We start from the raw sequence: 57,671 nt of genomic DNA on the forward strand, positions 1-57,671 counted from the left end.
CCTGATCTTCGGGTCAGGGAAGCCACTCTTTGCTTTAAAAATTTAATGCAGTTCAAATGAACTTGCTAGAAACTCTCGAATCTCTTTTTCCTTTATGTCAAAATATTAGTGTTTGCATCTTATTGCAAGCCAACGATTTAAGGTGGCTATAGCGATGGGGCTCACCTCTTACCATTCCGAACAGAGAAGTTAAGCCCATCTGCGCAGATGGTACTGCTATACCAAGTGGGAGAGTATGTCGCTGCCTTTTTTTCATTAAAGACCCGTTCTAAATTTAGGACGGGTCTTTTTGTTTATGAATACTACAGAAAACAGCCCACCCCTTAACGCCCACCCGACGCTAAAAATGTACACCGTACATTTTCTAAACGCTCCGGGGCCTTGTTCTATATAGAGCAGGGACTTTTTTGTTGCACTTAATTCAACTCCAAATACAGATCTAATCAAACCAAAAAGGCTAGCGATATCCAATGCGAATGGTTCTAAGTTATACTACCCTTTAATAATGCAAAATTGCTATCCTTTACTAGTTAGTCAATCTATATACAAGTAAGAAGTGAGATAGCTCGTATTATATCCTTAATTCAATGACGGTCTATTGGTGAAACGAATCATTTTTATGGTACTCGAGTGGATAATTGACGTTTTTTACGGTTTTCACACGGCCAAATCGGACGATTTTCAACAAAAAAGTAGGAATTAGACTGCTTTTAATCGAAAAGTATATCGGTGAAATACACGAAATGATCAAAAAATATGTATTTCATCCGATAAAATAGGCCGCTTAGCTAAAAGTGCGCTATAAGGCTCATCACTAGGTGTTTGTGCGTATAATCCTACGTGTATTTGACTGTATATTGCAACCGTATTTAAACACTACTTATGATGAAAAAATTACTTTATGTAGTATTACTGGGGCTATTATTAGCTTCTTGTTCAACAGAGGAATTAAACACAGAAATCAAAGAAGGTGCAAAGCTTACCGTATTTTCATCTACAGATTCCTCTTATCTAGGAACATATAAAGGTACATATGCCGCTTTTAGTTCTTCAAAACGCGGAACTGTAGTAATCAACATTACAGAAACAAGTGCAACCGCCCTATTGCAGTTTGTAGATGGATCTGAAACCTTGATGACCGGAACCGGGTCAACAGGTGTAACTGGAATGAAAACCTATTCTTTTAATGCCCTAGAGGGTAGTTTTAACTTTTCAGTTGCTGCTGACGGTACTTTACCTACAGCGAGCTCAGTTAGTTTAACAGAAGGAGCAGGATCCATTGTATTAGCCAAAGACGTAACCGCTACCCCCATACGTCTGGCTACAGGGACTTTTGGTTGTGAAGATTGTGGTGATCACCCCGTACTCAGTGATGAGAACGCCCAAAGCAGCTTCATCTGGAATATGATCCTTCCTTTGGATGAATTCGGAGAGTCTTTAGTGATCACTCAAGTTAGTTTTGGAGATTCTTGGTTCGTTGCTAACGGAACACTACATGAAGCATACGACAAGATCGGTCTATTAGTATACAATGACCTGAGTGGTTCATTCCCATTCGGTGCCTCTGGAGAGATCACTTGGGATGCGACCCAAATGTTTAGCTTGGATGGAGCTTGTATCGATGTCCGCGGAAATTGGACCATGACCAGCCCATCATATGAAATTGAAGGATGGATTAAGAGCGATAGCAGCTGTAATCCTCTTTAAAGGGTACCCAGAATACCTTTTGGTTTTACCAATAAAGCCTGTCACTAATGTGGCAGGCTTTATTTTTTTTACCAAAAGCAGTCTTATTCCCACTTATTTGAGTGCTCATCAAACATAAACATCGATAAAAAGTAAAAAACATCGATGAAATACATTTTTTTAGAACAATTCTTCTTTTTTTTAGGTTTTCAGTTCTTTTCTTTGTCAAGAATAAAAAAATACCCCCAATGAGAAAAATCGTAATGATGGTATTAGTTGCTGGTTCAATCCTTAGCAGCTGTACACAGGAGGAGCAGAATGAAACGCTCGAAACAACAAATTTTACAGCTTTGGTTAACAAGGCTACAGATCTTCAAGCTACTGGAGTGTACAAAGGTACCTTTTCAAGCTACACCAATGATTCTCGCGGAATTGTAATGATTCAGCTTAACAATGCAGGAAAGGCTAAAGCTACTTTGCGTTTTGCTGATGGAAGCGAGCGAGTGATCATCGCAGACACAGAAGCTGCTAATGAGAAAGGCCTTCAAGGTGTACGTTTTATCAATGAGGCGGTTTCTTTTGAGTTTACCGTAGAGCAAGACGGAGCTAAACCTTTAGCAGAAGGTTTCCAATTAGGTACTACTGATGCTTCTATGAAAGTTTTGAAAGAGACTACTCGTGGGCCGTTATTGCCAATTTCTGGTACCTATACCTGCGACAACTGTGATATCCACCCACTTTTGGAGTCTGGGGTAGCACAAACGTTCAACGCAACAACTGTAAGTGGTGGGGGTAACAACGATCAGGATATCGTAACCCAAATCATGCTTTCAGGAAGAGATTACGGAACTGCAGTAGGTAATGCGCAGTCCGGATGTTCTAATTCATGAGGAGTAAGAACTTGCAGCATTTCTGGTGCCTCTGCTACAATTATTGGTTCTAGAGCTATTAATTGGTCTGGAACGCATCGTTTTCGTCCAGGAAGTACAGATTGTTCTGAAGTTAGCGGAACTTGGTCTTTCAATTCTCAATACGGATTGTTAACCGGTACGTTCACCAGTGATACGAGTTGTGGTTTCTAAACCAAATTAACAACAGAAAAAAGCCGTACTTTTAAGTATGGCTTTTTTTATGCGGTACCTTTTACTGTTTAGCTTAACATTCTTTGCAGTACTATCCAGTTTTGCTCAGACCGATTGTTCGTGTTGCAATGCGGATCATCGAGCTTTTGATTTTTGGGTCGGGGAGTGGCGCGTGACCAATCCGGATGGTACCTATGCCGGGACTAATATCATTACTAAGGAAGAAGACGATTGTGTCCTGCGCGAACAATGGACCAGCGCAACTCCTGGATACACAGGCACCAGCATGAATTACTACGATATTGTCTTAAAGCAATGGGTCCAGCTTTGGGTTGATAATCAAGGACAATCCTTGTATATGCGTGGTAATTTGATCGACGGAGCTATGGTGCTACAATCAGAAGCTGTTGCAGGCCTTGATGGCACTACTCGTTATCATAAGGTGAGTTGGACTCCCTTGTCAGAGAGCAAAGTAAGACAGCATTGGGAAACCTCTACAGATGGTACTACTTGGGTCACCGTTTTTGACGGTTTGTATGCCAAAAACTAATTATTGAATTCTTACTGCTCCGTATGCTCATGCTGAGCAGGCACCCCGTCAAAAACAGCACTCATAATGGTTCTTATCCCTTTAAAGCCCATAAATATCGCACCTGCAGCTGCAACCAAACCTGGGATCAGAATAAATAAAGCCGTGTCATTGATGAAGGAAAGGGTGATCAGATAAGGCCCGAGAACAATCAATAATAAACAGAAGACCATATATTTTAGCCCTTTTCTGAGCTTGTTCATATCGGTGTGTTTTTGATCGGGATACTTATTTTCCATCGTTAATAGCTTGTAAAGCGTCTCTAACGCTTTGGTGTTTTAAGAGTTGAGCGCGCGCTTCAGATTCCGGAAGTCCTGTTGCTTCCACGATCATACGCGTTCCTCGTTCAACCAGTTTGTCATTGCTGAGCTGCATATCGACCATCTTATTGTCTTTTACACGCCCAAGTCGAATCATCGTAGCCGTGGTAATCATATTCAGAATCAGCTTTTGGGCTGTACCTGCTTTCATTCTTGAGCTGCCCGTTACAAATTCGGGCCCAACTACAGCAACTATAGGATACTTCGCCGTTTTGGCCAATGGACTGTCTGCGTTACAAGTAATGCATCCGGTGACTATATTGTTGGCATTACATTGCTCCAAGGCACCGATAACATAAGGCGTGGTACCTGAAGCAGCAATACCGATAACAACATCTTTGGTGTCTACTTGAAATTCTTGCAGGTCTTTCCAGCCTTGCAATTTATCGTCTTCGGCGAATTCTACTGCTTTTCGAATGGCTTGGTCTCCACCAGCGATCAATCCAATGACCATTTCATGAGGGACCCCAAAAGTAGGAGGACATTCACTGGCATCCACAATACCCAACCGGCCACTGGTTCCAGCTCCTAGGTAAAATAACCTACCGCCATCTCTTAGGTGTGAGACGGTTTGTTCCACAACCTCCTCTATAGCGGGAAGTATTCCTGAAATGATTTGTGGAACTTTTTGATCCTCGGTATTGATACCCACAAGCAGTTCGCGAGTACTCTTTTGTTCCAGATCGTTATAAAGGGAATCTGATTCTGTGGTTTTGTGGAACATAGGTCAATAATCGTGCTACCAAAAGTACGGATAAAAGCCTATATTTAGGTGTTAAGGATTTTGCTTTTATGAACCAACTGAAAAAGACTGCCGCTGCCGTTTTGGAGGCAAATTGGCAGCAAGGCTTTACCATTCCTTGTCAAGGCTTGTATCCATTTCAATGGAACTGGGATTCGGGATTTATTGCTCTAGGATGGGCATATTTAAATGCCGAGCGTGCTAAAGAAGAAATTCGCTCCTTGCTCAAGGGGCAATGGTCCAATGGGTTTTTGCCGCATATCGTTTTTCACAATCCGTCTGATTCCTACTATCCAGGGCCAGAGGTTCATGCAGCAGAGCTAAGCCCACACAGTCCAGAAGTTCCTACCTCTGGTATCACCCAACCGCCCGTACTTGGTTTTATACTTGAGTATATTTTTAATCGCCTAGATAAAGATCAAGCGTTTTTAGATTTTATTGACGAGGTATTTGACGACGTCTACGCCAACCACAGTTATTTCTATAAACACCGCGATCCTCAGCAAGAAGGGCTGGTTTATATATGTCATAATTGGGAGGCCGGAACGGACAATACACCTGTGTGGGATTTCATATGGAATACCTTTGAAGTTCCCGAGTATGACCTTCCACGCAAGGATACCTCTTTGATAGATGCCTCGCACCGCCCTACAAATGCAGAATACTGTTACTACATCCACCTCATAGAGTTGTTTAAACAGTGGAACTATGACGATGCTGCCATAGCCGAGCACTCGCCCTTTTTGGTTCAAGATCCGCTTTTCAATAGCATGCTCATTGCATCTAATAATAGTTTGATACGCTTGGGTACACTTCTGGGCAAAACAGAGCAGGTTTCACAATTGAACATTTGGAATGAAAAAGCCAAAGCGCGGTTCAATGAAAAACTATTCGATCCCCAACTGGGTGGCTATGTCTATTACGATTTAAGAGGCGAACGACTATTGTCTCATCTAAGTTCGTCCAGCTTTACTGCGCTATTTGCCGAGATCCCTCAGCCAGAAATGGCGGATGCTTTGGTTGGACATCTCAATGGAGGGCGCTTTAGCGGTGCACAGTACGAACGTTTACTCTGCGCCTCTTTTGATCCTACAAGCGTTTTGTTCAACAGTCAGAAATATTGGCGTGGTCCCATTTGGATCAATTTAAATTGGTTGATCTATGAAGGACTTTTGAACTACGGAGAAACTGAGTTGGCTCAACGCCTTAAAACAGACACTTTAGCCTTGTTGGATAAGTATGGTTTTTACGAATATTTTGAATGTGATCGCGAAAAAAACGAAGCGCTTAGTCAAGGCTATGGAGGGAATAACTTTTCTTGGAGCGCTGCGCTGTGTTTGGATCTTTTAAAATCGAATCAGTAATGAATATCTACGACTACCTAATTGTTGCGGCTTATATCATCTTCTTTTTGGGGATGGGTTACTTTTTTAAGAACAACAAGAATTCTACGGATTATTTTCTAGGCGGACGTTCTATGGGCTGGTTTCCCTTGAGTTTGTCAACTATGGCTACGCAACTCTCTGCGATAAGTTTTATTTCTGCTCCGGCCTTTGTAGGCATAAAGATGGGTGGAGGTATGAAATGGTTGACTTTTGAGTTTGCCGTGCCCTTGGCGATGCTTTTTATTATGCTGATGATCATCCCGCCTTTATTCCGCTCTGGAGTAGTAAGTATTTATGAATTTGTAGAACGCCGATTTTCAGCATCTACACGATTGATCCTCAGTGTGGTGTTTCAGTTGAGTCGTGCTTTAGCGACTGGAGTCATGGTGTATACCATCGCTTTGATCATACAAGCGGTACTCGATATTGACAAAGGCTACACTATTCTAATAATTTCTGTGATCACCATTATTTACAGTTGGCAGGGGGGCATGAAAGCGGTAGTATGGGGAGATGCGATTCAAATGATCTTGCTTTTTGGAGGTTTATTGGCCTGTTTGATCTTTGGTTATCAAGAACTCCAGGCAGTTGGCGGTTTGGCCAACGGATTTGATCCTACCAGATTACAGGTCATTGATTTCAATTGGGGTATTGGAGAAGGTCAAGAATATGGAATATGGCCCATGCTTATTGGAGGCTTCTTTTTATATGTTTCTTATTACGGTTGTGATCAGACTCAGGCACAGCGAATGCTCTCAGCAAAGAATGAAAAGACCATTAGACAACTCCTTTTGGCCAACGGCCTTTTGCGCTTTCCGGTAGTACTGGTATACTGTGTGATGGGACTTATCATCGGAGCCTTGGTTAGTAGTTCTCCCGACTTTATGGCTGATCTGGTAGCCACTACGCAAAAGCATTTTCCGGCGGCTGCCGCTAATAATGGCATTAATACAGATCTGATGATCCCAATCTTTATCATAAAATACTTGCCCCATGGTGTGATTGGTTTGCTCATGGTGGCCATACTTTCTGCCGCTATGAGCTCTTTGAGTTCTACGGTCAATTCACTGTCTGCAGTGAGCGTGGAAGACTTTTTTAACCGAGGCAAACGCAAACTAGAAGGAGCCGCTTATATGCGAACCTCCAAATTGATGGTTTTGTTTTGGGGAGTGGTGTGTATCTCTGCTTCCTTTCTTTTTGGAGGCAGTAAGAGTACCGTTATTGAGATCATCAACGCGATAGGCTCCGTATTTTACGGTCCTGTTTTGGTTACCTTTTTGTTGGCCATCTTTTCAAAAAAGGTCAATCACTATGGTATGAACGCGGGAATTGTTGTCGCCGTTTTAGTCAATTTGGCTTTTTCTTCAACCATGCAGGAGATCCTGGGTTACGACATAGGAGTAGAGATCTTTTGGATCTGGCTCAATTTTACAGGAGTTATTCTGACTTTGGTCATAGCCTATGGGGTATCAGCAATGACAAGCACAAGTGTAGCCGTCAAAGAAGGTATTCCATTCCGTTTAAAAAGAGAAGATATATTTCAAAAAGAAACTTATATTCTAGTTGGGTTTTTTATTACTATCTTGATACTGAGTTATTTCATCCCTGTGATTTTTGGAAATTAAATGAAGGTCCTGATTATCCCCGACGGTTTTAAAGACAGTTTAAGTGCTGCTCAAGTGACAGCTGCTATAAAAACAGGCATCCAAGATGCCAATCCCGACACCCAATTATTTGAATTGCTGGCTTCTGATGGAGGCGATGGTTTTCTAAATGTGATCAGTCACTACAAACCCCATCTGAATTCTATCTCTTGCCAGACTACAGATCCGCTTGGGCGTGAATTGATCGCTTACTATCTCTATGATATGAAGGCCCAGGCTGCTTATGTGGAATTGGCTGGTGCCTCTGGTATTGAACTATTGACCCAAGAAGAGCGCAGGGTGATGGAAACCTCCACACTGGGTACGGGAACAGTTTTGAAAAATGCGCTTCACCAAGGAGTTAAGCACATTTACTTAGGACTGGGAGGGTCTGCAACCAATGATGCTGGAATGGGTATTGCCCATGCCTTAGGGTATCGTTTTTTGGATGTTTACGGAAATGAACTCGAACCCTGTGGCGGAAGCCTAAATTTGGTGGCCAAGATTATTAAACCAGAAAAGAATTTGTTGGAGAGTGTGCAGCTAACTGCAGTAAACGATGTTCAAAATCCTTTATACGGCCCAGAAGGTGCTGCTTATACCTATGCCAAACAAAAGGGTGCAAGTCCATTACAGATGCAGGTTTTAGACTCAGGTCTTAGGCATTTAGATCAGCAGGTCGCTAAGTTCTTTGGGATTTCTTTTGGAGAGGTTCCTGGCACAGGTGCCGCTGGGGGAACAGCTTATGGGCTGAAAGCATTTTTGAATGCCGAGTTTAAGCAAGGCACTCCGTTTATGCTTGAACTCTGTGGTTTTCATGAGATATTGGAAGAACACAAGATCGACCTGATCATTACTGGTGAAGGCCGAATAGATCATCAAACCAAACACGGAAAGTTAGTGAGTGGGGTGGTCTCAGCAGCAAAACCATTTAAAGTGCCGGTCTACGCAGTTTGCGGGCGTAACTTTTTATCTGATGATGAAGCTTCAGACCTTGGCTTGGCTGGAATAGAGCAATTGTACAGCCCGGAGCAACCCGAAGGTTACAGCTTTACCAATGCTCCAGAACTCGCTCAGCAAAGAGCTGCAACGCTTATTAACGCCCTATAGATCTTCAATTACTATAGTTGATGTGTTTTGCTGAACAAAAGCAAAATAACCTAAGGCAAAATTATCCTCATTGTCAGTATTGTCAAAGGTCCCGTCATTATCAATGTCCGTTACGTTGATAAAATTCCCACGAACCGTAAGTGTTGGGGTCTGAAAGGGATTCACTTCATCCTCACTTTGCTCAATGATCTGATTCATATAGTTGTAAAAATCAGCGTCAGCTCCTAAAATAGAGATCGGAACTTCGGTCCCTACTTCAAAAGGGTCGTCGTAAAAGTAAGAGAACACAAACTGTTGATCTTGGTAAAAGGTGTCTTCTGTGGCCAGATACTCTCCGAAGCCAAAATCGAATACATAATAATTGTCTTCTCCAGGGATATCCGTAAAGGTGATTTCAATCTCGGTATCGTCATCGTCAAAAACAAAACCGTCGCCTTGCTCTAACTCATCAATTTGGGGCGCGGCGACAAAAGTGGTCTCTGCCAAATAAAACTCGTCTTCAAAATCAATCTGCAACAACCAACGATCCTCTAACAAGAGCGCAGTCTCTAAAGACTTCACATAGACGCCTGTCCCTGGCTCTTCCTCTATAAAAACTACCGCGTCGGGTAGCGGATTGTCTAAATTACTCAAGGTGATCTGTTGTAAATTTGCTGGAGGAATGGACTCAAAAAAACCATTGGTCTCACTCACTACCACGCGCATTTCTGTGATAGCCTCTGAGGTGTCTATGCGGATTAAGGCATCGATGATCAAACGGCGATCTCCGGTTGGCGTATCAATGTCAACCACATCTTCACAACTACTCAAAACGAGTAGGCCCATCAAAGGCAATAAAAAGTATATTATTCTAAAGCGTTTCATTCTATTGTCAAACTTGCTTTGTGCTCTTGGACGATGGCAAAATAGCCCAAGGCAAAATTATTTTCCATTTCGACATTGTCGAAAAACTCATCATTATCAATCTCTGTGGCGTTGATCAAATTGCCACGAACCGTAAGGGTAGGGGTTTGGAAAGGATTCAGGTCGTCCTCGCTCTGTTCCACCAACTGATTCATATAATTGTAAAAGGGTGCATCTGCACCTAAAATGCTTATGGTCAATTCATCTCCGGTCTCTACCTCGTCATCATAGAAATACGAAAAGACGAATTCTTGATCTTCATAAAAAGTATCTTCAGAGGCCAAGAAGTTTCCAAAACCAAAGTCAAAAACATAAAAATTCTCCTCTTCTGGAATATCTGTAAAACGCACTATGACCTCAGTATCGTCTTCATCAAAGAGAAATCCATCTCCTTGTTTCAATTCATCAATTTGTGGGGCCGGAACATAGGTCGCATAAGCCACATAAAATTCATTTTCAAAGTCGATCTGCAAAAAGATCTCCTCACCACTGCTCAATGCGGGAGTACTTATGTCTTGCTCATAGACACCAGGAGAGGTCTCTAACAGAATAGCGCTCAGACCGCCTTCCAAACCAGTCAAAGTGATCTGCTGTAGATCAACCGGAGGAATGCTCTCAAAGAAGCCGTTGGTTTGGCTCACTTGAATTCTTACGTTAGTAAAGGCCGTTGTAGTATCCACACGAATCAAAGCGTCAACAATCAATCGCGGGTCCTCAGAAGGCGTGTCCACTTCTATAACGTCCTCACAACTCCACATACTAAAGACTAAGGCAAATACTGCCAGAAATCTTAAGGAATAAGCATTTATGTGCAGTGTGCTCTGCATTAAAATTTAAAATTATAGGTTACCGCTGGGATGATTCCAAAAATGGAAGTCCTGACCGCTTCATTTACGCCAGTATCTTGATTGCGTCTAAAATTGATTGCCGCAGCGTTTCTTCTATTGTAAAGATTGTAGATGCTAAAGACCCATTCTCCCTGCCATTTACGGCCAGCCTTCTGTTTAGGCTTCAAAGTGGCAGACACATCTATGCGGTGAAAATCTGGCAAGCGTTCTTGGTTTCTCAAGCCGTAATAAGGAATGACCAAACCTTGGAACTCAAATTGTCCAATAGGATAGTTGGTCGGTTGTCCGGTCTGATAGATGAAATTGGTATTAAAACTCCATTTGTCATTGAGTTCATAATTCGCATAGAGCGAAATATCGTGTCGTTTATCATAAGGAGTGGCGTACCATTCTCCAGAATTGATCCCGATCTCATTTTCATTTCTCGGCGGCGTGCGTTGTTCTGATTTGGACCAAGTATAGGCCAACCAACCCGTGAGTTTACCTTCATTCTTTCTAAAGAGAAATTCAGCTCCATAGGCTCTGGCTTCTCCATTGAGGATCACTTGTTCAATGGCATCGTTAGCAATGAGTTCTGCTCCGTCTATATAATCGATTCGATTTTGAATGTCTTTATAAAATCCTTCAACCTCTAGGGAATAGTCTCCATCTTTTATGTTCTTAAAGAATCCGATCGCGTATTGGTCCAACAGTTGTGGTTCCACAAAGGGTCCAGAAGGAGTCCAAACGTCCAAAGGTGTAGGCGAACTCGTATTGGATAATAAATGTAAATACTGCGCCAAGCGTGTATAACTGGCCTTTACAGAGGTGTTGTCATCAAAGACATAGGCCATAGAGACACGGGGTTCAAAATTCGTGAAGCTGGCCAATTGGTCGCTGCGTGATGAAGCTACGGTTTCAATGGGTTCTGCTTCTCTGTATACTAAAAGGAAAGGATCAAACTCTACAGGGTTGTTGTCTGCGTATACGTTGATCTCATCTTGTCCAAAACGAATAAAGTGACTCAAGCGCAAACCGTATTGCATGCTCAGTCGGTCTGTGATATCGTGTTCTACGTCAATATAAGCAGCAAACTCATTGGCGTATTTTTTAATAAGCTGATCCTCTACAATTCCCGAGTCTGGATTGTTGGGTCTGATCTTTCCTGGATTGAATACGTAGTAGATATTATTCAAGCCGTAGTTCAGCTGAAATTTGTCATTCAGATAATGCTTCAAATCGTACTTTACGTTGAAGTTCTGTATTCCGGAATCCCACTCAAAACCGACGAAATCCAGTTCCAATCCGTAGAAATAATCCGAATAGATCAACGACAGGTTAGAGAAGAGCTTGTCTGAGAATATATGGTTCCATCTAAAGTTCACCACTGCGTTTCCGTAAGTGTTTACAAAACTCTCGTTCACACTAAAGAGGTCACGCCCAAAGTAACCCGAAAGAAAAACATTGTTGCGTTCGTTAATGCGGTAATTGAGTTTGGTATTTACATCGTAGAAGTAGGCTCGGTTCTCAATATCAAAAAGCGGTAAAAATAAATGGGCGTAAGACCCGCGTCCTCCAAAGAGAAAAGCACCGCGGTCTTTTTCCAAAGGCCCTTCTAAAAGCAAGCGACTCGTTACGGCTCCAATACCTCCGTTGGCTTTAAATTCTTGGCTGTTCCCTTCTTTTTGAAAGATCTCTAAGACCGAGGAGACACGCCCACCGTATCGTGCAGGGATTCCTCCTTTGTAGAGTTTAACGTCCTTTATGGCATCCGGATTAAAGACCGAGAAGAATCCAAACAAGTGGGAAGAATTGAAGATCGTTGCCTCATCCAGTAAGATCAGGTTTTGATCCACAGCACCTCCGCGTACATTAAAACCAGAGGCGGCTTCACCAGCATTGGTTACTCCGGGCAAGAGTAGAATGGAGCGAATCACATCAGCCTCTCCCAAAACCGCAGGAATGCTTTTGATCGTAGCCACTTTCACTGTATTGACGCTCATTTGTGGCTTACGAATATCCAGACGATCGTTATCGGCTGTGATCACTACCTCTTCCAAACTCTCTAAATTCTCTTCCAAGCGATAGTCGTTGCGCAGGTTGCTGCTCAAATTGATCGTCTCAGTTATGTCTGAAAATCCAAGGTAACTCACCGTGACCTCATAAGTGCCTTCTGGAATTGTAATGGAATAAAAGCCGTATTCGTTGGTGGTGGTGCCTGTACTTAATTCTGGAATCAAAATGCTTACTCCGATGAGGCTTTCACCTGAAGCTTTTTCCAGAACCGTACCACTGAGGGTGTATTTTTGTTGCCCTAACGCGATTGCGGGGAGAAGCAACAAAAGCAGTAGTAGTTTTTTCAATGTAAACTTTTTAATAAAGTTAACAAAAAAGCCCCGCTAGAAGCGAGGCTTAAGTAAACTTTAGCATTTCCCTTAAATGCTGGCCAGTATGTTGTTAAACGTAGCACTCGGTCTCATTTGAGCGCTGGCCAAGGCTTCATCTGGGAAATAATATCCGTCAATATCTACCGCGCTGCCTTGAGCAGCGTTGAGTTCCTCCATGATCTGGCCTTCTGCCGCTGAAAGGGCATTGTAAATTCCTGTGAATTTCTCTTTCAATTCAGCGTCTTGGTCTTGAAGGCTCAAGGCTTCTGCCCAGTACATAGCTAAATAAAAGTGACTACCGCGGTTGTCAATCTCATTGACCTTACGAGAAGGGCCTTTCTTGTTGGCCAATAGTTTCTCGGTAGCATCATCTAAGGTTGCGCCCATCAACAACGCTCTTGGATTGTTGTACGTATTTCCTAAGTGTTCCATAGATACTGCCAAGGCCAAGAACTCTCCAAGAGAATCCCAACGCAGGTGACCTTCTTCATTGAATTGCTGTACGTGCTTAGGTGCAGATCCACCGGCGCCAGTTTCAAATAGCCCTCCGCCGTTCATCAAAGGAACAATGGAAAGCATTTTAGCACTGGTTCCCAATTCTAGAATAGGGAAGAGGTCTGTTAAATAATCACGCAATACGTTACCGGTAACGGAGATAGTATCTTGACCGGCTTTTACACGTTCCAAGGTGAATTGTGTTGCTTTGACCACGTCAAGGATCTCAATTTGCAATCCACTGGTGTCGTGATCTTGCAAATAAGTCTTTACCTTTTGGATGAGTTGTGCGTCGTGAGCACGCGTTTTATCCAACCAGAATACTGCAGGGACGCCAGTGGCTTTAGCGCGTGTTACGGCTAGTTTCACCCAATCTTTTACCGGAGCATCTTTTACCATGCACATGCGCCAGATATCTCCTGGGTTCACAGTGTGCTGGGTCAATACGTTACCGTCTTGATCAATAACTTTTACCGTTCCAGCTTCTTTGATCTCAAAAGTTTTGTCGTGTGATCCGTATTCTTCTGCTTTTTGAGCCATCAAACCGACGTTAGGAACTGTTCCCATTGTAGTTGGGTCAAAAGCGCCGTTGACTTTACAGAAATCAATCGTCGATTGGTACAATCCGGCATAACTGCTGTCTGGAATAATTGCTTTGGTGTCTTGAGTGTCTCCGTTCTTATCCCAAAGTTGCCCCGAGTTTCTGATCATGGCTGGCATAGAAGCATCAATGATCACATCACTAGGTACGTGTAAATTGGTGATGCCTTTGTCTGAATTAACCATGGATAACGACGCTCCATTTTCCAAACACTGATCGATCGTGGCCTCTACAGCTGCTTTCTGATCTGCTGGAAGCTTGTCCAATTTGGCGATCAGATCTCCAAAACCATTATTCTCTTCAAAACCTACAGCGGCTAGCGCATCGGCATGCTTTTCAAATAAGTCTGCGAAGTATACGCGAACTGCATGACCAAAAATGATTGGGTCAGAAACTTTCATCATGGTAGCCTTCATGTGTAGCGAAAGCAAGATATCATCTTCTTTGGCAGCGTTGATCTCTCGATTCAAGAACTCCAACAAAGCTTTTTTCTCCATAACCGTGGCATCAACGATCTCTCCAGCTTGAACAGCTACACCTGATTTTAAGGTTTGTGTATTGCCCGTTGCGGTCTCTAGAACGATATCTAAAGTCCCTGCTTGAGCAATAGTGACAGATTGCTCATTGTTTCTAAAGTCTCCAGCGCTCATAGTAGCAACATGGGTACGAGAGTCTGAACTCCAAGCGCCCATTCGGTGTGGGTTCTTTTTGGCGAAGTTCTTAACCGCCTTAGGAGCACGTCTGTCTGAGTTTCCTTCACGGAGTACCGGGTTTACCGCACTTCCTTTGATCTTGTCGTAACGCGCCTTTAATTTAGATTCTTCCTCGTTCTTTGGCTCCTCTGGGTAATTAGGAAGGGCATAACCCTTGTCTTGTAATTCTTTGATTGCTGCCTTCAATTGAGGTACAGAGGCTGAGATATTAGGAAGCTTAATGATATTGGCTTCTGGCTTTTTAACCAATTCTCCCAGTTCTGCCAAAGCATCAGAGATGCGTTGGTCTTCATTTAGATAATCTGGAAAGGTCGCCAAGATCCTTCCGGCTAAAGAGATGTCTCTAGTTTCAAGGCTGAGGTCGGCAGGACCGGCAAAGGCTTGAATGATTGGAAGTAGGGAATAGGTGGCTAAGGCTGGAGCCTCATCGGTTTTTGTGTAAATAATTTTAGGCGTGTCACTCATAATCGTTACTGCAGAAATGTTTAGATCGTTTCGTTTATTCGGATTGCAAATATACAAAAATCAGGCAGGGCAGAATCACCGCAATATCGCTATAGCACTGGCGTTCAGAAATTTTGTCAATTTGATAAAATTAGGGGGGCAAAATTGTGAATTTCCCAATTGTAGGTAAAAAACAAAAGCCATATCAGTGCACAAAGTACTATGATATGGCTTTTTAATGAAGCTCGGCGTTACCGGTTTTGCCTTGCGGCGCTGTAAGCAATTCTATTAATAAACTACTCCCGTGCTCGGCCTCATCGAATACGGGTCGCTTCAATTATTTCCTCGAAAGGTTTTCCTTGCTAGGAGCCGTATCCAATCGGATCTTAGATTCTAAACACTTCCTGTTTCCAGGTTTTGTTTGCAAGTCGGGTTCCCGTTGCCGAGTTCCTGTCTCCTGAGTCTTTCACTGTTGCCAGTTAGTCCACCCATTCGATTGCCAGCGTTGCCACTGGACGTACTTGAAACATTTGACTTTGTTTCCAAAGTCTTTGTCCTATGACAAACCCTATTGCTAGGGCTGTGCTTCAAACAAATCTTTCACCGTTATATAAAGAACGTTACTTTACTGGAAATTACTTTTTAGTTTAGTGTTAGCTATCCTGATGTGTAATTTCTTGAATCAAATATAGAGACCCCATTTTAAAATCCAAGAAATTTAGGGTTCTTAATATCAACAGTTTACGAACCGCACTTATTAACTTTTGTTAATAAAGAAGGGCGACCCTTTTGGAGTCGCCCTTGGAATGGATTGGCTGGATTAGCCTTACATTCTTCTTTCCTTGATACGTGCTTTCTTACCTGTAAGCTCACGGAAGTAGTAGATACGCTTTCTACGTACGCTACCTCTGCGATTCACTTCAATCTTCTGAAGTGCAGGCATGTTCACTGGAAAAATTCTTTCTACACCAACAGTTCCAGACATTTTTCTAATGGTAAAGGTCTGAGAAGTCCCTGTACCTTTTAGTTGAATTACAACGCCTTTAAAAAACTGGGTACGTGTTTTTTCACCTTCGCGAATTTCGTAGTATGCAGTGATCGTGTCTCCTGCACTGAATTCTGGGAATTCCTTTCTTGTTACGAACTCGTCTTGTACAAATTTGATTAAAGATTCCATATTGATTATCTAAATCATTAGTTCAGAACAACATTCACGTGTCTCGTCAGAGGTTGGGCCGAAATCGGCTGCAAAAATAAGGATTTTATTTATTGATGCAATTTATTCTGACTTAATTTTCTTCAGAATCAGAAGATAAAAGATCCGGTCTGCGGTCTGCGGTACGCTCGTGCGCCTGCTGTTCACGCCACTGTTCGATCTTTTGGGTATGACCGCTGAGTAAGATCTCAGGCACTTTTAAGCCTTTGTAGTCTGCAGGACGTGTATACACCGGTGGAGCCAATAGATCGTCTTGAAACGAATCTGTCAAGGCGCTGGTCTCATCGTTTAAAACACCAGGTAACAAACGTATAATAGCATCACTGAGAACGGCCGCTCCCAGTTCTCCTCCGCTTAAAACATAATCTCCAATAGAGATCTCCTTAGTGATGAATTGATCACGCACGCGTTGATCCACCCCTTTATAATGCCCACAAAGCATCATGAGGTTCTTTTTTAGGGAAAGCGAATTGGCTATGCCTTGGTTCAGTGTTTCTCCGTCGGGAGTCAAATAAATGATCTCGTCGTAGTCGCGCTCTTGCTTGAGTTTAGAGATACACTTGTCGATAGGTTCTATCATCATGACCATACCTGCGCCTCCTCCAAATTGGTAATCGTCTATTTGACGGTATTTGTTAGTAGCGTAGTCTCTCAAATTGTGAAAATGAACTTCTACCAAGCCTTTTTCTGTGGCTCTCTTTAAGATCGAGGCTTCAAAGGGACTCTTGATGAGTTCTGGTAAAACGGTTATGATATCAATGCGCATCATTTACAGATCGAGCTTCATTTTACAGCGTTCAATAGAATTTTTAGTACGATTCAAAACATCGTTAGAAAGGGTCAACTGCGCCGCCATCTTATAATGATCAATCGCCTTAGTGATCTCTCCTTGCTGCTCATACATGATTCCATACTCATTATATATGGTCGCTTTGGTGATGCCAGGAATATTCATCGCAGTGTCCAAAAGTTCTTTGAGTTCATCAAATTTTCCAAGGGTAGAAAGGCAAACAGCGTAGTTGTAGTAGACGCTGGGATACATGGGACTCTTTTCTAAGGCGAGCTTATATAAGGTTTCACCTTTCTCGTAATCCTTGAATTTGACTTCATATAGATAGCCTAAATGGTTATAGGCCTTGCCAAAATCTGGATCAATGTCAATGATCTTTTCCAGTTTGTTGGAGGCAGCCTCGTACTGGCCATTTTTAATGTCCATATTGGCCTGATCCAGCAACTCTTCCAATCGAGTCAAATGATCCATAGCTTTAGAATTTGGGGTAAAAGTACAACAATCCTCGCATTAAACCTCCCAGTAGTAGTGCAGTGCAGGGTCATGGGTCCAACCGTTTTTCTCATAGAGTTTTTGCGCAGGATTGTCTGCGTCAGTCTCCAAAACCAAGCCTCTGGCGCTATGTTCTTTTGCAAATGATTTGGCTTGTTCCAATAGCGCTGTACCTGCTTGTTTCCCTCGGGCCTCGGGGGTGACAAAGAGATCGTTCAAGATATAGACCCGCTTCATAGCAACAGAGCTAAAACTCGGATACAGCTGGGTAAATCCAACAGCATTGCCGGCTTCATCTTTGGCCAAAAAGATCACGCTGTCTTGTTTTTCAAAGCGCTCATTTAAAAACGTCTGAGCAGCAGTGGTGTCTGATTTTTGCTTGTAAAAGACGCGATAGGCATTGAACAAGGGTGTCAGGGCTTCTAAATGTTCGCGAGTTGCTCTTTGGATCTGCATAGCTTTCAATTTGAATTCCAATTTAGAGAAACCATTTGGAATTTATACCTTTAGTCAAACACTAATTCCAACCCTATGAAACGCCGAAGCTTCATCAAAAAGACCGCTGCTGCATCTGCAGCCTTTACCATAGTACCCAGTTTTGTTTTGGGTAAAACTCATGTGCCTCCTAGTGATACCTTATATCTAGCAGGAATTGGAGTGGGTGGTCGCGGTGGAGGTGTGGTACGCGAACTCGGGGAGACTGGAAAGGTAAAATTTGTGGCTCTTTGTGATGTCGATGATCTTAGAGCAGATGCGAGCTATAAAGCACATCCCAATGCGAAGCGCTATCGGGATTACCGCAAGGTATATGACAATCACTTAAACGAGATCGATGGCTTTATGGTAGGGACACCTGACCATACGCACGCTTGTATTTCCTTGCCTTTTATGCAAGCCAAAAAGCACGCTTATGTGGAGAAGCCTTTGACCCACAATATTCGGGAGGCGCGTATGATGGCTGAGGTAGCCGCGGCTCAAGGAATAGTAACTCAAATGGGTAATCAAGGTGCTTCTGGAGACGGTATACGTTTGGCGCAAGAGATGATTGATGCCGGACTCATTGGTGAGGTTCAAAAAGTCGATTGTTGGACCAATAGGCCCGTATGGCCTCAAGGGTTCAAACGTTTCGCAGAGCCTCAAGCAATTCCCAGTACCTTTGATTGGAACCTTTGGTTAGGGCCTGCAGCCATGCGTCCGTATAATGAAGGTTATCATCCGTTCAAATGGCGCGGGTTCTGGGACTTTGGAACCGGAGCAATGGGCGATATGGGCTGCCACATCATGGAGACTCCTTTCAAAACATTGGATTTAAGATTCCCCTATGAAGCAGAAGCCAGCTGTACCACTGTTTGGATCGATGATTTTGTAGAGGCCGATTACCCTGCGGCTTGCCCGCCCTCTTCCGTAGTGCGTTTGCGTTTTAAGACGGAGAAGCACGGTGATATAGGTTTGAACTGGTACGACGGTGGGATTATGCCAGATCTACCGCCAGAACTCGGTGATGGAGAACTGCCTGGTGATACTGGGGGTGGAAGTATTTTTCACGGGACCGAAGGTATTATGGTCACTGGAACCTATTCGGCCAATCCACGATTGTTGCCTAGTGAGCGCATGAAAGACTTCACGCCTCCACCGCAAACCATCAAACGCGTAACCACAGGGCACGCGGGAGAATGGGTAGAGGCTTGCCTCAATGGAGGAACGACCTCCTCACCATTTTCTTATGGTGGACCTTTGACAGAAGCCGTACTGATGGGGAACCTCGCCATTAAAGCCTTCCAATACAAGCAACTCAAGGACGGAAAGAAAGTTGGAGATTGGGCGCCCTACAACTATCCAGGTCGCAAAACCATCCTCTGGGATGGAGAAGCCATGAAAGTGACCAACTACGACAAGGCCAACGAATGGGTCCGCAGAAACTATCGCGAAGGTTTTGAAATCTAAAAACCCCAACCAAAAGGCCAGGGTTTATAGTTTCAGTGTTAAAGACTACTAGTAATATGTATAGCGTCTTACTTTGGCAATGTACTTAGCCAAACGGATCACCTGATGGCTGTATCCGTATTCGTTGTCGTACCATACATAAATGATGGCGTTATCACCATCTGCATTCACAATGGTGGCGTTGCTGTCATAAATAGATGGAGCAGAAGAACCAACAATATCAGAAGAAACCAATTCGTTGTTCAAAGAATACTTGATCTGTTCTACTAAATTACCCTCTAAGGCAGCCTTTTTCATGATCTTGTTAAGCTTAGCCGCCGTGGTCTTTTTCTCCAAGGTCAAATTCAAGATAGCTAAAGATCCATTCGGCACCGGTACGCGGATTGCGTTAGACGTCAATTTGCCTTCAAATGACGGAAGTGCTTTAGATACGGCACTACCAGCTCCGGTCTCCGTAATAACCATGTTCAGCGCAGCAGCACGACCTCTGCGGTATTTGCTGTGCATATTGTCCACCAAGTTTTGATCGTTGGTGTAGGCGTGAATGGTTTCTAGGTGTCCGTGTTTTACGCCCAAGCTGTCTTCAATTACTTTAAGTACAGGAGTAATTGCGTTAGTGGTACAACTCGCTGCGGAGAAGATATCTACTTGATCCGGATCATTGTCCAAATGGTTTACACCGTGTACAATATTTGGAATTCCTTTCCCGGGAGCGGTCAACAATACTTTTGAAGCGCCTTTGGCAGTCAGGTGACGTTGTAAGGCTTTATCGTCGCGGAAGGCTCCGGTATTGTCCATTACTAACGCATCTTTAATACCATAGGCGGTATAGTCGATTTCTTCCGGGCCGTTTGCAGAGATCATGTGAACGGTAGTTCCGTTGATCACTAAGGCGTTGTTCTTTTCATCGATCTGCACAGTTCCTGGGAAGTCTCCGTGTACAGAGTCGTACTGCAAGAGTGAAGCGCGCTTTTCCAAAACGCTTTTGTCTACGGCACCACGAGTAACAATGGCGCGCAGTCGCAATTGAGATCCATCTCCTGTGCGGCTCATCAAAATTCTGGCTAGCAATCTACCAATGCGTCCAAAACCATAAAGTACAACGTCTTTCGGCTCAATGCTGTTACCATTTTTAGCGTCTTTGAGTTTGTTGTGTACAAAGGCAGGAGCATTTCTATTGGCACCATCTTCCATATGGTACTCATAGGTAAGCTTCCCGATGTCTAATTTGGCCGCTGGCAAATTCATATTCTTAATGGCCTGAGCGATCTCAACAGAATCAAAAATAGAGATTGGCTTGCCAACAAAGGCTCCGGCGTATTCATGTAAACGCAAGATCTCACTTACGCTTTGATCAATTAGCGGGTTGCGGAATAGAACTAGTTCAATGTTCTTGTCGTACCAAAGATCACTGACGATCTTAATGAATTCAACGGTGGCCTTACGGCGATCAGTTTGGAAGGACAGCTCCTTTTCGTAGGTGGCTTCGAAACTCATAAAAGCAGGTTTAAAATTTTGGGCAAAAGTACCCATTTCAAACGTTTTAGTAACACTTTTATGAAATAATTTTTAAGGCGGAATTTGTCCGTCGCAAAACATAAAAAAACCCCTCTGCAAATTGCAAGAGGGGTTTAACTGTGTAAACTAATCTTAGCGCACAATAAATTTATTTACCTCGCCATCACGATCGATCATCGTAAGGCTAAATGGCTCGCTGGAATCTCTTGCTTCAATGATGCGACGCACGTCTTCTATATTTTCAACGCGCTCGTCGTTGATCTTAGTGATGATCACGTCGTCCCAATTGAATTTCCCCATATCTCGTGTGAGCACACGGTTCACAGATACTCCATAACTGGCATTGAATTCTCTGAGCTTCTTTTTGGTGATGTTCTTCACCTCGATCCCCAGATCATCGATCTGATAGGTTTCTAATTTGATCAACGTTACAGGTACTGTTTCTGTATCTCCGTCACGAATGATGGTCACATCTACAATATCATTGGGGCGTTTAGAGCCCACATAACCTACAAGGTCAGTGAATTTATTGATGCTGATCCCATCGATCTCTTTAATGATATCACCTTCTTCGATTCCTCCTAGATCGGCACCAGATCCTGTCTCAACCGTGCTTACATAAACACCCTCAGTTTCAGAAACGTCGGGTAGACGTTTAGCAGCATCGGCTACATTAACACCGCGGATCCCTAGAATACCGCGTTGTACAAAACCAAATTCTAAAATATCTTCTATGACTTTCTTGGTATTGTTTGAAGGTACCGCAAAAGAGTATCCTACATAAGATCCCGTTTGAGAGGTGATCGCCGTGTTGATCCCAATCAACTCACCACGAACGTTTACCAAAGCGCCACCACTATTACCGCGATTCACCGCAGCATCGGTTTGAATAAAACTTTGAGTACTGGAGCCGAACTGGTTCAAGTCACGCGATTTAGCACTTACAATTCCGGCCGTAACCGTTGAGGTCAAATTAAAAGGGTTACCAACAGCCAAGACCCATTCTCCAACTTTTACATCGTTAGAATCTCCAAAAGCTAGGTAGGGGAGGCTTTCCTCGGCATTGACCTTAATGAGGGCAATGTCTGTGCTCGGGTCTGTACCCACGAGTTCCGCTGGATATACTTGATTGTTATTTAAGGTCACTTCCAGTTCTGAGGCGTTCTCAATTACGTGGTTGTTGGTTACAATATATCCATCCGCAGAAATGATCACACCGCTTCCGGTTCCAACCATTTCTCGGCCACCACCACCTCCGTAAAAGAACTCCATGATATTTGTTGGGCCTTTACTTATGGTTGTATTTTTTACGTGCACCACAGCGTTCACAGAAATTTCTGCTGCATTGGTGAAATCAAAATTCAGTCCTGAATTCTCTAGCGTATTAAAGCCAGTGTTAACCACAGGGATCTCCTGCTGGCTTTGGGTAATGACTACAGGGGTTTCGTCTTCCAATAATTTGTATCCGCCCAACGTTACCATACCGGCAAGTAGAGCGACGGCAAATAGGGTTAGGTTTTTCTTCATCTTCTTTCTTTTTTAATCTTTGGATTATCAACTTAAATTTAGTCGAAATATTGACCAAAACTTAACGGTTTAACGCCTTTTAACACTAGTTAACGCAACCTTAGAACTTCCGATTTTCTATCTTTGTGCTCCATGGTTATAAACTTTGTCAAATATCAAGGCACCGGTAATGATTTTGTCCTTATCGACCATAGACAACCCTTCTTCAACAAAGAAGATGCCGAACTCATTGCGCAGTTGTGCAACCGACGTTTTGGCATAGGGGCTGACGGTTTGATCCTCTTAGAAGAGCATCCTGAGGCTGATTTTGAAATGGTTTATTTCAATGCTGATGGAAACCCGAGCAGTATGTGTGGAAATGGCGGTCGATGTACCGTGCATTATGCGCATAGTTTGGGTATGATAGGAGCTCAAACGCGCTTTATGGCTGTAGATGGTATTCACAAGGCCACGATTGAAGATGGGTGGGTAGCCTTGCAAATGGGCGATGTTGATACCATTACTGATAAAGACGGAGCTTATTTTTTGGATACCGGATCTCCCCATCACATTCAACTCTGTAAGGCAGTTCAGCAAGTGAACGTACAACAAGACGGGGCGGATATTCGTTACAATACCTATGGAACAGCGGGCGCGAATGTCAATTTTGTTGAGCCCGTATCTGCAGATCACTTTAAAGTGAGAACCTATGAGCGCGGTGTGGAGGCAGAGACCTATTCTTGTGGAACAGGAGTGACGGCTGTGGCTTTAGCGATGTTCCATGCAGGAAAAACAAGCGCCAATACCGTAAAGATCTCAACACCAGGAGGGGAATTGCAAATTTCCTTCACAGAGCAGGAAGGCCGTTACAGCGATGTAATTTTGGCAGGACCAGCAACTCCAGTATATCAAGGACAGTGGACGTCAAATTAAACAGTGATACCGTACGACTGAGAGCTTTGGAGCCTCAGGACCTCGACTTTTTGTTCGAGGTGGAGAACAATACCGCCATTTGGGAGGTTTCTAATACTTTGGTGCCTTATTCGCGTTTTGTGCTAAAACAATACTTGGAACAGGCTCATTTGGATATTTATACTGCCAAGCAGTTGCGTTTGGTCATTTGTACGCCTTCAGATACTAAGGCATTAGGATTTGTAGATCTTTTTGATTTTGATCCGAAGAACAAACGAGTGGGTGTGGGTATTTTGGTTTACGAGCCGGACAATCGCCGTCAAGGATATGCGCGAGAGGCCTTAAAGCTATTACTGCCTTATTGTTTTGACCATTTGGGGCTGCATCAGGTTTTTGCTAATATTGGTGCGCAGAATCTGGCGAGCGTTCAATTGTTTGAGTCCCTAGGATTCAATAAAAGCGGTGTTAAGCGCGATTGGCATTGGACCACAGCGGGTTATGCCGATGAATTAATCTATCAAAAGATCAATGAGCAATCTTAAAAAAGTCATTCTTTGGGTGCTGATCCTTGGAGTTGTTGCGGGTGGAATTTTCACCTATGTTGTGTATCAAACCATTTTTGCCGACAATACGGCTTTCAATAATGATCAGGCACACATTTATATTGAAAGCACCGCTGGATTTAACGACGTCAAGGAAGAATTGCGTCCGTTACTCAAAGATCTCGATGCTTTTGAAACGGTGGCCGAAAAGAAGTCGTACGTCGGGAACATAAAGGCGGGTCACTACGTGATCACCAAAGGGATGAGTAATAATGATATCATTAACACCCTTCGCGTTAATAATGTTCCGGTGACTATCCGCTTTAATAATCAAGAACGCTTAGAGGATCTTGCCGGTCGTTTGGCTGCGCAAGTAGAAATTGATAGTCTCACACTTTTAGAAGCCATGCGGGATCCGCGGTTTTTGGCAGAGAAAGGATTCAATCAGGCCAATGCTTTGAGCATGTACCTGCCTAACAGTTATCAGGTCTATTGGAATACGAGTCCAGAAGGATTGCGAGAAAAGATGTGGAAGGAATACGAGAACTTCTGGAATCAAGAGCGCAAGGCAAAAGCAGCGCAAATGGGCTTTACACCCTTGCAGATCTCCGCGCTTGCAGCAATCGTTCAAAAGGAGACCGCCAAAGCAGACGAACGCCCGAGAGTGGCCGGGGTCTATGTGAATCGTCTAAAAGTGGGTATGCCGTTACAGGCAGATCCTACTGTTATCTATGCTAAAAAGCTCTTAGATAACGACTTTCAACAACAGATCAAGCGGGTGCTCTACCGTGATCTGAAATTAGACTCTAAGTTCAATACCTATAAGTACGGTGGAATTCCTCCTGGTCCCATAAGCATGCCAGATATCTCCTCAATTGACGCCGTGCTCAACTATGAAAAACACAACTACTATTACTTTGTGGTCAATGTAGAGAACTTTGGGTATCATAAGTTCGCAGAGTCCATTGAACAGCACAATCGCAACCGCGCAGCCTATGTACGCTGGATTAACGAGCAAGGCATCAATCGTTAATTTTTATCATTTTCGCATACTTTCTTACCTAAAACTGACGTGTTGATAAGCGGTTAGCAAGTTTTTTGCAGCCTTCGTACTACGCAAACGTTTTCGCTATACTTTTAATAAAACCAAGTATATCAGCGAGTTAGGGGTTTTTCCTGTGTTTAAGACAAGCTTAACAGAAAAAATTTGCAGGTTCTGTTATATGTTGTAATTTTGCCCGCTGAAAATGTAAAGCATCGGCTTTGCAAATTCCAAACAATATGATACGTAGTTTAATACGAATTGTAGTACTTCCAATGGTGATCCTAATCATCACGGTTGGATTCAAAGTTCGCGAGGATGCTACGATAGATCATGCAGATCTTTCAGCATATAAGGTAACAGAGAACAACGTTTGTTTCAATGTTCCTACCCTTGAAGAACAACGCTCTTTTGATTATGACATGTTTTCTCCGTTTTTGGGTTACTCCTATCTAGGATTCCGTGAGGCCTTGGCTTTTAAGGAATCACAAGGCAGATACACGGTAGTGAACCAGTTCGGGTATATGGGTAAATATCAATTTGGTAAAGCGACTTTGCGTATGATCGGGGTTTATGATGCCAGTGATTATTTACAGCGTCCTGAAGTTCAGGAAGAGGCTTTTGCAGCATACGCTTCACGTAATAAGTGGGTATTGCGAAGAGATATTCGCAGATATGTTGGCCGGACCATTAATGGAGTAAAAGTGACGGAATCCGGAATTCTTGCTGCAGCGCATTTGGCAGGGCCGGGGAACGTAAAGAAATATTTGAGAAGCGGAGGCGCAGTTGGTTTCAACGATGCTTTCGGAACCTCAATAAGATATTATATGCGCAAGTTTGCTGGCTACGATACTTCCGGAGTCATTGCAGACAAGACCGCGAAAGTGGAACGCATATAACGAAGTTAAGTTTAGTTGGTTAGTTATTTTGAATGATGAATAAGGTGGGTCTTTTATGTAGGTCCACCTTATTTTTTTTCCATTGATCCACCGTAAGGGTTTTAATGTACTCTGTGGGTAGCGTGATATCAGTTGCCACACAAAGACGCGTATCTCCGAGAAGTGTGCTTAATAAAGCATCCATCAATTGTCCATTTCTATATGGAGTTTCAATAAAGAGTTGCGCCTGGTCATTTGCCTTAGAATCGCGTTCTAATTGTTTGATCTCCTTTCTGCGCTCGCGTTTATCTATCGGAAGATAACCGTGAAAAGCAAACTTTTGGCCATTCATACCACTAGCCATCATGGCCAGTAGGATAGAGGAGGGTCCCACAAGTGGAACTACCTGAATGTCCATTTCATGTGCTAAGGCCACCACTGCAGCGCCAGGGTCGGCTATGCCGGGACAGCCTGCATCAGAAATAATACCCACATCAAATCCTTCTAAACAAGGATCGATAAAACTCCTAATCTCACCAGGATCGGTGAATTTGTTTAGCTGCTGTAGATGAAGATCTGGCTGAGATTTACTCGGAGCAATACGTTGAATGGAGCGTCTGGCGCTCTTTTCGTGTTCTACAACATAGTGGTTGATCTGCTCAACAGCTTTGCGAACAGTCAGCGGGAGGACTTCCAAAGGATTGGATTCCCCCAAGGTAGTCGGTATTAGGTAAAGCTTTCCCTTGGGGGTGTCCATTGTTATAATACTATTTTAAGTGTTTGCACTCCGCCATTGGTGTCAGTGATCTGCGCAATGTAGAGTCCGTTAGCGTAAGTGGATTTAGATACGCTCAGCTCCTGAGTGTCGAGGTTGTTAAGATCCAGAACCTTAGCTCCGTTGATCTGGAACAACTGCAGCGATTGTAAGCTGTTGTTTGCTGATTTGAATACTAATTGTTCCGTGTTCTGGTCGACAAACCAATTGAAAGCATTTGCAGCTTCTTGCTCTTCTACATTGAGTAAAAGATCCACCACGCGGTAGATTCCGCCTCCTAAAGAAACGGCGTATAATTCGTTGTTGATGTCTTCACCAAAGCTCGCCCAAGGCTGACTGGTGTCCAATGCCCATTCCAAGTTGTTGCTGGCGTCTACTGTTCCGATCTCACCCGTACAGATATCAGCAAAGAAATACAAGCCGTCTAGAGAAGGATAGTCGTCTCCGCGATATACGTAGCCACCGGTAATGGAGCAACGTCCGCCGGAGTGGGTGTATTCCGCTACAGGAAATTCATAGTTGTCTGCAGTAGCGCAACCAGAAGTGTTAAACGGAGCGTTACCTTCATAACAGCGCCATCCGTAGTTGATCGGGGCAGCTGTGGAGGCTACCTTGTTGATCTCCTCACGACTTCCTTGTCCAACATCAGCGATCCATAGTTCACCGGTATCTGCATCAAAGCTAAAGCGCCATGGGTTTCTAAGCCCTGGAGCCCAGATCTCGTCCAAAGCAGAACTATCTCCTACATAAGGATTGTCTGCGGGGATATAAGGTGCAGCAGCATCAACATCTAAACGCAATAGTTTTCCAAGCAGTGTACCAAGGTTTTGAGAGCGGTTTCCTGGATCTCCAGCGCTTCCTCCATCGCCAGAAGCTATGTAGAGCATCCCATCAGGTCCAAACTGCAAGCAACCACCGTTGTGATTGGTGAACGGTTGCGAAAAACTAAGCATCTGTAATTCAGAGCCAGCGTCTGCTACATTGGGATCACTGCTCACGCTAAAGCGGGAGATCTGTGTATCGTTAGAGGTGTTGGTGTAGTATACATAGAAAAAGCCATTGGTTGCGTAATCTGGGTGGAAAGCCAGGCCTAAAAGACCGCGTTCTCCTCCAGAGTTTACAATGGGATCAATGTCTAAAAAAGGAGTTGAGTTGATGGTTCCGTCGGGATTTAAAATACGGATCGCTCCGCCTTGTTCCACGACAAAAAGGCGCTCGTCTCCGGCGTTCTGTAAATCAACTGGACTGTCAAATCCACTTGCAAACAACTCAACATCAATGTCTTGTGCGAGGCTAGCGCTTCCAAAAAGCAAAGCAGCCGCACAGAAAAGGGTAGATAATTTCATAGCGTAGGTTTTTTAGATTTCGTTAAAATTAGGGAAAATTATTCAGCAGTTCAAAACCAGAGGAACATCCACTAGATTCGCTCCTTAATAATATCGCAGGCTTGATCTAACATATCATAGACATTGGCAAAGCCATCAGTGCCTCCGTAATAAGGGTCGGGGACGTCTACATTTTCTCCGGGAAAGATAGCATCGAGGATCAAAGATACCTTCTGTTTGTCTTGATCATTTCGCGCCAAACGAATCACATCGCGGTAGTTGGAATTATCCATGACAAAAATATGATCAAACCGATCAAAATCGTTCACGCCGAATTGTCTTCCGCGTTGCCCACTAATATCCAAACCATGCTCTTTTGCAATGGCTATGCTGCGAGGGTCTGGTGCTTCACCTGTGTGCCAACCACCGGTACCGGCAGAATCCACTTCAAATTTTTTACGGCCAAAAAGTTTAGAGCGCATAATTCCCTCTGCCAAAGGACTCCGACAGATATTTCCCAAACAGACCATAAGAATTCTGGTCTTTTCCATAAGATATTAGAGGGTAAGCTTTTTATTTAAGTCTTCCACGTATTTGCGGAATTGCTTGTCTGTAGCAGAAAGGTTGTCAACAGTTTTACAGGCGTGTAAAACGGTGGCGTGATCGCGTTTTCCGATCTGAGACCCAATACTGGCCAAACTCGCTTTGGTGAATTTCTTCGCAAAGAACATAGCCAATTGCCTAGCTTGAACAATATGACGCTTACGTGTTTTAGACTGTAAGGTGTCTACGTCCATTTGGAAGTAATCACTCACTACCTTTTGGATATAGTCAATAGAAACTTCGCGCTTGGTGTGCTTCACATAATTGTCCACGATCTTCTTGGCTAGATCAATAGTGATCTCACGCTTGTTGAAAGAAGAGTGAGCGATCAAGGAAATGATAGCGCCTTCCAGTTCACGGATGTTGGTCTTAATGTTGTTGGCTAAGAACTCAACGATCTCTTCCGGCATATCTACACCGTCTCTAAAGAGTTTGTTTTTGATAATCGCGATGCGGGTATCAAAATTCGGGTGTTGTAGTTCTGCAGATAGTCCCCACTTAAAACGAGATAACAAGCGCTGCTCTATATCAATCATATCAACAGGAGCCTTGTCTGAAGTCAAGATCACCTGCTTACCGTTTTGGTGTAAGTGATTGAAAATGTGGAAGAAAACATCCTGTGTTCCTGCTTTTCCAGAAAGCAATTGGATATCATCTACAATAAGTACATCAATGATCTGATAGAAATGAATGAAATCATTTCTGTTATTCTTTTTAACCGACTCGATGTATTGCTGAGTGAATTTCTCTGCAGAAATGTAGAGGACGGTCTTTTCTGGATATTTGTCTTTGATCTCCACTCCAATGGCGTGTACCAAATGAGTCTTTCCAAGGCCAACGCCTCCAAAGATCAGAAGTGGGTTGAAGGAAGTTCCTCCTGGTTTGTTGGCTACAGCCATACCCGCGGAGCGCGCTAAGCGGTTGGAATCTCCTTCTAAGAAATTTTCAAAATTGTAACTCGGATTGAGTTGCGATTCGATCTTTACATTGCGAATCCCAGGAATTACGAACGGATTCTTAAGTTCTGGGCTTTTGTTCTTTATAGGAACGTCCACCTCTTGACTTTTAAGGTTCGTGCGCTGTGTACTCGGGATCTTTTCTGTAAAAGGTTGTTTGTTGCCGTATGTATTCTCCATTTTGATCACATAGACCAATTTGGCTTCGGCACCCAACTCTTTGGTTAAGGCAACTTTTAAGAGCTTTACATAATGCTCCTCTAACCACTCGTAAAAAAACTTACTCGGAACCTGAATGCTCAAGGCATTATCGGTGAGCTTAACTGCTTGAATCGGTTCAAACCAAGTTTTGTAGGCTTGAGTTGTAATATTGTCCTTTATAAAAGACAGACAATGGTTCCAAACAGATTCCGCGGTTCTGCTCATAATGTATTAAAAAAGTGTTGTTTTTGAGTTGTTAGTTGCTGTAGAAAAAAATAGGGGATAGTGACTTCCCTAACAATTCCTTAACCCTGCAAATATGTGAACAAAAAAATGAAAAAAAAAATGGAAGCAGTATTGTATTTTAAGTTTTTTTTTGTGATACTTCCATAAAGGGAAAGATACAACTTTTACTTCACTTATTTAAATCCTAAACTTTGCTGCCGCACACTTTTGAATTTCGGGTGAGATATGGAGAAACTGACCAGATGGGAGTGGTCTATCACGGCGCGTATCCCGCGTATTTCGAGATGGGACGCACGGAATGGCTCAGAAATCTAGGTGTCACTTATCGGTGGATGGAAGAACACGATGTCATGTTGCCAGTAGTTGATTTGTCCATCAGATACAAGCAACCCGCTCGCTATGACGATAGACTTGTGTTAACCACTGAGTTACGGGAAAACCCCAGCTACAAAATCACCTTTGATTACACCTTGAAAAATACTTCTGAAGAGGTTCTCGCAACGGCGTCCACGACCTTGGTTTTTAAATCAGCAGTTAACAATAAATTAATACGAGTTCCTGATTATATCACCGAGCGTTTGAAGGCGTAATCCTACTAACGCTAATTTGTAGGAATAAACTGCGCCGGATAGAGCTTTTTGACCGCATTTTCTACACGACTTATTCGAGAAGAACGAACCTGTAAATGGAGACTGACATCTTGAGCGCTTTCCTGGCTGATAATGGTTATACCTTCTTCATCAATTAACCTCATAATTCTGCCCAACAGATTATAGGGTGTTTTGATCACAAACGGTGTTTCTATATAGCGCGTTTCGATCTCGCTGGCTTCCAATGCTAGTTTAGCTCCAGTTCTATAGGCGTTGATCAGTCCGCCAATACCCAGTTTAGTGCCGCCAAAGTAACGCACTACCACTACCAGAACATCCGTAAGCTCAAAAGCTTGTATCTGCCCGTAAATTGGAGCGCCGGCACTGTTCGCAGGTTCACCGTCATCATTGGCTCTGTACTGTGGTTGCGATACCCCTAGCTGATAGGCGTAACACCAATGGCGTGCAGTATGATGCTCTTTTTTTAAGGTTTCAATATGTTCTGCCACTTCTTCCACAGCGCTTAAGGGAAAGGCATAACCTAAGAATTTGCTCCCGCGATCTTTGAAGATCTGCGGGCTGCTTGGCGCTTTTATGGTTTTATACTGATCTTCCATTAGGTGAAATAGGCAATGATGGCAATACTGACAAGGGCAAGTGCTATTCCTACCCAGTTACTGGTACTCAAGCGTTCTTTGAACAAGAGAATACCTGTCAAAGTGGCTAAGATAACAATAGCTATATTGTTCATAGTAAATACTGTAGCGCTGTCTAAATACGAAATCCGCAGAGCCTGAACCAAAAAGTAGATGCTGAAATAATTAGGAATACCCAAGGCGATCCCTGCGATTATGTTTCTCGGAGCAATGCTTAGTTGGGATTGCATTCGTTTGTAGAACAGTAGCAGTATACCGCTTATCGCAGCTGCCGCAAAGATGGTTGCAGAGAATTGACTGACCTCTGTTGGACCCACGCGGTCTTCTTCCAAAAATTTAATGCTGGTATCAATAACTCCACTGCCTAAGAATACCAATAAGGGTAGAGCGAGGTCCTTTAAGGCCAAAGAAGTCTGCGCTCCCGATTTTTTGGAACTGAGGTACAGGGCCACAAGTGCTAAACCAATTCCAATCAGCTTGGGAAATGTAGCTACTTCCTTATAATAAAGAAACCCGAAGAGTATAGGAATGGCAACGCTCATTTTAGTAGCTACGGATACTACCGAGAGTCCTAAGCGCTGAGCCGTCAAGGCCATTAAATTAAAAATAGCAATAAACAGTATCCCTAAACACAGTGCTGGCATAAACCAGCTTTTGGTCCAAGGGGCATCTTCTAGGTTAAGCACTCCATAAGCGATATAGCCACAACTCGCTGCAACGATATAGTTGACAACGATGGCTTGAAAAGTATTTACCTTTAAGCGTCCAAAGGCCTTGAATAAGGTTAGGATAATGGTAGAAGAGACTATGGATAATATGAGGTTGATCAAAGCTGCGCGGGATTCAAATAAGTATGCAATTGGTCTTGGTCGATTTTTTCAACTGCTGTTGGCTCCAATTTGAGCTCAGGAGCTGCAATGCCATCCCCTAAGTTCACTGCGCCGGTGAATACACGGGCCTCGTCCCAAATTCCTGATTGTATGAATCGATTCAGCGTATCTGCTCCGCCTTCTATCAACACTGATTGCAACCCATGATCGTAGAGTATGGCGAGCAAGTGATCTATTTCAAAGCTCAGTTCTTGCACCTTTATACAGGACACGTTTGGGAATTCTTTGGAGTTGTCCTTTGTCGTAATTACAAGGGTCTGAGTGCTACCGTCTAAGAGTTTTAAAGTCGGATCGAGTTTTCCCTTCGGATCCAAAACAACCCGCACCGGAGACTTGCCGGGCCAGTCTCTTGTGGTTAAAGAGGGGTTGTCTGCCAATGCTGTGTTCACCCCGATAAGGATCGCAGATTCTTCGCTGCGCCAACGGTGTGTTCTTTGTCGGCTTAACGTATTGCTTATCCATACAGGAGCTTGCGTGTTCTTTGATTTTGGTGCTAAAAATCCATCCGAGCTTTGCGCCCACTTTAAAAGGACATACGACCGCTTTTTTGAATGAAAGGTAAAAAAGCGCCGGTTGAGAAATTGCGCCTCTTTTTCTAATACACCAGAAATCACTTCAACGCCTGCTGCTTTGAGTTTCGCGATACCTCGACCTGCAACTTGCGGGTTAGGGTCGGTACTTCCAATAACCACACGCGCTACTTTGTGTTTGATCAATAAATCAGAGCAAGGAGGAGTTCTTCCGTGATGCGAGCAAGGTTCCAAGGAAACATAAGCTGTGGCTTCTTGGAGCAAGTTTTTATCCTTGACACTGGCAACTGCATTAACCTCGGCATGAGGTTCTCCAGCACGTTGGTGCCATCCTTCACCGATGATGGCGTTTTTGTACACAATCACACAGCCTACCATGGGATTTGGATCTGTAGTGCCTTGACCCAGTTTGGCCAATTCAAGACAACGCCTCATAAAGGGGAGATGCTCCTGTTGATTGTGGCTTGAATTTGCTGCGGATGAACTCACAAAGATTGTGTAATTTAGCTTCAAAAATACGACAATTCATCATGTCTTCTTTCACCATCAGACCCATACTTCCCAAAGACGATATTCAGATCGCAGAAGTGATCAAAAAAGTGCTTGTAGAACACGGTGTGCCTAAGGTAGGTACCGCTTACGAGGATGAAGCGCTGAATTGTATGCACAAAACCTATCAAGTTCCAAGAGCGCAGTATTTTGTAGTGGATACGCCTCAGGGAATTATCGGTGGAGCAGGGGTGGCCCAGTTGGCCAATTTTGACGGCAATATCTGTGAGCTGCAGAAGATGTATTTTTTGCCAGAGGCTCGCGGTCGCGGAATCGGATCGGCCATGATGGAGCGATGCCTGGAGACGGCCAAGAACTTCCGTTTTGATCAGTGTTATCTCGAGACTATGCCCAATATGCATGCTGCTCAAAAACTTTATAAGAATACTGGTTTTCATTATATCGACTGTGCCATGGGCAATACGGGGCACTACAGCTGTCCGGTACATATGCTAATCGACCTTTAGTTTGAACTACAAACAACTTCATCAGCATTGGCAAGAAAGTCTGGAGCCAATCTATGGCTTAGAAGAGGTTACTGCTTTGTTGGATCTGGCATTACATCATTGCAGTGAAATAGAGCCCGCACGGTTTAGAATCGAACCTCAGATCCCATCGGCTTTACTTAAAGAATTAACTGCTATTGAAAAGCGGTTGGCGCAGCAAGAGCCTATTCAATATATATTAGGACAAGTACACTTTTACCAATTGGAGTTAAACGTTGGCCCCGGCGTATTGATTCCCAGACCAGAAACAGAGGAATTGGTGGCCTGGATCTTAGAGGATCACCCCAATAAAGAAGCCACGGTCATTGATTTTTGCAGCGGTTCAGGAGCTATAGCCTTGGCGTTAAAGGCCAATAGGAACCCATGGAAGGTGACGGGATTGGAGTGGTCTGAGGCCGCTTTGCAGATAGCACGTCAAAACAAGAAAGCACTCGGCTTGGATGTTGAATTTATTCACGCTGATCTTTTTGCTGCCGATGCGGTGGAGGGAACGTTTGATATTATGGTCAGTAATCCTCCCTATGTGCGCGAATCTGAACGCCAGCTGATGAATCCCAATGTTTTGGAGCACGAACCCGATATGGCCTTGTTTGTTGCGGATGACGACCCTTATGTGTTTTATACCCGTATCGCAGCTTTGGCGCAGCTTCATTTAAAACCTCAGGGGACGCTTTATCTGGAAATCAATGAGTATCTTAGTGAGGAACTCACGCAGCAATTAGAAGCCATGGGCTTTGCGGTGGAACTGCGGCAAGACCTTTACCTCAAAGACCGGATGCTCAAATGTCAAAAGAAATAAGCTTGGATAGAATTGCAGTTTTCTGCGGAAGCAGCAGCGGAAACGATATGGCCATAACCGATGCCGCTCAGAAGTTGGGGCAACTCTTAGTAGCCCAGCAGATAGAGCTGGTCTATGGTGCCGCCAAGATCGGAGTCATGGGAGAGATTGCCAAGGCTGTTTTGGATGCCGGTGGATACGTAACCGGCGTTATCCCTGAGTTCCTGAAACGCAAAGAAGTGGTTCATCTGGGGCTTTCAGAATTGATAACTACAAAGAATATGCACCAGCGCAAACTCATCATGAGTGAACGCAGTGATGGTTTTATAGCGCTTCCCGGAGGCTTTGGAACCCTAGAAGAACTCTTTGAGATCATCACTTGGTCGCAATTAGGGCTGCATCAAAAACCCGTGGGTCTTCTCAATATAAATGGCTTCTATGATCCTTTGATCAATCTTCTGGAAGGGATGGTTCGCAAGGGTTTTCTCAAAATGGAGAATTTTGAGATCCTCTTGGTTGCCACGGAGCCCGAACAGCTTTTGGACAAAATGCGCAGTTTTGTGCCTAAAAATGTGCCAAAGTGGTTGACTCAAGATCGAACCTAATCGATAAAGTGTTAATTTTCATCGATTAAATACAAAGTGCTACTTTTTTTGTATTTTTATACTTAATTCAATTACCGTCCGAATACATTTGAATCGTAAACAAATCACAGGGGTGTGATTTTAAGTTTCGCATTTAAAGACTTTAGGTCTTTATAAATATTGTTTGGTTGTGGGACGGCCACAATCTCCGAGAGATGTTGATGCGCGTTAAGGATTAGGAATTTTAAAGCAATTCATATTTTGGAGTCAACGGTTGTGGCTGGTCTCACTTTTTTTATACCGACATTTTAGAAACACTACATACGATCTTTATATAGCCATCAATTCACAAATATTAATGCCGAGTTCAGCTTTTATTGGTTGGATGAACTCAGAGCAGGAGACATGGAGTAGAGTGTATTTGTGAACTTGACCTTGAAAGGGCCTTTTTAAGCAGTAGTCTTCTTTCCGTATTCAGCCTAGCGGCGATCCCCGCGGTCTAGAAGTTATCACCATGATTTTTGCGTTAGTTATCTTTGGAACTACTCTTTTAAAGGCCCTTTCTATTTTCTTTTTTTACCGTTGATAAATACTGCAAAACTCCCAGAATTTTGCCCTGGTTTCACTAAGTGAAAACCCCAGAGCTTTATTATTTTTGGAGAAAGTGAAACTCCATGGAAATTCAGCAGCAGATCCACGCCTTACGGGAAGAACTCAGACAACACAACTACAACTATTATGTGTTGGATGCTCCCGTGATTTCTGATTTCGAGTTTGACACTAAATTGAAGCAGCTTCAAGAACTAGAAGCGGCGCATCCCGAGTTTTATGATCCGAATTCTCCGAGCTTGCGCGTTGGAGGGCAAGTCACCAAGAACTTCAACACTTTGGTGCACGAACACCGCATGTATTCCTTAGACAATTCCTATTCAAAAGAGGATCTATTGGATTGGGAAAAGCGCATCAAGAAAGCGGTGGACGGCCCAGTAGAATACACCTGTGAATTAAAGTATGACGGCGCTTCCATGAGCCTTACCTATCAAGACGGGCAATTGGAAAAGGCCGTGACTCGCGGAGACGGTGTTCAAGGAGATGAGGTCACCACCAATATTAGAACCATTAAGTCAGTTCCTTTGCAACTCAAAGGAGATTTCCCAGCTCGATTCGATATTCGCGGGGAGATCGTTTTGCCCTTTGAAGGCTTTGAGGCCATGAACGCTGCACGAATTGCTGCAGGTGAGGAACCTTATCGCAATCCACGCAACACGGCAAGTGGGAGTTTAAAGTTACAAGACAGTGCAGAGGTTGCCAAACGTCCATTGGAATGTTTACTCTACAGCGTGGTAGGCGATAATTTAGGCCTTACCACGCAATTTGAAAGTTTAGAAAAAGCCGCCTCTTGGGGATTCAAAGTACCCAAGCACGCCGTATTGGCCAAAAGCATTGATGAGGTTTTAGAATTCATCAATCATTGGGATGTGGCTCGTCATGAGCTTCCTTATGAAACTGATGGTGTTGTAATTAAAGTCAACAACCTACGGCAACAAGAAGAACTTGGATTTACAGCCAAGGCTCCACGATGGGCCATGGCTTATAAATTTCAGGCAGAACAAGCCTCTGCCGTATTACACACCATAACCTATCAAGTAGGGCGTACCGGAGCTATAACGCCCGTGGCAAATTTAGAACCTGTTTCTCTGGCCGGGACCATTGTAAAGAGAGCCTCTCTGCACAACGCAGATCAAATTGCGAAGTTGGATATCCGTGAAGGAGATACTGTTTATGTTGAAAAAGGGGGAGAGATCATACCGAAGATCGTTGGGGTGGATCTGAGTCAGCGCCCTGGAGATTCTCAGCCTACAAAATACATCACCCATTGTCCCGAATGTCAAACGGAATTGGTGCGCGCGGCCGATGAGGCCTTACACTATTGCCCGAATGAGACCGGTTGCTTCCCGCAGATCGTGGGGAAAATACAGCATTATATCTCCAGAAAGGCCATGGATATTGAAGGGCTAGGTGGAGAGACCGTGGCGCTTTTAGTCAAAGAAGGTTTGATCACCAACTACGCTGATCTTTATGATTTGCGTGTGGATCAGCTTTTACCTTTAGAGCGTATGGCGCAAAAGAGCGCAGAAAATTTGGTTGATGGAGTAGCCAAGAGCCGAGAGATTCCTTTTGAGCGCGTCTTGTTTGCTTTAGGAATCCGATACGTTGGCGAGACCGTTGCTAAAAAACTAGCGCGCCATTATAAATCCATTGAAGCCCTTGAGCAAGCCTCAGAAGATGATTTGATAGGTGTGGATGAGATCGGTTCTGCGATAGCGCAAAGCGTGGTGCAGTGGTTTTCAGAAGAGAAACATCAGCAACTCATAATCCGATTAAAAGCAGCTGGAGTGCAATTACAACTCTCAGAAGAGGTTTTGGCTAATCAGACCGATACCTTGAAAGGCGATGTTGTTGTGGTAAGTGGTGTTTTTAGTCGTGTTTCACGTACCGAGCTCAAAAAGCTCATTGAAGATAACGGCGGAAAGGTTTCTAGTTCTATCTCGTCCAAGACCACTTATGTGGTGGCGGGTGATAAGATGGGGCCAAGCAAACGCACCAAAGCAGAGTCTTTGGGCGTAGCCCTAATTACGGAAGACGAATTTTTAGCCAAACTGGGGCAATAAGCCATGATCGGTGCGTTAAAACATAAAAGTGTGCTCAAGCAGTTGCGTAAAAGCATTGCCAGCCAAGAGCGCGAATTGCCGACAACGGCGGTGAGTTCGCTAATGGTGCTCTGTCAAGAAGGTTCGCCTGAGCTAAAATCCGCAGTGATGAAGCTGGCTGACAAGCTTGGTATAGATCAGGAGGCAGTTTACTATCGCGAGTTTGTGACCGGACTTAAACCTGACCAGTTGCAGTCTGACCAATGGTGTAAAAAGCACTTTGGTTGGCAAGGGAAATTGCAACATGAAGATGCAGCGACCTTTGCGCAAAAGGACTTTGATTTGATCATCGGTTATTATTGGGAGCCCAATGCGCTTTTGGATAATCTGATTGCAAGTAAACCTCATGCGTTCCGGGTGGGGCCTTTGGGAGGCCATGAAGAACTCTTTGACCTAACCATAGCAACTCCAAAAGGAGACTGGGCTGCTTTTGAATTTGAATTGATAAAATATCTTACCTTATTGAAACTTTGCCGTTAAGGCCCTTAGAATTATGCAAGAATTAATTGGAACCGGAGTGGCGCTGATCACTCCTTTTGACGCTCATGGAAATCCAGACCTCGAAGCCCTCACGGCTTTGGTGGATTTCAATATTGAAAATGGAGTGGATTATTTAGTGGTGCTCGGTACTACTGCGGAATCTGCAACACTAACGGCCGAGGAGAAAGCAGCAGTAAAGGCCTGCATTACCAAAGCAAATAATAAACGCGTTCCAGAAGTGCTCGGAATAGGGGGGAACAACACGGCGGCAGTGGTTGAAGAACTCAAAACTACAGACCTGAGTGATTACGCGGCAGTGCTATCGGTATCGCCATACTACAATAAGCCTACGCAAGAAGGGATCTACCGTCATTTTGAGGCTGTGGCAAATGCCACTGATAAGCCGATCATCCTTTACAATGTTCCGGGAAGGACCTCTTCTAATATGGCTCCTGAGACTGTGGCTCGATTGGCTGCAGATTTTGACAATGTGGTTGCGATCAAAGAAGCTGCGGGTGATATTGTTCAAGCCATGGAACTTTTAAGGCTGGTTCCAGAAGACTTTTTGGTGATCTCTGGAGACGATATGATCACTTTGCCAATGGTTCTTGCCGGAGGCGCTGGAGTGATCTCTGTGATTGGGGAAGGAATGCCTGCGGAGTTTTCTGCCATGGTACGATTGGCCAGAGCAGGTCAGAACGAGCAAGCCAGAGCCCTGCAATATCAACTTATGCCCGTAATTGATATGATCTTTGAGGAGGGCAATCCGGCTGGGATCAAGGCCTTGTTAGCGCATCGAGGAATTTGTAGTGCAAATGTCCGTTTACCATTGGTAGAAGCAAGCGCTGGACTCAAAATGCGTATAGCCGATTTTTTAAAGGAATTTTAAGCCCGAGTTAAACTTTTCACAATCCGCATGGCACAAGGGCTGGAGTGTTTTAGCTTCGTGCAGAGAAGTGTTTTGTAATCTCGAAGAATTAACTAATTTTGCAGGATGTTTTTAAACAAAAACAAATATTACCTTTTGGCCCTTGGGGCGCTACTTTTGGTGGGAGCTTGTTCTCCCTTCCAAAAAGTGTATAAATCAGATGACGTAGCGGCTAAGTATCGCTTTGCAGATTCCTTGTATCAAGTTGGGAAGTATCGCAAAGCCCTAAAGCTGATGGAGGAGATCGTTCCTGCCTATCGTGGGAAGCCACAAGCAGAGCGTTTGATGTTCTTCTACGCCGATACCTATTACCAGCTAGGAGACTTCTATTTATCAGGCTACCAGTTTGAGCGTTTTGTGCGTTCGTATCCAAACAGTGATCGCGTGCAAGAGGCAGCCTACAAAGGGGCAAAGAGTTATTATGAGTTGTCACCGCGTTACTCCCTAGACCAGGAGGACACCTATACAGCTTTAGAGAAGTTGCAAGGCTTTATTGATCAATTTCCAGATTCAGATTACTTGCAAGAGGCCAATGGTTTGGTGGATGAACTCAACTCTAAATTAGAATACAAAGCGATCCGTATCGCTAAATCATACTATCACCGCGAAGATTACAAATCGGCCATCGAGGCTTATGACAACTTTGCGACTGATTTCCCGGGGAGCCAATACAGAGCAGAAGCGTTCTTTATGCGACTCGAATCAGAATACAAACTAGCGATCAATAGTTTTGAGACTTTGGTACCTGAACGTTTAACAGCCGCCAAAGAATATTACGACAGTTTTATGAAGTATTTTTCGGATTCCGAATACAGAGAAGCTGCCGATGAGATCTATCAAGACATTGAAGCGCGCATGGAATCCTTGAACACTGAAACAAAATCTTAAGGTTAGCACATATGATGAATTTAAAGAAATTGGACGCACCTATCAACACTACCACTTATGATAAGAACTTGGTAGATGCTCCAACCGACAACATTTACGAGGCGATCTCAATTATTTCTAAGCGTGCCACACAGATCAACGCTGAGATCAAAAAGGAGTTGTTGGAGAAACTGGATGAGTTCGCGACCTACAACGATTCTTTAGAGGAGATCTTTGAGAACAAAGAGCAAATCGAAGTATCAAAGTTCTACGAAAAGCTTCCTAAGCCACATGCATTGGCGATCCAAGAGTGGTTGGAAGATAAGATCTACCACCGCAACACTCAGGAGGACGAGGCTTAATTAATTCTGCCATGTCTGTTTTAAAAGGAAAGCGCATATTACTGGGGGTAACCGCCGGGATTGCCGCTTACAAAACAGCTTGGCTGGTAAGACTATTGGTCAAAGCCGAAGCGGAAGTACGCGTGGTAATGACCCCGTCTGCCAAAGAGTTTGTGACTCCGCTTACCCTTTCTACACTTTCTAAGAATGAAGTATATTCTTCCTTTACTGATGAGGAAGATGAGAATGCTCGATGGAACAATCACGTAGAGCTCGGCCTATGGGCTGATTATCTGCTGATCGCTCCGGCAACGGCAAATACTTTGGCTAAAATGGCCAACGGTGTTTGTGACAACTTGTTATTGGCAGTTTATCTCTCCGCCAAATGCCCAGTACTTTACGCACCAGCTATGGATCTGGACATGTACAAGCACCCTTCCACAAACGCAACTTTTGAAAAGCTTGAAAGCTTTGGAAACATTCAAATTCCTGCAGGCCATGGAGAATTGGCCAGTGGTCTGGTAGGGCAGGGCCGTATGGCAGAACCTGAAGAAATCCTGAACTTTCTAGAAAAATACATCGCTGACGGACTTCCATTGCGAGGCAAAAAAGTCTTGATCACCGCCGGGCCTACCTATGAGGCCATTGATCCCGTGCGTTTTGTGGGGAATCATTCCAGCGGCTTGATGGGATACAAGATCGCAGAAAGAGCTGCAGACTTGGGTGCAGAAGTAACCCTGATCAGTGGTCCCTCTCATTTACAGTTGCAGCATGCATTGGTGAAAATTGTCCGCGTGATCTCTGCTCAAGAGATGCTGGAGGCTGTTCAGGCGCATTACGCTTCCGCCCATATTGGTGTTTTCGCTGCAGCCGTGGCAGACTATAGACCAGTGGCTCCTGCGAAAGAAAAGATCAAAAAGACTGGAGATACACTAGAGATCCAACTCGAAAAAACCCAAGACATTCTTGGCTGGGCAGGAAATCAAAAGAAGGAGCAGTTTTTGGTCGGCTTCGCCTTGGAAACTCAGAACGAATTGGCCAACGCAAAAAAGAAGCTGGAGAAAAAGAATTTAGATTTAATTATACTAAATTCGCTCAGAGACGAAGGGGCTGGTTTTAAGTCTAAAACCAATAAAGTGACCTTTATAGATAAGAATGGTACAATTTTACCGTTTGAACTGAAAGATAAAGCAGCTGTAGCTGCAGATATCTTGGATTACATTATAGCGCAGCAATGAGAAGATTACTAGTTTTGATTTGTGTCTTAGTGGGTTTGAGCGCCTCTGCTCAGGAAATCCGATGCACAGTAACGGTTAACGCGGAACAAACCGCCAGAGCCGATTTGCAGATCTTTAGAACCCTAAAGAATCAGATCGAAGAGTTTGTCAATGAATACCAGTGGACCAATATGAAGATGACCACTCAGGAACGCATTGATATGAATCTGGTAATCATTGTGACCAACTATGATGGCGATGATTTTACTGCGACTCTGCAAGTGCAATCGTCTCGTCCAGCTTACGGTTCTTCATACAACTCACCGGTCTACAATTACAACGACAAACAGTTCTCCTTTACCTATCGCGAGTTTCAACCCTTGAATTTCAATCCAAACAGTTTTGATTCTAACCTGATCTCGGTGATCGCATTTCACGTCTACACGGTCATTGGTTTGGACGCAGATACCTTTAGCCGCAATGGAGGAGATCCTTATTTCCAGATAGCGAAGCAAATTGTCAATACTGCAGCGTCTAGTAATTTTCTAGGGTGGAAGGCCACTGATGGAGCACAGTCTCGCTTCCGTTACAACGATGCACTTTTGTCCAACGTTTTTAGTGAATTCCACAATGTAATGTATGATTACCACCGATTGGGCTTGGATATCATGCATGAGAATCCGAAAGAAGCCAAAAAGGTCATGGCTACTAGTTTGAGTCGATTGCGAATGATCAACGACAGACGTCCTAACTCTTTCTTGCTGCGTACCTTTTTTGATGCCAAGGAGAATGAGATAAGCCGTGTGTTTAGTGGTGGGCCTCAGGTGGATATTGCCAAGTTGATTGAAGACTTGAATCGCATGGCACCGACCAAACGAGCCAGCTGGGAAGATATCCGATATTAAACGCTTTAAATTCTTTTTTAAGCGGAGTCTTTATTATCTTTAATTTTCTGATTTCGATTACATTCCGAAGGCTTGATTAAATCCCTTTCCATAAAGAATTATGCCTTAATTGACCATTTAGCGGTTGATTTTGGTGCGGGTTTTACCGTCATCACTGGAGAAACCGGTGCGGGTAAATCTATTGTGCTCGGTGCTCTTGGCTTGCTGCTGGGGCAACGAGCAGATCTGGACAGTATTAAGGACAAAGGGACCAAAAGTATCATAGAAGGACATTTTGATCTGAGTCAGTTTCGGCTTAAAGAATTCTTCCAAGAGCATGACCTCGATTTTGATGTGCATACCATCATCCGCAGAGAACTGCTGCCTTCTGGTAAATCAAGGGCGTTTATAAACGACACCCCAGTAAATCTCAGCATACTGAGCATTTTAGGGCAACACCTGATAGACATTCACAGTCAAGGTCAGCAATTAGAGGTCAATACCACGGCCTTTAAGTTCAATTTAGTGGATCTCATCGCTAACAACCAAAAATTGCTTGAGGAATACAGAACTGCCTTCGAACAATACAAGCAAGCGGAAAAAAATCTTGCGGTTCTTAAGGAAGCACAGGCTTCAGCAAACAAAGAGTTCGATTACAATAAGTTCCTTTGGAATGAACTGCACGAGCTCCAATTGGACAAATTAGATGAAGCTGCCATAGATGAGGAATACGAAACCCTGTCTAACGTAGAACGCATTCAAGATCTGCTGGCCGAGGTCATGCAGCAGTTGAGCGCGGAACAAGTGGGCGCATCAGAACAACTCGCGCAGGCCAATCAGCAACTAGTGCAACTGGCGCGTATATCGCCTTTGTTCCAAGAACTTTCTGAGCGGATGCAATCCCTTCACATAGAACTGACGGATTTGGAATCCCAACTCTTTGAGCAGCAAGAGCAAATTGAGAGTGATCCGGATCGCTTAGCGAGTTTGGAAGAACTTACTCGCAATTTATACGATTTGAAGCGCAAGCATGCCGCCTCTTCTTTAGCGGAATTGATCGCCAAACGCGACGCTTTAGAAAAGCTGGTGATCATGGTGGAAGATCAATCTGAGCAGCTATTGGCTGCAGAAGGCGAGCTCAAGCAGGCACAGCAACAGATGGAATCCTTGGCCAAGGCCTTGGGATCGGCTCGAGCTGCAGTCATTCCACAATTATGTGAAACTATCAACGCGCAACTGCGTATGTTGGAATTGCCAGCAGCACAATTTGTGATCCAACAAAACACAAGTGAAGCCAATGTTTATGGCCAAGAAAGCTTAGAATTTCTGTTCAGTGCTAATAAAGGAGTCCTGCCAGGCCCTTTGCAAAAAGTGGCTTCTGGCGGAGAACTCTCTCGGGTCATGTTGGCTTTGAAAGCGTTGATGGCACAACACACCAATTTAGCAACTTTGATCTTTGATGAGATCGATACTGGGGTTTCTGGAGAGGTGGCCAATCGCATAGGAGATATCATGAAACAAATGTCTCGTTCCATGCAATTGATCAGCATAACACATTTGCCACAAGTAGCAGCCAAGGGCAATCACCATTTTAAGGTTTTCAAGGAGGATACTTCCCAAGGAGCAGCAACTAGAATGCGCGCTTTGTCTTCTGAGGAGCGCGTTGTAGAGATCGCTCAGATGTTGGGCGGACAGCAATTGTCTGAAACTGCCTTGAACCATGCAAAAGAATTATTGAATTAACTATTTTTGACCGCATAAAACACCAACCTATGTCATACAATTTATTAGCTGGAAAAAAAGGAATCATTTTTGGCGCATTAGACGAAAACTCTATTGCGTGGAAAACTGCAGAGCGCGTTCATGAAGAAGGAGGTCAATTTGTATTGACCAATGCACCCATTGCAATGCGTATGGGACAGATCAATGCCTTGGCAGAAAAGACCAATTCTCAGATCATTCCTGCGGATGCTACATCCTTAGAGGACCTAGAAAAGTTAGTGGATGGCGCTATGGAGGCCTTGGGAGGTAAAATTGACTTCGTTTTACACTCTATTGGAATGTCTGTAAATGTGCGTAAAGGAAGGGCTTATACCGATCAAAAATACGACTGGACCCATAAGGGCTGGGATGTTTCTGCGCTTTCTTTTCACAAAGTGATGCAGACCTTATACCAAAAAGACGCCATGAATGAATGGGGGAGTATCGTTGCTTTGAGTTATATGGCAGCACAGCGCGTGTTCCCAGATTACAACGATATGGCAGATAACAAAGCATACTTGGAGTCTATTGCACGTAGTTTTGGTTACTTCTTCGGGAAAGACAAAAAAGTGCGCGTCAATACCATCTCTCAATCGCCAACACCAACTACTGCCGGTCAAGGGGTAAAAGGCTTTGATGGTTTTATAGCTTATGCAGAAAAAATGTCTCCTCTGGGCAATGCAACAGCCTTGGATTGTGCGAACTATACAGTGTCTCTTTTTAGCGACCTCACTAAGCGTGTGACGCTACAAAATCTATACAATGACGGAGGCTTCTCTAATGTCGGAGTGAGCAATGAAGTAATGGATGCCTTCATGAAGGAAGATTAAATAGAATTTTCTAATTACGGATAGAATTTGGTTATATTAAATATTAGTGTAACTTTGAGTTTAAGTTTAAACTAAATCATGTGATATGAAAAAAATTACTTTATTGTTATGTGCAGGAATGTTCTCACTAGGACTGAACGCACAAGAAGTATCTGAAGACTTCGACGCTGGACTCCCAGCAGGTTGGATGACTGTTGTAAACACTGGTACTTGTGACTGGTTCAACGGTGCTGATATGCCAACTGGTCCTGACTTCGCTACACCAGCAATGTATTTCGATGACGATGCTTGTGGTAGTGGTGCAGACGCTTCTAACGTAACTCTTATGTCTGACGTTTATGACCTTTCTGCTACTGACGGTGATCTTGTGATTACTTATGACGTAGCTTTCCAAGAGGTTGCTTCTGGAGACACATTTGTTACTGAGTGGTTTGACGGAGCTGCGTGGAACGTACTTGCAACTTATGACACTGACCTTCCAGAAATCCTTTCTGAAAGCTTCAACCCATCTGGTATTACTAACGCTGATTTCCAAATGCGTTGGACTTATGATGATGGTGCTGGTGCATGGGGATGGCACGGTGCTGTAGACAACTTTACGTTGGACTTCAACGTGTTGAGTACTGATGACAACCAAATCGCTGGTTTCAGCATGTACCCAAACCCAGCTAACGATGTTGTAACTGTAAAGGCTCAGAACGAGATCCAAAACGTTACTTTCTTCAACATCCTTGGACAAAAGGTTCTTGAGGTTGCTCCTAACGCACTTTCTCAAGAGATCAATGTTGCTGCTTTGAAAGCTGGTGTATACGTTGTTAACGTTACTTCTGACGAGCAAGTTGGTTCTTACCGTTTGATCAAGCAGTAAGCTGAATCAGAAAACAAAGAAATTTGGAAAGCCACCCATTGGGTGGCTTTTTTTTGTTTTAAAGGATTTTAGACTGTTCACGATTGGTCAAAAAATTGTTCTTTTGCAGGGGAATCTTTTTTCTCAAAGCCTAGTACGGCTTTGCTTTTTCAAAAAGACTTCACTTATATAATGAAAAGGGAATACAGCTTTATTATACCGGTTTACAACAGACCTGAGGAGGTTGATGAACTCCTAGGGAGCATGGTCGCCTTTGAAAGCGATATTCCATTTGAGGTCTGTATTATTGAGGATGGTTCCACCCAGGACTGTAAAGCGATTGTAGCTCGTTATAAAGAACAGCTCAACATCAACTATCAGTTTAAGGAAAACTCTGGACCAGGCCCTTCCAGAAATTATGGCATGAGCAAAGCCTCTGGGAATTATTTCATCATTTTAGATTCTGATGTGATCATGCCACCAGACTATCTGTCTGTGGTAGATGCTGCTTTGAATGAGAACTATCTGGATTGTTTTGGCGGTGCTGACGCAGCACACGATTCTTTTACAGATCTGCAGAAGGCTATCAACTACAGCATGACCAGTTTGCTCACTACAGGAGGAATCCGTGGAAACAAAAAGGCAGTACAACAGTTTGAACCGCGAAGTTTCAATATGGGTATTTCCAAAGAGACCTTTATAGCAACCCAAGGTTTTGGCAAGATTCACCCGGGGGAAGATCCCGATCTGTCTTGGCGCATAAAGAAGGCTGGTTTTAAAACAGGCTTCATTGCGGGAGCTGCAGTCTATCACAAAAGAAGAATATCCTGGGCCAAATTCAAGCAACAGGTCACCAAATTTGGTTTGGTGCGTCCCATTCTCAACAGTTGGCACCCAGAATCTAAAAAGATCACTTTTTGGTTCCCCTCCTTGTTTATAGTTGGCTTATTGGGTTCTTTGGTCTTGGCACTGCTTTGGATGTGGTGGTTTTTAGCACTGTATGGCTTCTATTTCTCACTCTTACTGATTCACGCTATCATTACCACAGGGAGTCTTAAGATTGGTTTTATGGCCTTGTGGGCGGCTTTTTTGCAGTTTTACAGTTACGGCACCGCATTTTTGATAAGCACTTGGCAGATCGGATTATTAAAGAAAGATCCTCAGGCCGTTTTTCCACAACTATTTTTTAAGTAACTTCTACCCATGACGGCTGCAGAAAAACAAAAGCACAAATCTGGAAAAGGGAATATCAATTCCTTCGTGTTTTTTCTTATTCTAGCGACCTTGTTTTGGGTGCTAACTAAGTTTTCTAAACAGTATGAGCAGGATGTTCAGGCCCAATTGGAGTATATAAATATTCCCGCTAATGCCGTGATCAGTGAAGATGGAATCAGCACGGTTCCTTTGCGTTTATCGGCTTCGGGTTTTGAATTCTTGTACTACAAACTCAGCAAACCAAAGATCACCATTGACCTGACGCGCCTAGAGCCTGATAATAATACCCGCTGGATGATCTCCAAACAAGGACTTGAAAATCTAGCCACCTTACAACTTAAACATTCGGTGGATCTTCTCTCAGAGCGATCAAACCTTGAGCTCCCGATCCGTTCCTTGGGTCAAAAGCGTGTTCCTGTCTTGGCCAATATAGCCTATACTTTTAAAGAAGGCTATTCCTATGTAAAGCCATTGCGCATTACGCCAGATTCTGTTACCGTTATCGGTCCTGAGAACAGTTTGGCTCAGGTTAATGCACTAGAGACCGTTGCAGCTTCCTTTGATGGTGTTGACGAAGCGATCTCTGGAAGCTTAGAGTTACTCCTGCCAGACACTGTGGATAAATTAAAGCTAGATCCTAGCCAAGTGGAGTATTCCATGGAGGTTCAAGAATTTATAGAAAACGAGTTGAGCGTACCCATAACCTTGATTGGGAGTGATGAGGTTCGTGGGATCCAGTTGTTTCCCTCCTCGGTGACCGTGCGTTATACGATCAACTTCTCCGATTATAAAAAAGTCCAAGCCGGTGATTTTAAAGTGATCTGTGACCTGTCTAAAGTAGAAGAGGGCGCAAACTTTTTAATTCCAGAGCTCATAGAAGCTCCTGCTGGCGCTCGCAGGCTAAGTTTGAGCCCAACTCAAGTAGAATTCATAGCCATTCAATAGATGATCAGTATTGGATTAACAGGTGGAATTGGCAGTGGAAAATCAACAGTGGCGGGGTTTTTTGAAGAATTGGGCATTCCTATTTATTACGCTGATGATCGCGCCAAATCCTTGATGGTGGAGAACCAGGAGCTTATTGCTAGTATTAAAGCGCTCTTAGGCGATCAAGCCTATACCGATGACGGCAGACTCAACAGGGCCTATATAGCGAGTCAAGTTTTTAGTGATGCTGAGCTCTTAGAGTCTCTAAATGCCTTGGTTCACCCGGCAGTGGGTAAAGACTTTAGCACTTGGGCCCAAGCGCAACACAGTCCATATGTGATCAAAGAAGCTGCTATACTTTTTGAGAACGGGAGTTATACCAGATCAGATGCGACGATTTTAGTCACAGCACCAGAAAATATCAGACTTCAACGGGTCATGAATAGGGATGGAGCAAGTGAAGAAGCAGTACGCGCACGCATGCAACATCAATGGCCGGACGAGCAAAAAATACCGCTTGCAGACTATGTCATTGAAAACATTGATCTTGAGGCAACTAGAAAGCAAGTAATTTCTCTCCACGAGCAGCTTATTTCCTTGAAAAAATAGACGAACGGACATTTCTGTTAACATTTGGTTAAACGGAATCCGCCCGCGGGCTAAAAAAGGTACTTTTGAACAATGAACAAAAGACTGTTTGTCATACTCATTGTACTTATGAGCGTTGCACTGTTGGGAATTATCTTCGTGCAGGCTTATTGGATCAATAATTCCTTTCAAACAAAACAGGAACAATTCACCAAAGACGTGCGTCAGGTGATGATTGCTGTTTCTCAAGACATTCAGTTATTTGAACAAGAGCAGATCTACGACGCAATTGTTGCTACAGAACAAGATTTTAAGGAGCCAGATACCAGTAAAATTACCGAAATCGTTTACCGTCGTGTAGATGAAGACAAAAACGAAGTGTTTATCTTCAGTAACGGGATCACTCAACGCGATTACAAGCTATCGCCGAGTTTTCTAGACATCGGTATGGATTCCATCGCCTTTAAACGTTTGGTCAATGAACAGGTAACCACAACTATCACTCCTGGTATTGATGGTGGTGCGCCGATCAAATCAGAGAATAAGACCTACAAGCGTATGGACGAGTTGGAGCGCGCTATTTTCTCCACTGTTGCCTTGAAGATATCAGAAAAGATTCCAATTCACCAGAGGGTCAGTCCAGAACTCATCGAAAAGATGATCGACAAAGAATTGCGCAAAAAAGGTTTGACCACCAGCTATGAATACGGTATTTACAGCAATCAGTTAGCCACCAAGGTGCGTTCCAGAGATTTTGACATCAATGCACCCTCTACCTTTGGAGTTCCGATGTTCATTGATCAGGACGATAATTTCAACTACCAGCTTTTTGTGACCTTTGGCAACACCCGCAAAGAACTCTTCAGTTCCATTGTGGGCATTTCAATTTTGTCCATTCTCTTTACTGCCATCATTATTTTGGCTTACTGGTACGCGATTTCACAATTGATACGACAGCGACAGATCTCACAGATCAAGACCGATTTCATCAACAATATGACCCACGAATTCAAGACGCCTATCGCTACGATAAACCTGGCCTTAGACGCACTTAAGAATCCTAAGGTGGCTCAAGATGATGAATTCAAACAGCGCTATCTGCGCATGATCCGTGATGAGAATAAGCGCATGCACGCTCAAGTGGAGAATGTATTGCGTATCTCTCGATTGGAAAATAAATCCATCAACCTTAAAAAAGAACGCATCAAATTACATGATGTAGTGGAAGACGCAATTACCAGCGTGTCTTTGATGGTAGAGGATAAAGGCGGTTACATCAAAACGCATTTTGATGCGCAGAAATCCTCCATTTTGGGTAATGAGTTCCACTTGACTAATGTATTTGTCAATATGCTTGACAATGCCATTAAGTACTCAGAAGATGCGCCTAAGATCGATATCCATACAGAATTGGCTAAGAATTCCATCATTGTAAAGATCAGCGATCAAGGAATCGGGATGTCTAAAACGGCTCAGAAACAAATCTTTGAAAAATTCTACCGGGAACATACCGGAAATATACACAACGTAAAAGGGCACGGTCTTGGATTGGCTTATGTGAAACGCATATTGGATGATCATCATGCATTGGTATACGTAGAAAGTGAGCGCGGCAAGGGAAGTACCTTCAGTATAAAATTTCAATTAATCTCTTAATTATGGAAACGGAAAATAAAAAAATCTTATTGGTCGAAGACGACCCGAATTTCGGAACAGTCCTTAAGGACTATTTGGCAATGAACGAGTACGATGTAACCCATGCTAAGAACGGGATGGAAGGCTTCGAAAAGTTTAAAAAGGACAATTTTGATCTGTGTATCCTCGATGTGATGATGCCGTATAAAGACGGTTTTACCTTGGCTAAGGAGATCCGCGAGAAGAACAAAGATGTGCCAATCATCTTCCTTACGGCGAAAGCATTAAAAGAAGACGTACTTAAAGGATATAAGGTTGGAGCAGATGACTACTTGAACAAACCTTTTGATTCAGAGGTGTTATTGATGAAGATCAAAGCGATCATCCAACGTAAAGCCACAGATTCGCTATCAGACAGCAAGCAGTTTGAATTCCAGATCGGGAAGTTCCACTTGAATTCTAAACTTCGCTTTTTGTCTTACAACAAAGAGGAGCCGAGCAAACTGTCTCCAAAAGAGAACGACCTATTGCGTTTGTTGGCGCTTCACAAAAACGATCTCATGCCACGTGAATTGGCGCTTACCAAGATCTGGAGAGACGACAATTACTTTACCTCACGCTCTATGGACGTATATATTGCCAAGCTGCGTAAGTATTTGAGTAAAGATGATGGCGTAGAGATCTTGAACATCCACGGAGAAGGATTCCGTTTGGTGGTCAAAGACGAAGTAGAAAACTAGTCACGCTTTAAAAGCGCATCGTTTTTTGCCTGAATTTCGGCAATGATGGTGTCTGCTGGAGTTTGATAGTCAAACCAATGGATCTGCGGATCCTTTCTGAGCCAAGTCAGTTGCCTTTTGGCAAAACGCCTTGTGTTCTGTTTGATAGCGTCTACTGCGTCCTGCAACGGTATATCCGTTTCCAAATGACCGATCAGTTCGCGATAGCCCACGGTTTGTAGCGCATTGAGCTCTTTATATGATAACAGGCCTTTTACCTCGTGTAAGAGGCCTTCTTGCATCATAAGATCAACGCGTTGATTGATTCTGTCGTAGATCACCGCTCTATCTGCAGTGAGTCCGATTTTAATGGTTTGGAAATCACGTGGCTTTGGCGCTTGGTTTCTATAGCTACTAAAGCTGTTTCCACTACTTCTAATGACTTCCAAAGCACGGATCAAGCGGTGTGGATTCTGTAGGTCAACCTGCTTGTAATATTCAGGGTCTTTTGCCAAAAGTTCCTCCTGTAATGCGATAATCCCTTCATGCTCTAATTGCTCAGTGAGTGCTGTTCTAACGCCTTCGGAAACTTCTGGGAATGAATCTAGGCCTCGGGTCACGGCATCTACATAAAGTCCCGAACCTCCTGCCATGACCACCACCTTGTGTTCTTTGTAAAGCTCCTCCAAAAGGGCGAGAGCATCTCGCTCAAAATCGCCTACACTATAAGGGTCTTGAACAGAAAGGTGTTGAATGAAATGATGCGGTGCTGCGGCCAATTCTTCTGGAGTTGGAACCGCGGTACCTATGCGCATCTCTTTAAAGAATTGTCGGGAATCGGCAGAAATGATCTCGGTATCAAAGTGATTGGCCAATTTGATGGCTAAGGCTGTTTTGCCAATTGCTGTAGGTCCAACAATCGTGAGTAATACCTTGGGATTGCTCATGAATTATTTGTCGTTGGGGAAGAGATCTTCTCCGCAGTTAAAACAGTGTTTAGCCCCGTCTCTATGATCCGATTTTCCGCAATATCTGCAGCTTTGGGTATTGGTGTTGATCACCTTGGTATTGCGCGCATATTCAGCACTAATAATACCCGTAGGCACCGCGATGATGCCGTAACCCATGATCATAATCACCGCAGAGAGCAGCTGTCCTAATGGAGTTACCGGCGCAATATCGCCATAACCTACCGTGGTCAAGGTTACGATACACCAATAGATGCTGATTGGGATATTTCTAAATCCGCTTTCTTCTCCTTCAATAAAATACATCAGGGTTCCTGCAATGATAGAAACTATGAGTACTGCAAAAAGAAAGATGGAGATCTTGGCCCAACTGTGTTTTATGGCGCGTGCCAGTTTGTTAGATTCACCCACATAGCGGGTGACCTTTAGAATTCTAAAGATTCGCAACAAGCGCAAGGCTCGCACAGTAACCAAGGCTTGGGTTCCTCCCAAAAAGAGCGATAAATACAAAGGAATGGTCGCCAAGAAGTCAATGATCCCATAAAAACTAAAGATATAATGGGACGGTTTTTTGATACTGATGATCCGAAGAATGTATTCAATGGTAAAAAAGATGGTCAGTACCCATTCTCCAATTAGGAGCAGGTCGTGGTATTTCTCGTCAATTGAAGCTACGCTCTCCATCATGACAAAGACTATGCTCAGCACGATCAAGATTAATAGGATGACATCAAAGGTCTTGCCGGCCGGAGTATCGGCTTCGTAGATCACCTCGTGGATACGGCTGCGCCAAGATCCGCTTTTATTGGGTTTTTGCTCCTTCACCCTGTAAATTTAATAGAAAAATTAAGCTAGTTAAAATTAGAGCCGTTTTGAAGCTGCTCCAAAGGGATTACTTTCAGTACTTTTTTTCGCCTTAAGAACGAATGTATGATGTGCTGGGCATCCCGATTGTCTTCCATGGGAGAGATGATAGAGCGCAGAATCTCCAAGTTGTTGATCTGATAATTCAAATTGAAAAACCCAAAACCTTTATAGCTCCCTTGCTCAATCAGAATTACCGAACGCTCGTCCACCTCACGGCCATGGTCAATTATCACCATGTTCTGATTCTCATAACTGTGCATGTCCAAAAATCGCTCCACACGGGCATTGTATTCCGCCACAGGCTCCTCTCCAATACAGGCGCCAAAACATTCCTTAATGGTCTGTAAAAAACAAGGTCCTGCTGTTTTGTGAAGCCCAGTGTGTTTTTGACACAGTTGATGTTGCTCCGTGATCTTAAAGAGCTGTGATTTGGCTTGCTGGTAATTGGTAAAGGTGGTTATTGCCGGTTTATCTAAATTCGTCTTTTCAATTTTGAATTGTAAATAACCAGCTTCGTCTTTGGTAAGTCCTAATTGGTAATTGTAAATCGTTTTTCGCAACGCCCTATTGTAAACAGGTTTGTTGCGTTTGATCTCTTCGGATTCTTTGAGCTGCGCGATTAGATCACTACCCGTTGCCTCATAGGTCACTGCAGCAACTTCTAATTGGATCTTTTTAGATTTCCTGTTGTCTGAGGTAAAATGCTGATTCAGTCGCTTTTTGATATTCCGACTCTTGCCAATGTAAATGATGCTTCCGTCCTCCCGATGCATATAGTAAACACCGGTCACAGAAGGAGTAGCTTCAATCATATCGAGCAGTTTAGGCTCCAATTGTCGTTTGGCTTCCATTCTCACCGTCTGACTGATGATCTCTTTTTTCTGATCCTTGGTGAGCAGCAGTTTAAAAAGACTCACCGTAGCCTTGGCATCACCTGCTGCGCGGTGCCTGTCGCTTAAAGGAATACCTAAAGAGCGCACCAATTTCCCCAAACTATAGGAGGGCATGTCTGGGATCAGCTTTTTAGATAATTCTACAGTACACAACGATTCGCGTTGATAATCATAACCCAAACGATCAAATTCTGTTCTGAGGATGCGCGTGTCGAACTGCGCGTTGTGTGCCACCAAAATACAGCCTTCGGTGATCTCAATGATCCGTTTGGCCACTTCATAGAATTTTGGCGCATTGCGAAGCATCTCATTATTGATGCCTGTAAGATTCACGACAAAAGGTTGGATCTTGCGCTCCGGATTCACCAAACTGATAAACTGATCCACTACCTCGTGGCCGTCAAATTTATAGATAGCGATCTCGGTAATACCTTCTTCATTGTATTTCCCGCCCGTGGTCTCTATGTCTAGAATCGCATACATCAATGATAATTGCGGGCACCGAATATGGCACTCCCAACTCGAACCATGGTGCTCCCTGCTGCAATGGCAATAGGGTAGTCGCCACTCATTCCCATGGAGAGAACATTCCAAGATTCAGATTGTTGGTGTGCGTCGAACTTTTCTTTTAAAATGTTGAATTCGCGTTGGAGCTGCTGCTCATCGTCTGTGAAGGTAGCCATGCCCATAAGCCCTACAATTTGGACGTTATTGAGCCCTAATGCTTTTTTCTCATCGATCAATGCTGATAATTGCTGTGGAGGAAGTCCGAATTTACTATCCTCTTTAGCGATCTTGAGTTGGATCAAACAGTTGATCACCCGGTCGTGCTTTTTTGCTTGCTTATTGATCTCTTTAAGCAGCTTAATACTGTCCACAGCATGGATCAAACTCACAAAAGGCGCCATATATTTGACCTTGTTGGTCTGCACGTGGCCAATCATATGCCATTCAATGTCCTTGGGGAGCTGTTCCCATTTTGCCGCCATTTCTTGAATCTTGTTCTCTCCAAAAATTCGTTGTCCGGCATCATAGGCTTCCTGCAGATCTTCCACGGGTTTAGTCTTAGATACTGCAACTAGTGTGACTTGCTCCGGGAGCTTTTCCTTGAATTGTTTTATGTTTTCTGATATACTCATTTAGAATTCATAAACCGTTATACCCGATCGTAATTTGGGCAAAATATAAGTGCTTTTTGGTGGCATGGTCAATTGTTGGTCAGCTACTGCTTTTAGTTCTTCCACATCAACAGGGACCATACTAAAACCAAGAGCGTATTTACCAGAGTCTACAGCATCTTTAATGCTGAACTGACCTTCCCGCTCGCTGTGATAGCCTAAGCGCTTATCTGTCCGCGGATCTTTTATTCCTAAAATTGGCTGTAAAATAGTATCCAATAGCAATTGAGAATCCAAGGCCTGCAAGGCATCTTTAAATTCCACTTTGAATTTACGCAAATAGAGCGAATAATACTCACCGTCTAAATACATTCCAAAATGGTGTTTTTTACTAGGCTGATATGGGCTCACGCCGCGATTCTCAATTCTAAAGTACTCGTCTAACTTTATGAGTAAGGCCTCTTTGCTCAGTCCATTTAAATCCTTCACCATGCGGTAAAAGGCTTCGATACGCAGATCACTCTCTGGGATCAAATAGCTCATAAAATAATTATAACTATCGCTGCCTTCTCCCATAGCGCTTCCCTGCATTTGCGCTGCTAAACGCACCGAACTCGCACAGCGGTGATGGCCGTCTGCAATATAGATCTGAGACATTTCCGCAAAACACGCTTTAATACCTTTTACATGCGCAGCATCGCTCACAGGCCAAAGGTAATGGGTGTCTCTAAAAGTAGTAGTGAATTCGTATTCCGCACGTACCTGAACCACCTCGTCCATAATATCTTCTAAAGGATCGCTGGCTGGGTAGGTAAGTAGCACGGGTTCTGCATTGAATCCTACCGTATGCAAGTATTCGGTGAACAAGGTCTCGCGCTGCGCTAAAGTATCCTCATGTCTTTTTACAATATTGTTTTGATAATCGGCTGTGCTGACTGCTGCTATGATTCCTCGGTAGGTGTGCCCATCTCTATCAATGATCTGATAAACATAATAACTGGGCTGCGGGTCTTGGATCAGATTGCCTTCTTCTTTAAACTCCAAATACCGATTGCGAACCATCTCAAAACGCTCTTTCCCAGAGAGTTTCTTTTGGTATTTAAAACCGGGATTAATGATGTGCAAGAAAGAGAACGGATTGGCTTTCATACGGGCATTCCGCTCGGTTGGCAAGTAGGTGTCATAAGACCTGCTGACCATAATACTGACCAGTTCGCGTGCCGGCCTTACTGCGGCAAAAGGACGAACATCAGCCATAGACTATGCAAACATTGCTGCGACCTTTTCGGCCTTGCGACTTTCTGAATAATCGTAGAATCCTTCGCCACTCTTAACTCCTAGTTTCCCAGCCATTACCATATTGACAAGTAGTGGGCAAGGAGCGTACTTAGGATTCTTAAAGCCTTCATACATTACATTCAGAATAGAAAGGCATACATCGAGTCCAATAAAATCTGCCAATTGTAAAGGTCCCATTGGGTGGGCCATTCCGAGCTTCATTACCGTGTCGATCTCATGAACTCCGGCAACTCCGTTGTAAAGCGTTTCAATAGCCTCATTGATCATCGGCATCAAAATACGGTTGGCTACAAATCCAGGATAGTCATTTACCTCTACAGGAACCTTGTTGAGTTTCTTAGAGATCTCTGCTACCGTAGTATAGGTTTCTTGGCTGGTGTTGTATCCTTTGATGATCTCTACCAATTTCATGATCGGTACCGGGTTCATAAAGTGCATTCCAATCACCATTTCAGGCCGAGAAGTTACTGCAGCGATCTGTGTAATGGAGATCGATGAGGTGTTGGTCGCCAAAATGGTATCGTCTGGACAAAGCTTGTCCAAATCTTCGAAGATCTTGAGCTTTAGATTTACGTTCTCTGTAGCCGCTTCTACTACCAAACTCGCGTATTCTACACCTTCTTCTAAACTGGTGTAGGTGGTAATGTTACCAAGGGTACGCGCTTTGTCTTCTTCGCTGATCTTTTCTTTAGCGACCATTCGGTCCAAATTCTTGGTAATGGTGGCCATTCCTCGGTCCAATGAAGCTTGGGAAATATCAATCAGTTGTACTTTATAATCGAATTGGGCAAAAGTGTGGGCAATTCCATTACCCATAGTTCCTGCACCGATTACGGCTACATTCTTCATATATACTGTATTCTAGTTGTTAAAGTTTTCAATGACTTGCATGGCCAGGCGCAAGGCCTCAGTACCTTGATGCAAGCTCACAATTGGTGTTTTATCATCTTTGATGGCTTCTGCAAAAGTGTTGAGCTCATCCAAGATGGCATTGTTAGGCGTCACCTCCGGATTGTCAAAGTAGATCTGCTTTTTATCGCCATCGGCATTGGTCAGGATCATGGCAAAGTCGTCTGGAGTCTCTGGAGCGTCCATCATTTTTACCACCTCGCATTTTTTCTCTAAAAAGTCTACAGATATATAGGCATCCTTCTGGAAAAAGCGACTCTTGCGCATATTCTTCAGTGAAATTCTGCTGGCCGTTAGGTTGGCAATACAACCGTTCTCAAATTCGATGCGTGCGTTTGCAATGTCTGGTGTAGAGCTGATCACAGAAACTCCATTGGAGGTCACACTCTTAACCGGTGATTTGACCACACTCAAGATCACGTCAATATCGTGGATCATCAAGTCGAGTACTACAGAAACGTCTGTTCCTCTTGGGTTGAATTCTGCCAAGCGGTGACTTTCAATGAACATCGGGTTGTCAAATCGATCCACGACAGCTCTAAAAGCTGGATTGAATCGTTCAACTTGTCCCACCTGTCCACGAACCTTGTGCTTTTTTGCCAAAGCTCTTAAGGTTTCCGCCTCTTCTACCGTCGTGGTAATGGGTTTTTCAATGAACAAATGCTTTCCGGCTTCGATGACCTTTTTGGCAGTATCAAAATGATATAGCGT

56 protein-coding genes and 1 rRNA gene (1 of these 57 running past the window's edge) are annotated in these 57,671 nt (G+C 43.7%); 31 read left to right on the forward strand and 26 right to left on the reverse strand.

What is annotated here, in order from left to right; translation table 11 throughout:
* Positions 1–138 precede the first annotated feature (138 nt).
* From rrf to POW22_RS07240, 4 genes are all read left to right on the forward strand, one after another.
* Positions 139–250, forward strand: a 5S ribosomal RNA gene (rrf, locus tag POW22_RS07225).
* Positions 251–882: 632 nt separating this feature from the next.
* Complete coding sequence (locus POW22_RS07230; protein ID WP_272831963.1) at positions 883–1,707, forward strand: hypothetical protein; 825 nt, start codon at positions 883–885, stop codon at positions 1,705–1,707.
* A 227-nt stretch (positions 1,708–1,934) separates the two neighbouring features.
* Positions 1,935–2,576, forward strand: coding sequence for a hypothetical protein (locus POW22_RS07235; protein WP_272831964.1), 642 nt, complete (start codon positions 1,935–1,937; stop codon positions 2,574–2,576).
* Positions 2,577–2,817: 241 nt separating this feature from the next.
* On the forward strand, positions 2,818–3,318 hold the full coding sequence (locus tag POW22_RS07240) for a hypothetical protein (protein WP_272831965.1): 501 nt from the start codon (positions 2,818–2,820) through the stop codon (positions 3,316–3,318).
* An 11-nt stretch (positions 3,319–3,329) separates the two neighbouring features.
* On the opposite strand, the gene POW22_RS07245 is transcribed toward POW22_RS07240, so the two are convergent.
* Together POW22_RS07245 and murQ are read right to left on the reverse strand one after the other, a co-directional pair.
* On the reverse strand, positions 3,330–3,596 hold the full coding sequence (locus POW22_RS07245; RefSeq protein WP_272831966.1) for a DUF6095 family protein: 267 nt from the start codon (positions 3,594–3,596) through the stop codon (positions 3,330–3,332).
* A complete protein-coding gene (gene murQ / locus POW22_RS07250) occupies positions 3,586–4,401 on the reverse strand; it encodes an N-acetylmuramic acid 6-phosphate etherase (protein ID WP_272831967.1) in 816 nt (271 codons plus the stop codon). Before murQ ends, POW22_RS07245 begins: the two co-directional genes overlap by 11 nt.
* A 68-nt stretch (positions 4,402–4,469) precedes the next feature.
* Here murQ and POW22_RS07255 point away from each other — a divergent pair, with 68 nt between their 5' ends.
* The 3 genes from POW22_RS07255 to POW22_RS07265 are packed head-to-tail and all read left to right on the forward strand — an operon-like array spanning position 4,470 to position 8,557.
* Entirely contained in the window at positions 4,470–5,783 is a 1,314-nt protein-coding gene (locus POW22_RS07255; RefSeq protein ID WP_272831968.1) for an MGH1-like glycoside hydrolase domain-containing protein, read from the forward strand.
* Positions 5,783–7,429 carry a sodium:solute symporter family transporter gene (locus POW22_RS07260; RefSeq protein WP_272831969.1) on the forward strand — a complete coding sequence of 549 codons (1,647 nt, stop codon included), beginning with the start codon at positions 5,783–5,785 and terminating at the stop codon, positions 7,427–7,429. The genes POW22_RS07255 and POW22_RS07260 overlap by 1 nt, the downstream gene beginning before the upstream one ends.
* On the forward strand, positions 7,430–8,557 hold the full coding sequence (locus POW22_RS07265) for a glycerate kinase (RefSeq protein ID WP_272831970.1): 1,128 nt from the start codon (positions 7,430–7,432) through the stop codon (positions 8,555–8,557).
* Here POW22_RS07265 and POW22_RS07270 read toward each other — a convergent pair.
* From POW22_RS07270 to POW22_RS07305, 8 genes are all read right to left on the reverse strand, one after another.
* Positions 8,552–9,421 (reverse strand): DUF4249 family protein, encoded by an 870-nt coding sequence (locus POW22_RS07270; protein WP_272831971.1) that lies wholly within the window; start codon positions 9,419–9,421, stop codon positions 8,552–8,554. The two genes, POW22_RS07265 and POW22_RS07270, sit on opposite strands and share 6 nt — an antisense overlap.
* The gene (locus POW22_RS07275) at positions 9,418–10,287 is read right to left on the reverse strand and encodes a DUF4249 family protein (protein WP_272831972.1); all 870 of its coding nucleotides are present in this window, start codon (positions 10,285–10,287) and stop codon (positions 9,418–9,420) included. The genes POW22_RS07270 and POW22_RS07275 overlap by 4 nt, the downstream gene beginning before the upstream one ends.
* Positions 10,287–12,650, reverse strand: a complete 2,364-nt coding sequence (locus POW22_RS07280) for a TonB-dependent receptor (protein WP_272831973.1) — start codon at positions 12,648–12,650, stop codon at positions 10,287–10,289. Before POW22_RS07280 ends, POW22_RS07275 begins: the two co-directional genes overlap by 1 nt.
* Positions 12,651–12,722: 72 nt before the next feature.
* Positions 12,723–14,948, reverse strand: a complete 2,226-nt coding sequence (locus tag POW22_RS07285) for an NADP-dependent isocitrate dehydrogenase (protein ID WP_272831974.1) — start codon at positions 14,946–14,948, stop codon at positions 12,723–12,725.
* Positions 14,949–15,753: 805 nt separating this feature from the next.
* Positions 15,754–16,104: a 50S ribosomal protein L19 gene (rplS, locus tag POW22_RS07290; RefSeq protein ID WP_272831975.1), complete on the reverse strand. Its 351-nt coding sequence runs from the start codon at positions 16,102–16,104 to the stop codon at positions 15,754–15,756.
* A 112-nt stretch (positions 16,105–16,216) separates the two neighbouring features.
* Positions 16,217–16,909: a tRNA (guanosine(37)-N1)-methyltransferase TrmD gene (trmD, locus tag POW22_RS07295; RefSeq protein ID WP_272832583.1), complete on the reverse strand. Its 693-nt coding sequence runs from the start codon at positions 16,907–16,909 to the stop codon at positions 16,217–16,219.
* A gap of 3 nt (positions 16,910–16,912) precedes the next feature.
* Positions 16,913–17,404: a tetratricopeptide repeat protein gene (locus POW22_RS07300; protein WP_272831976.1), complete on the reverse strand. Its 492-nt coding sequence runs from the start codon at positions 17,402–17,404 to the stop codon at positions 16,913–16,915.
* A gap of 39 nt (positions 17,405–17,443) precedes the next feature.
* Positions 17,444–17,881, reverse strand: a complete 438-nt coding sequence (locus tag POW22_RS07305; protein WP_272831977.1) for a GNAT family N-acetyltransferase — start codon at positions 17,879–17,881, stop codon at positions 17,444–17,446.
* Positions 17,882–17,956: 75 nt separating this feature from the next.
* On the opposite strand from POW22_RS07305, the gene POW22_RS07310 reads away from it, so the two are divergent.
* Positions 17,957–19,369 carry a Gfo/Idh/MocA family protein gene (locus POW22_RS07310; protein ID WP_272831978.1) on the forward strand — a complete coding sequence of 471 codons (1,413 nt, stop codon included), beginning with the start codon at positions 17,957–17,959 and terminating at the stop codon, positions 19,367–19,369.
* A gap of 48 nt (positions 19,370–19,417) precedes the next feature.
* Here POW22_RS07310 and POW22_RS07315 read toward each other — a convergent pair whose 3' ends face one another.
* Complete coding sequence (locus tag POW22_RS07315) at positions 19,418–20,866, reverse strand: glyceraldehyde-3-phosphate dehydrogenase (protein WP_272831979.1); 1,449 nt, start codon at positions 20,864–20,866, stop codon at positions 19,418–19,420.
* A gap of 153 nt (positions 20,867–21,019) precedes the next feature.
* Positions 21,020–22,414 (reverse strand): trypsin-like peptidase domain-containing protein, encoded by a 1,395-nt coding sequence (locus tag POW22_RS07320; RefSeq protein WP_272831980.1) that lies wholly within the window; start codon positions 22,412–22,414, stop codon positions 21,020–21,022.
* A gap of 132 nt (positions 22,415–22,546) precedes the next feature.
* Here POW22_RS07320 and dapF point away from each other — a divergent pair, with 132 nt between their 5' ends.
* From dapF to POW22_RS07340, 4 genes are all read left to right on the forward strand, one after another.
* Complete coding sequence (gene dapF / locus POW22_RS07325) at positions 22,547–23,326, forward strand: diaminopimelate epimerase (RefSeq protein WP_272831981.1); 780 nt, start codon at positions 22,547–22,549, stop codon at positions 23,324–23,326.
* Positions 23,311–23,847, forward strand: a complete 537-nt coding sequence (locus tag POW22_RS07330) for a GNAT family N-acetyltransferase (protein ID WP_272831982.1) — start codon at positions 23,311–23,313, stop codon at positions 23,845–23,847. Before dapF ends, POW22_RS07330 begins: the two co-directional genes overlap by 16 nt.
* Entirely contained in the window at positions 23,834–24,880 is a 1,047-nt protein-coding gene (gene mltG, locus POW22_RS07335; RefSeq protein ID WP_272831983.1) for an endolytic transglycosylase MltG, read from the forward strand. Before POW22_RS07330 ends, mltG begins: the two co-directional genes overlap by 14 nt.
* Positions 24,881–25,128: 248 nt before the next feature.
* Complete coding sequence (locus tag POW22_RS07340) at positions 25,129–25,788, forward strand: lysozyme family protein (protein ID WP_272831984.1); 660 nt, start codon at positions 25,129–25,131, stop codon at positions 25,786–25,788.
* A 19-nt stretch (positions 25,789–25,807) separates the two neighbouring features.
* On the opposite strand, the gene POW22_RS07345 is transcribed toward POW22_RS07340, so the two are convergent.
* The 4 genes from POW22_RS07345 to dnaA form a co-directional block, all read right to left on the reverse strand.
* A complete protein-coding gene (locus POW22_RS07345) occupies positions 25,808–26,524 on the reverse strand; it encodes an SAM-dependent methyltransferase (protein WP_272831985.1) in 717 nt (238 codons plus the stop codon).
* 2 nt (positions 26,525–26,526) lie between these two features.
* Complete coding sequence (locus POW22_RS07350; RefSeq protein ID WP_272831986.1) at positions 26,527–27,888, reverse strand: PQQ-dependent sugar dehydrogenase; 1,362 nt, start codon at positions 27,886–27,888, stop codon at positions 26,527–26,529.
* Between the two features lie 71 nt (positions 27,889–27,959).
* Entirely contained in the window at positions 27,960–28,418 is a 459-nt protein-coding gene (locus POW22_RS07355; protein ID WP_272831987.1) for a low molecular weight protein-tyrosine-phosphatase, read from the reverse strand.
* Positions 28,419–28,424: 6 nt separating this feature from the next.
* The gene (gene dnaA / locus POW22_RS07360) at positions 28,425–29,852 is read right to left on the reverse strand and encodes a chromosomal replication initiator protein DnaA (protein ID WP_272831988.1); all 1,428 of its coding nucleotides are present in this window, start codon (positions 29,850–29,852) and stop codon (positions 28,425–28,427) included.
* A gap of 212 nt (positions 29,853–30,064) precedes the next feature.
* Here dnaA and POW22_RS07365 point away from each other — a divergent pair, with 212 nt between their 5' ends.
* Positions 30,065–30,463 carry an acyl-CoA thioesterase gene (locus POW22_RS07365; protein WP_272831989.1) on the forward strand — a complete coding sequence of 133 codons (399 nt, stop codon included), beginning with the start codon at positions 30,065–30,067 and terminating at the stop codon, positions 30,461–30,463.
* Between the two features lie 11 nt (positions 30,464–30,474).
* Here POW22_RS07365 and POW22_RS07370 read toward each other — a convergent pair whose 3' ends face one another.
* The 3 genes from POW22_RS07370 to ribD are packed head-to-tail and all read right to left on the reverse strand — an operon-like array spanning position 30,475 to position 33,028.
* Positions 30,475–31,080 (reverse strand): IMPACT family protein, encoded by a 606-nt coding sequence (locus tag POW22_RS07370; protein WP_272831990.1) that lies wholly within the window; start codon positions 31,078–31,080, stop codon positions 30,475–30,477.
* Entirely contained in the window at positions 31,080–31,949 is an 870-nt protein-coding gene (locus POW22_RS07375; protein WP_272831992.1) for a DMT family transporter, read from the reverse strand. Before POW22_RS07375 ends, POW22_RS07370 begins: the two co-directional genes overlap by 1 nt.
* Complete coding sequence (gene ribD / locus POW22_RS07380; RefSeq protein ID WP_336407708.1) at positions 31,946–33,028, reverse strand: bifunctional diaminohydroxyphosphoribosylaminopyrimidine deaminase/5-amino-6-(5-phosphoribosylamino)uracil reductase RibD; 1,083 nt, start codon at positions 33,026–33,028, stop codon at positions 31,946–31,948. The genes POW22_RS07375 and ribD overlap by 4 nt, the downstream gene beginning before the upstream one ends.
* A gap of 41 nt (positions 33,029–33,069) precedes the next feature.
* Between ribD and POW22_RS07385 the strand changes: the two genes are divergently transcribed.
* The 18 genes from POW22_RS07385 to POW22_RS07470 all read left to right on the forward strand — a co-directional run bounded on the left by POW22_RS07385 (position 33,070) and on the right by POW22_RS07470 (position 50,927).
* Positions 33,070–33,555: a GNAT family N-acetyltransferase gene (locus POW22_RS07385; RefSeq protein WP_272832584.1), complete on the forward strand. Its 486-nt coding sequence runs from the start codon at positions 33,070–33,072 to the stop codon at positions 33,553–33,555.
* Position 33,556: 1 nt separating this feature from the next.
* A complete protein-coding gene (gene prmC / locus POW22_RS07390) occupies positions 33,557–34,393 on the forward strand; it encodes a peptide chain release factor N(5)-glutamine methyltransferase (RefSeq protein ID WP_272831994.1) in 837 nt (278 codons plus the stop codon).
* Positions 34,394–34,395: 2 nt separating this feature from the next.
* Positions 34,396–34,977, forward strand: a complete 582-nt coding sequence (locus POW22_RS07395; protein WP_336407709.1) for an LOG family protein — start codon at positions 34,396–34,398, stop codon at positions 34,975–34,977.
* 653 nt (positions 34,978–35,630) lie between these two features.
* Positions 35,631–37,628: an NAD-dependent DNA ligase LigA gene (ligA, locus tag POW22_RS07400; RefSeq protein ID WP_272831996.1), complete on the forward strand. Its 1,998-nt coding sequence runs from the start codon at positions 35,631–35,633 to the stop codon at positions 37,626–37,628.
* Between the two features lie 30 nt (positions 37,629–37,658).
* Positions 37,659–38,147: a DUF6913 domain-containing protein gene (locus POW22_RS07405; protein ID WP_272831997.1), complete on the forward strand. Its 489-nt coding sequence runs from the start codon at positions 37,659–37,661 to the stop codon at positions 38,145–38,147.
* 13 nt (positions 38,148–38,160) lie between these two features.
* Positions 38,161–39,036 (forward strand): 4-hydroxy-tetrahydrodipicolinate synthase, encoded by an 876-nt coding sequence (dapA, locus tag POW22_RS07410; protein ID WP_272831998.1) that lies wholly within the window; start codon positions 38,161–38,163, stop codon positions 39,034–39,036.
* A 105-nt stretch (positions 39,037–39,141) separates the two neighbouring features.
* Positions 39,142–39,963, forward strand: coding sequence for an outer membrane protein assembly factor BamD (locus POW22_RS07415; RefSeq protein WP_272831999.1), 822 nt, complete (start codon positions 39,142–39,144; stop codon positions 39,961–39,963).
* Positions 39,964–39,977: 14 nt separating this feature from the next.
* Positions 39,978–40,304, forward strand: coding sequence for a DNA-directed RNA polymerase subunit omega (locus POW22_RS07420; protein WP_272832585.1), 327 nt, complete (start codon positions 39,978–39,980; stop codon positions 40,302–40,304).
* An 11-nt stretch (positions 40,305–40,315) separates the two neighbouring features.
* Positions 40,316–41,521 carry a bifunctional phosphopantothenoylcysteine decarboxylase/phosphopantothenate--cysteine ligase CoaBC gene (gene coaBC, locus POW22_RS07425; RefSeq protein WP_272832000.1) on the forward strand — a complete coding sequence of 402 codons (1,206 nt, stop codon included), beginning with the start codon at positions 40,316–40,318 and terminating at the stop codon, positions 41,519–41,521.
* The gene (gene porD, locus POW22_RS07430) at positions 41,518–42,405 is read left to right on the forward strand and encodes a type IX secretion system protein PorD (RefSeq protein WP_272832001.1); all 888 of its coding nucleotides are present in this window, start codon (positions 41,518–41,520) and stop codon (positions 42,403–42,405) included. Before coaBC ends, porD begins: the two co-directional genes overlap by 4 nt.
* A 72-nt stretch (positions 42,406–42,477) precedes the next feature.
* Positions 42,478–44,127 carry a DNA repair protein RecN gene (gene recN / locus POW22_RS07435; RefSeq protein WP_272832002.1) on the forward strand — a complete coding sequence of 550 codons (1,650 nt, stop codon included), beginning with the start codon at positions 42,478–42,480 and terminating at the stop codon, positions 44,125–44,127.
* A 29-nt stretch (positions 44,128–44,156) separates the two neighbouring features.
* Positions 44,157–44,975: an enoyl-ACP reductase FabI gene (locus POW22_RS07440; protein ID WP_272832003.1), complete on the forward strand. Its 819-nt coding sequence runs from the start codon at positions 44,157–44,159 to the stop codon at positions 44,973–44,975.
* An 85-nt stretch (positions 44,976–45,060) separates the two neighbouring features.
* Positions 45,061–45,843 (forward strand): T9SS type A sorting domain-containing protein, encoded by a 783-nt coding sequence (locus POW22_RS07445; RefSeq protein WP_272832004.1) that lies wholly within the window; start codon positions 45,061–45,063, stop codon positions 45,841–45,843.
* 171 nt (positions 45,844–46,014) lie between these two features.
* Positions 46,015–47,016: a glycosyltransferase family 2 protein gene (locus POW22_RS07450; protein ID WP_272832005.1), complete on the forward strand. Its 1,002-nt coding sequence runs from the start codon at positions 46,015–46,017 to the stop codon at positions 47,014–47,016.
* A 9-nt stretch (positions 47,017–47,025) separates the two neighbouring features.
* Positions 47,026–47,982, forward strand: coding sequence for a CdaR family protein (locus tag POW22_RS07455; protein ID WP_272832006.1), 957 nt, complete (start codon positions 47,026–47,028; stop codon positions 47,980–47,982).
* A complete protein-coding gene (coaE, locus tag POW22_RS07460) occupies positions 47,983–48,573 on the forward strand; it encodes a dephospho-CoA kinase (RefSeq protein WP_272832007.1) in 591 nt (196 codons plus the stop codon).
* Positions 48,574–48,645: 72 nt separating this feature from the next.
* Entirely contained in the window at positions 48,646–50,208 is a 1,563-nt protein-coding gene (locus POW22_RS07465) for a sensor histidine kinase (protein ID WP_272832008.1), read from the forward strand.
* A 2-nt stretch (positions 50,209–50,210) separates the two neighbouring features.
* Positions 50,211–50,927 (forward strand): response regulator transcription factor, encoded by a 717-nt coding sequence (locus POW22_RS07470; protein ID WP_087524925.1) that lies wholly within the window; start codon positions 50,211–50,213, stop codon positions 50,925–50,927.
* Here the strand turns inward: POW22_RS07470 and miaA are convergent.
* The 7 genes in view from miaA to POW22_RS07505 are tightly spaced (at most 26 nt apart) and all read right to left on the reverse strand, a layout consistent with a single transcriptional unit that may run on beyond the window.
* Positions 50,924–51,853 carry a tRNA (adenosine(37)-N6)-dimethylallyltransferase MiaA gene (gene miaA, locus POW22_RS07475; RefSeq protein ID WP_272832009.1) on the reverse strand — a complete coding sequence of 310 codons (930 nt, stop codon included), beginning with the start codon at positions 51,851–51,853 and terminating at the stop codon, positions 50,924–50,926. The genes POW22_RS07470 and miaA overlap by 4 nt on opposite strands.
* A 3-nt stretch (positions 51,854–51,856) precedes the next feature.
* Positions 51,857–52,699 carry an ion transporter gene (locus tag POW22_RS07480; protein ID WP_272832010.1) on the reverse strand — a complete coding sequence of 281 codons (843 nt, stop codon included), beginning with the start codon at positions 52,697–52,699 and terminating at the stop codon, positions 51,857–51,859.
* 26 nt (positions 52,700–52,725) lie between these two features.
* Positions 52,726–54,117, reverse strand: coding sequence for an exonuclease domain-containing protein (locus tag POW22_RS07485; RefSeq protein ID WP_272832011.1), 1,392 nt, complete (start codon positions 54,115–54,117; stop codon positions 52,726–52,728).
* Positions 54,117–54,773 carry a YggS family pyridoxal phosphate-dependent enzyme gene (locus POW22_RS07490; protein WP_272832012.1) on the reverse strand — a complete coding sequence of 219 codons (657 nt, stop codon included), beginning with the start codon at positions 54,771–54,773 and terminating at the stop codon, positions 54,117–54,119. The genes POW22_RS07485 and POW22_RS07490 overlap by 1 nt, the downstream gene beginning before the upstream one ends.
* Entirely contained in the window at positions 54,774–56,009 is a 1,236-nt protein-coding gene (locus POW22_RS07495) for a DUF1015 domain-containing protein (protein ID WP_272832013.1), read from the reverse strand.
* Between the two features lie 3 nt (positions 56,010–56,012).
* On the reverse strand, positions 56,013–56,900 hold the full coding sequence (locus tag POW22_RS07500; RefSeq protein WP_272832014.1) for a 3-hydroxybutyryl-CoA dehydrogenase: 888 nt from the start codon (positions 56,898–56,900) through the stop codon (positions 56,013–56,015).
* Between the two features lie 12 nt (positions 56,901–56,912).
* Positions 56,913–57,671, reverse strand: the 3' portion of a protein-coding gene (locus POW22_RS07505; RefSeq protein WP_272832015.1) for a Gfo/Idh/MocA family protein. Its footprint extends 207 nt past the window's final position; the window shows 759 of its 966 coding nt (coding positions 208–966); its start codon lies beyond the right edge, outside the window; its stop codon occupies positions 56,913–56,915.

The sequence above is a fragment of the Gilvibacter sediminis genome, from assembly GCF_028561565.1.
Lineage (GTDB): Bacteria > Bacteroidota > Bacteroidia > Flavobacteriales > Flavobacteriaceae > Gilvibacter > Gilvibacter sediminis.

Coding starts and splice junctions, on each gene's coding strand:
- POW22_RS07230 (WP_272831963.1), top strand. CDS start 883: ATGATGAAAAAATTACTTTATGTAGTATTACTGGGGCTATTATTAGCT.
- POW22_RS07235 (WP_272831964.1), top strand. CDS start 1,935: ATGAGAAAAATCGTAATGATGGTATTAGTTGCTGGTTCAATCCTTAGC.
- POW22_RS07240 (WP_272831965.1), top strand. CDS start 2,818: ATGCGGTACCTTTTACTGTTTAGCTTAACATTCTTTGCAGTACTATCC.
- POW22_RS07245 (WP_272831966.1), bottom strand. CDS start 3,596: ATGGAAAATAAGTATCCCGATCAAAAACACACCGATATGAACAAGCTC.
- murQ (WP_272831967.1), bottom strand. CDS start 4,401: ATGTTCCACAAAACCACAGAATCAGATTCCCTTTATAACGATCTGGAA.
- POW22_RS07255 (WP_272831968.1), top strand. CDS start 4,470: ATGAACCAACTGAAAAAGACTGCCGCTGCCGTTTTGGAGGCAAATTGG.
- POW22_RS07260 (WP_272831969.1), top strand. CDS start 5,783: ATGAATATCTACGACTACCTAATTGTTGCGGCTTATATCATCTTCTTT.
- POW22_RS07265 (WP_272831970.1), top strand. CDS start 7,430: ATGAAGGTCCTGATTATCCCCGACGGTTTTAAAGACAGTTTAAGTGCT.
- POW22_RS07270 (WP_272831971.1), bottom strand. CDS start 9,421: ATGAAACGCTTTAGAATAATATACTTTTTATTGCCTTTGATGGGCCTA.
- POW22_RS07275 (WP_272831972.1), bottom strand. CDS start 10,287: ATGCAGAGCACACTGCACATAAATGCTTATTCCTTAAGATTTCTGGCA.
- POW22_RS07285 (WP_272831974.1), bottom strand. CDS start 14,948: ATGAGTGACACGCCTAAAATTATTTACACAAAAACCGATGAGGCTCCA.
- rplS (WP_272831975.1), bottom strand. CDS start 16,104: ATGGAATCTTTAATCAAATTTGTACAAGACGAGTTCGTAACAAGAAAG.
- trmD (WP_272832583.1), bottom strand. CDS start 16,909: ATGCGCATTGATATCATAACCGTTTTACCAGAACTCATCAAGAGTCCC.
- POW22_RS07300 (WP_272831976.1), bottom strand. CDS start 17,404: ATGGATCATTTGACTCGATTGGAAGAGTTGCTGGATCAGGCCAATATG.
- POW22_RS07305 (WP_272831977.1), bottom strand. CDS start 17,881: ATGCAGATCCAAAGAGCAACTCGCGAACATTTAGAAGCCCTGACACCC.
- POW22_RS07310 (WP_272831978.1), top strand. CDS start 17,957: ATGAAACGCCGAAGCTTCATCAAAAAGACCGCTGCTGCATCTGCAGCC.
- POW22_RS07315 (WP_272831979.1), bottom strand. CDS start 20,866: ATGAGTTTCGAAGCCACCTACGAAAAGGAGCTGTCCTTCCAAACTGAT.
- POW22_RS07320 (WP_272831980.1), bottom strand. CDS start 22,414: ATGAAGAAAAACCTAACCCTATTTGCCGTCGCTCTACTTGCCGGTATG.
- dapF (WP_272831981.1), top strand. CDS start 22,547: ATGGTTATAAACTTTGTCAAATATCAAGGCACCGGTAATGATTTTGTC.
- mltG (WP_272831983.1), top strand. CDS start 23,834: ATGAGCAATCTTAAAAAAGTCATTCTTTGGGTGCTGATCCTTGGAGTT.
- POW22_RS07340 (WP_272831984.1), top strand. CDS start 25,129: ATGATACGTAGTTTAATACGAATTGTAGTACTTCCAATGGTGATCCTA.
- POW22_RS07345 (WP_272831985.1), bottom strand. CDS start 26,524: ATGGACACCCCCAAGGGAAAGCTTTACCTAATACCGACTACCTTGGGG.
- POW22_RS07350 (WP_272831986.1), bottom strand. CDS start 27,888: ATGAAATTATCTACCCTTTTCTGTGCGGCTGCTTTGCTTTTTGGAAGC.
- POW22_RS07355 (WP_272831987.1), bottom strand. CDS start 28,418: ATGGAAAAGACCAGAATTCTTATGGTCTGTTTGGGAAATATCTGTCGG.
- dnaA (WP_272831988.1), bottom strand. CDS start 29,852: ATGAGCAGAACCGCGGAATCTGTTTGGAACCATTGTCTGTCTTTTATA.
- POW22_RS07370 (WP_272831990.1), bottom strand. CDS start 31,080: ATGGAAGATCAGTATAAAACCATAAAAGCGCCAAGCAGCCCGCAGATC.
- POW22_RS07385 (WP_272832584.1), top strand. CDS start 33,070: ATGTCTTCTTTCACCATCAGACCCATACTTCCCAAAGACGATATTCAG.
- ligA (WP_272831996.1), top strand. CDS start 35,631: ATGGAAATTCAGCAGCAGATCCACGCCTTACGGGAAGAACTCAGACAA.
- dapA (WP_272831998.1), top strand. CDS start 38,161: ATGCAAGAATTAATTGGAACCGGAGTGGCGCTGATCACTCCTTTTGAC.
- POW22_RS07415 (WP_272831999.1), top strand. CDS start 39,142: ATGTTTTTAAACAAAAACAAATATTACCTTTTGGCCCTTGGGGCGCTA.
- POW22_RS07420 (WP_272832585.1), top strand. CDS start 39,978: ATGAATTTAAAGAAATTGGACGCACCTATCAACACTACCACTTATGAT.
- coaBC (WP_272832000.1), top strand. CDS start 40,316: ATGTCTGTTTTAAAAGGAAAGCGCATATTACTGGGGGTAACCGCCGGG.
- porD (WP_272832001.1), top strand. CDS start 41,518: ATGAGAAGATTACTAGTTTTGATTTGTGTCTTAGTGGGTTTGAGCGCC.
- POW22_RS07440 (WP_272832003.1), top strand. CDS start 44,157: ATGTCATACAATTTATTAGCTGGAAAAAAAGGAATCATTTTTGGCGCA.
- POW22_RS07445 (WP_272832004.1), top strand. CDS start 45,061: ATGAAAAAAATTACTTTATTGTTATGTGCAGGAATGTTCTCACTAGGA.
- POW22_RS07450 (WP_272832005.1), top strand. CDS start 46,015: ATGAAAAGGGAATACAGCTTTATTATACCGGTTTACAACAGACCTGAG.
- POW22_RS07455 (WP_272832006.1), top strand. CDS start 47,026: ATGACGGCTGCAGAAAAACAAAAGCACAAATCTGGAAAAGGGAATATC.
- coaE (WP_272832007.1), top strand. CDS start 47,983: ATGATCAGTATTGGATTAACAGGTGGAATTGGCAGTGGAAAATCAACA.
- POW22_RS07465 (WP_272832008.1), top strand. CDS start 48,646: ATGAACAAAAGACTGTTTGTCATACTCATTGTACTTATGAGCGTTGCA.
- POW22_RS07470 (WP_087524925.1), top strand. CDS start 50,211: ATGGAAACGGAAAATAAAAAAATCTTATTGGTCGAAGACGACCCGAAT.
- miaA (WP_272832009.1), bottom strand. CDS start 51,853: ATGAGCAATCCCAAGGTATTACTCACGATTGTTGGACCTACAGCAATT.
- POW22_RS07485 (WP_272832011.1), bottom strand. CDS start 54,117: ATGTATGCGATTCTAGACATAGAGACCACGGGCGGGAAATACAATGAA.
- POW22_RS07490 (WP_272832012.1), bottom strand. CDS start 54,773: ATGAGTATATCAGAAAACATAAAACAATTCAAGGAAAAGCTCCCGGAG.
- POW22_RS07495 (WP_272832013.1), bottom strand. CDS start 56,009: ATGGCTGATGTTCGTCCTTTTGCCGCAGTAAGGCCGGCACGCGAACTG.
- POW22_RS07500 (WP_272832014.1), bottom strand. CDS start 56,900: ATGAAGAATGTAGCCGTAATCGGTGCAGGAACTATGGGTAATGGAATT.